Source organism: Mucilaginibacter sp. McL0603 (assembly GCF_049992945.1).
Classification (GTDB): Bacteria; Bacteroidota; Bacteroidia; order Sphingobacteriales; family Sphingobacteriaceae; genus Mucilaginibacter.
On record NZ_CP188251.1, the window covers coordinates 4,377,425 to 4,435,095 of the forward strand.

The window sequence follows — 57,671 nt, forward strand, 5'->3', positions numbered from 1 at the left end:
TTCAGCAACAAACTTGAACACACCAAACATATTGCCATGGTCAGTAATTGCCAATGCTTTCATCCCATCAGCGGCTGCTTTTTTATACAATTTGGATATATCAGCAGCACCGTCTAATAAGGAGAACTGGGTGTGAACGTGTAAGTGCGAAAAATCAGGCATAACTAATCTGTTTCAACTATTCCGGGTGAATACAAATCTATTAAAAAACAAGTTATCGCTGACAGTTGTTGAAAAACTATATCAATGTTATTAAATTGAGTAAATTGGATTTTCAACCCAAGCTCTTTGATACCATTGTAGTTATAAAGCAACCATTGAAAAACATTTACCGTTGAAAAGATTTGGCCGTATAGCCCTAAAAACCATCCTGTGGATCATTGGTAGTATCTTGTTTTTAGTACTGCTAATTTTTATTTTGATCCAGATCCCATCGGTACAAAATTTTGTCAAAAACAAAACGGTAACCTACTTACAAAATAAAATACATACCAAAGTTAAAATCGGCCATATCAGTTTGGGCTTACCAAAGCTGATCGTATTAGATAGCGTTTATTTTGAGGATCAGAAAAGGGACACATTGATAGCCGGTGATCAGCTAAAAGTTGATGTTAGTTTATTAAAGCTTCTTAGTAATAAATTGGAGGTGAACGAGATCAATCTGCAGGGCATTACCGCAAATGTGTACAGGGGAAAGGATAGCGTTTTTAATTTCGACTATATCATTAAAGCTTTTAATGGCGGACCAAAAAAACCTGAAACTCCACAAGACACCTCTTCTTCCATGAAAATATCGCTGGATAAGATCATTTTAGACAGGATAAATATCGGCTATAAAGACCTCACTACCGGTAATGATGTAAAATTCATATTAGGTCATTTTGATACCCGCATTACGGATTTTGATATGGATAAAATGAACTTTACCATTCCAAAAATCACTTTATCAGGTGTAGATGCCAGAATAATACAAACCCCGGCGGGTTCGTCAATTGCGCAGGCTGCAACGGTGGATACCGCTACCAAGCCCATGAACATGACTCTTAATTTGGGCACGATAGATATATCCAAAATTAAGGTCGATTATCGCAGTAACGAAATGGCTGCCAATGTAAGCCTTGGCAAATTTTTGGTCGAGATGAATAAGCTTGACCTCAAAAACCAGGTTGCGGATATTAATAGCATATCTCTTGATGATACAAGGGCCTCACTAACGTTTGCCAAACCACAAACGGTAAAAAAGGCTGTGGTAAAAACCATAAAGAAACTGGATACACTGGTAGCCAAGCCACAAAGCACTAAAGGATGGGCGGCAGTTTTAAGGAAGATAACTTTTAATAACGACAACATCCAGTTTGATAATAACGCACAAAAACCGATTATCAAAGGTTTGGACTATGCGCATATGAATATCCGGGATCTGAATGCTGATCTGGAGAATTTAGCATACAGCACCGATACCATATCAGGAAAGATCAGCAGTCTGACCTTTAATGAGAAAAGCGGATTGGAAATAAAAAAATTCCATACTTCTTTTTTTTATGGTCAGCATAAATCATACTTAAATAATTTATACCTGGAGACGCCTCAAACTGTTATTCAAAAACATTTAGAGGTGGGTTATCCTTCATTGGCCAATATCAGTAAGGACTTAGGGCAAATACGCATCAATGCCGATCTGAATGGCAGTCGCCTCGGATTAAAAGATGTGTTGCTGCTGATGCCCACCATGTCTACAATGGAACCATTTAAACATTCGCCCAATGCTGTATTTAAGATCAATGGTAAAGTTATCGGCAAAGTAAATGACCTGAATATCCCATCATTAGAGATTAGCGGACTAAACAATACGCATATTAAAGCTTCGGCCAAAATGAAAGGTCTGCCAAACGTTAATAAAGCTTATTTCGATTTAACTATTGCTGATTTCAATACCAGCCGTGCCGACCTAGGTAAAGTTGTTCCGGCAGGAATGATACCATCCAATGTCAGCATACCCGAAAAATTGAACCTGAAAGGTAATTTCAAAGGAAGCATGACCAACTTCAATACTAAAATGGCACTCAAATCGAGCCTGGGAAATGTTGACTTAACTGCGCAAATGAAAAACGGCAGCAGTAAACCAAATGCTACATATTCAGCCAATATCAACGTAAATGATCTGAATGTTGGCACCTTGACCAAGCAGCCGCAAACCGTGGGTAACATCACGCTATCGGCCAATATAAACGGTACCGGGACCGACCCTAAAAAAGCCAGTCTGCAATTTAGCGGAGATGTTGCAAGCGCCAATGTGAAAGGATACACCTATAAAAACCTAACATTAAAAGGCACAGCGGTTAATGGCAGTTATACCGCCATTGCCCGAATGAAAGACCCTAACATCAACTTCAGCCTTGATGCTAAAGCTAACATGAATAAGAAATACCCTTCGGTAAATGCCACATTGGTTATTGACAGCATCAACCTGCAACATCTAAACCTGGTTAAAGACTATACACGATTCCATGGCAAAATAGTGGCAAACGTGCCTACAGCTGATCCGAACTACCTTAATGCTGATATCCAGGCAACAGACCTTTTGCTCGTTACTAAAGACAAACGGGTTAAAATAGACACGGTAACTTTTGTTTCAACTGCTAATGCCGATAGCAGTAGTTTGCGACTGAAAACCCCCGCACTAAGTGCACACATGGTGGGTAAATATAGATTGACAGAAATTGCACCTGCTATGCAGGATGTCATCAATAAATATTTTAATACAAATGCTGCCAGCGATACAACTACTATTGCTCAAGTTAAGCCTAAATACTCCCCGCAACAGTTTTCATTTGATATCCACTTTGTAAAAACGCCTTTGGTTAGCCAATTGGTTCCTGATCTGAAACAGCTTGAACCTGTACTTATAACGGGGCATTTTGATAGCCAAACCGGTGAGTTTGTAGTTAACGGAGCCATACCAAAAGCAGTCTACGGCACAAATGATATCAGCAACATGAAGCTGGCTATTAATACCAATAATAATGCTTTAAATTATAGTCTGACAGCTGATCAGATTAAGACGTCCTCCTCTATCAACTTATTGTATACCAGCATTAGCGGTAAGGCACAAAACAATAAATTAAATATTAGCATACAGGTGCATGATGCTGACAAAAAAGAACGGTACCGCATCGCCGGCGTATTTAGTATTTTACAGAATGAATATCAGTTCAGCTTTCTGCAAAACGGCCTGATGCTTGACTATGCCACCTGGGCGGTAAATGCTGATAATGCCTTGCAGTTTGGCGGCAAAGGCTTATATGCAAAAAACTTTACCATCACCAATAATAACCAGGTGTTGAGCGTAAACAGCACTTCGCAGGAAATGAACTCCCCTATCAAGATTGAGTTTCATAATTTCCATATCGAAACATTTACACGTGCTGCCAAGCAGGATTCATTACAGGTTGGGGGCGTGATCAATGGTGATGCACAGATCAGTGATTTCCAAAAGTCACCACAATTTATTGCGGCTTTAAATATTAACGATTTCAGTTTCAGAGGTGATACTGTTGGCAATATAGCTGTCAATGTAAACAATCAAACTCAAAATGCATTTGCAGCTAATGTTGCTATAACAGGAAAAGGTAACCAGGTTAATCTTGACGGTATATATTATACAAGCCCGGAAAGCAAATTTGACCTCGATTTGAAAATAGTAAAGCTGAATATGAAGAGCATTGAGGGCTTTAGTTTTGGGAGTATTAAAGAGTCCAGGGGGGATATTAGCGGTGAATTAAAAATTGCTGGTACAACAACTGCACCATCCATAAGGGGCGATGTCAACTTTAATAAGGTAGGCTTCAATGTCTCTATGCTCAACTCTTATTTTACCATTCCGAGGGAAAGTATCACTTTTAATAATGATGGTATCCGCTTTAATGATTTCACATTGGTTGATTCGACAGGAAATAAGGCAGTAATATCCGGATCTATAGATACCAAGACCTATACAGATTTCGCTTTTGGGGTAGATATTAAAACGGACAATTTCAGGGTTATCAACTCAACCCAGGAAGATAACAAACTGTATTACGGAAAACTTTATCTCAACAGTAATATTAAGATACGCGGCGATATGAACACCCCGGTGGTTGATGCTAATATTACTGTTAATGATAAAACCAACCTCACCATTGTCTTGCCAACTAACGATCCAAGTGTTGAGGACCGAAAAGGCGTAGTTGAGTTTATTGATCCGAATGCACCTAAAACCGACTCCATTCTACTAGCAAAACAACTGGACTCACTTAAAAAAACAAGTCTTAGAGGCATGGATGTATCGGCTAATATTAAAGTAAACAAGAACGCCAGCTTTAACATTGTCATTGATCAAAACAATGGCGATGTGGTGCATATAAAAGGCGAGGCCCAGTTGAATGGCGGGATCGATCGCAGTGGGAAAACTAACCTGACAGGTACTTATACTATTGAACAAGGTTCTTATAATCTATCCTACGCTGCTGTCAACCGTAAATTTATCTTTAAAAAAGGCAGTACTCTAACCTGGACAGGTGACCCAACCAGTGCCAATATTAATTTTACAGCTATTTATGTAGCCAAAGTCCCTCCTATTGATTTGGTTAGCAATCAATTAGCCGGAACTGATAATCAAACTCAGTATAAGCAATTGCTGCCTTTCAATGTAGAATTGAATCTTAAAAATGAACTATTAAAACCGGACATAAGTTTCGACATTGTATTACCCGATAGTACCTACATGGTATCCTCAGAAGTAATTACCACCGTCAATTCAAGACTAAGTCAAATAAGGCAAGATCCCAACGAATTAAATAAGCAAGTACTTGGTGTATTGGTTTTGGGGCATTTTATAGGCGACAACCCTCTCCAGAGCCAGGGTGGAGGCACAACAGTTGAAGGCATGGTAAGAAATAGTGTAAGCAGTCTTTTAGCAGATCAGCTTAACCGTATGGCAGGTGACCTCATTGCTGGTGTCGATCTGAGTTTTGGCATAAGTTCAGGCGAAGATTATTCATCCGGTACAGCCCAGAATCGAACGGATCTAAGCGTCGGTTTGTCCAAACATTTCTTTAGTGACCGATTGACGGTGAGTGTGGGCAACGACTTTAATCTGGAAGGTAACCAACCCGGCGAAAAGGCCAACAATATAGCGGGAAATGTTTCGGCAAATTACAAACTAAGCAGGGATGGGCGCTATATGCTGCGTGTTTATAGTAAAGATGAATTTGTAGTGGTTGAGGGACAGATAGTTGAAACGGGAGTGGGCTTCTCATTAACCATTGACTATAATCGTTTTAAACAAATATTTGCCAAAACACCACCTGCCCAAAAAGCCGAAGAGAAAAAGTATAAGCAGCAACAAAAAGAACTAAAAAAAGAAAAGGAACAATCTAATTAGTGCTTACCATCATCCATGAACAAATATTTAAAATATCTACTTTTTCTTTCATTCGTATTGTTTAATGCTTGCAGTAATACCAAATACCTGCAGAAGGGGCAAAAATTATACACCGGTGGTGAAATAAAAATTGACGATAAAAATGAGGATATAGAAAAGAAGGATACTAAAGCTGTTAAGGATGAATTAGAAGATTTACTTAGACCTAAACCAAACTCGACCATACTTGGGATGCGTGTAAAACTTTATATTTATAATAAAACCAGGACTACAAAAAAGAAAGGTTTAAGGCATTACATAAATACAAGACTTGGTCAGCCACCTGTGTTGATCAGTGATGTTGATGTAAATAAGAACAGTGATATACTGCAAAACAGACTGCAGAACGAAAGTTATTTTCAGTCGCAAGTTGTTGGCGATACTTTAAGCGAAGGTAAAACTGCAAAAGCAATATATACTGTACAGCCAGGTCCAACGTACACTATTCGCAAAATAGTTTTCCCTAATGAAAAAGGCGATGTGGATACGGCTGTTGCCGGTACTGCCAAACAAACCCTATTCGTATCGGGTAATAATTATAACCTTGATGTAGTAAAAAATGAGCGGATAAGAATAGATGCCCGGTTAAAAGAAGAAGGCTTCTATTACTTCTCCCCGGATTACCTGATCATGAGGGTTGACAGTACTGTTGCCAATCACCAGGTGGATATTTATGTTAAAGTGAAGAATGAAACACCAGACAAGGCACGCCGGATCTATAGGATCAACAATATCTACTTATATCCGCATTATACTTTAAGGGACACTGCGCTTAAATTAGATTCTGCAGTTACCTATCGCTGGTACCATGTTATTGATACTAAAAAAACATATAGACCTTTCACTTTTAAAAATAGCGTATTACTACATCCGGGAGACATATATAATCGTTCTGACCATAATAAATCACTAAGCAGGTTTATAAACCTGGGGCCTTTTAAGTTTGTTAAAAATCGTTTTGAAGATGTTTCAACAGATTCGTCAAAGCTTGATATTTATTACTTTTTAACCCCCTATCCAAAAAAGTCGCTTCAATTTGAACTACTTGGCCGCACCACTACTGCAAATTATGTAGGTTCTCAGATCAGTCTAAGCTGGAAAAACAGGAACGCATTTAAAGGTGCAGAAGAATTTAAAGTAAAGTTATTTGCAAGTACGGATGTGCAATATTCCGGGCAGAATAGCGGATATAACGTTTACCAGTTTGGTATACAACCCACAATTACATGGCCAAGGTTCATTAGCCCTTTTAACTTTAATCCGGATAATGCATTTATTCCTCATACTGAATTAACTGCGGGCTACACTCTGGTCGATCGGGTCAATCTATATACGCTCAATTCATTTAATGCCTCTTTTGGTTATAATTGGAAACAAAATGCACATGTTACACATGATTTAAGTCTGTTGACCGTAACACTTACCAAGCCTGCTAATGTTACACAGGAATATTTAGACAGCATAGAACACACCCGTAATCCTACCCTAGCCCATGTAATTGACCAGCAGTTTACATTCGGGCCAGCTTACAGTTATACCTATACTAATACAAATGAAACCTTCAAAACAAATACAATTTATTATAGTGGCAGGGCCACACTATCAGGCAATCTTTATGGAATAATAACCGGTGCTGATACTTTAGCAGGAAAAGTGAGCACGCTATTCGGCCTGCCTTTCAATCAGTTTATAAAAATTGAAAACGAGTTTAGGTACTTTCATAAGACCGGACCGAATAGTACTATAGCCAGCAGGATTATTGTTGGTGTTGGCTTGCCTTATGGCAACTCTACTCAGTTGCCATATAGCCAACAATTTTCGATAGGCGGATCATATAGTTTGCGTGGTTTCAGGGCAAGGTCCGTAGGACCGGGAAGTTATATGCCCGGAACGGATATTACCAGTGCGAGTGGTTTTTTGCCAGACGAATCTGGTGACATAAAAATTGAGGCAAACGTAGAGTATCGACCAAAATTATTCAGTATTGTATATGGTGGCTTATTTGTAGATGCCGGCAATATTTGGAATTTGCATTCACATGAAGGATTGCCCGGAGGAGCCTTCGGCAAAAATTTCCTGAGTCAAATGGCAATGGATACAGGGTTCGGCCTACGATTTGATCTAACCCTTTTGGTATTCCGGGCTGATCTTGGCGTTCCAATTCGTCAGCCTTACGAAGGAGCGCCTTTAAAATTTGATTTCAATAACCGGGTATTTAACCTGGCTATCGGTTATCCATTCTGATCAATTAATGAATTACTGATTGATTGAATTGATTATTATTGCAAATGATAATAACTGTCCCACTCCAAATTATTGATCTTCATGGTGACGGCTTTCACCCATTGGTAAACATTACTATACACGGTAAACCTTTTACACTAGTGCTTGATACCGGCGCTTCGAAAACAGCCTTTGATCATGATATCTTTATTCAATCAGGTGATAACATAGCTATTACATCAAGCGATAGATTATCAACCGGATTGGGAACAAATAATATGACTTCATCAACAGCAATTATTGGCGGTATGTATATTGGCGATCTACAAATACCTGATTTTGAAGTAGCTGTACTTGATCTCTCAAGCATTAATATCGCTTATCGTCAATTAAATCAACCCGAAGTCTTAGGCGTTTTAGGCGGCGATATCCTGATGAAATATAAAGCGGTAATTGATTATGGAAAGAAATCGATCAAATTTCGAATATAATTAGAATGATCACGTTTTAAACAGAAAGGCCCCGCTCAATTAAGCAGGGCCTTTCTGTTTTATTTGAACTCTCAAAAGTGAAACTTATATATCGATTCTGGCATATTTTGCATTCTTTTCAATAAAGTCCCTGCGTGGTGCAACTTCATCACCCATCAGCATAGAGAAAGTATGATCACACTCCGCCGCGTTCTCAATACCAGCTTTACGTAGTGTACGTGTATCCGGGTTCATGGTTGTTTCCCATAACTGTTCGGCGTTCATTTCACCCAAACCTTTATAGCGCTGTACGTGTACGCTGTCTTCTTTACCACTACCTTTAAGGCGTTGTATGGCCGCATCACGTTGTACATCATTCCAGCAATACTCCATTTCCTTACCCTTTTTAACCTGGTATAATGGTGGAGTAGCAATGTATACATAACCAAATTCAACCAATTCCTTCATATAACGGAAGAAGAAAGTGAGGATCAACGTAGTAATGTGCGATCCGTCCACGTCAGCATCCGTCATGATCACTATTTTGTGATAACGCAATTTGGTAATATTTAATTCCTTATCATCCTCTGCAGTACCTATGCTTACCCCGAGTGCGGTAAACATATTCTTTATTTCCTCATTCTCATATATCTTATGCTCCATTGCTTTTTCAACATTAAGAATCTTACCCCTTAATGGCAAAATAGCCTGGTATTCGCGGTTACGACCCTGCTTGGCTGTACCACCCGCAGAGTCCCCTTCGACAAGGAATAATTCGCAAACTGATGGATCACTGTTGGCACAATCGGCCAATTTACCGGGAAGTCCTGATCCTCCCATTACGTTCTTTCGCTGAACCATCTCGCGGGCCTTACGTGCAGCAGCACGGGCTGTAGCCGCTATAATAACCTTATTAACGATCATTTTAGCCTCACGTGGGTTTTCTTCCAGGTAATTACCCAATATCTCACCTACTGCCATATCTACGGCACCCATTACCTCGTTATTACCTAATTTGGTTTTGGTTTGTCCTTCAAACTGTGGCTCGGCTACTTTAACAGAAATTACAGCAGTTAATCCCTCACGAAAGTCATCACCGGTTATCTCCACTTTCATGTTTTTAAGCAGGCCAGATTTATCAGCGTAAGCCTTCAAAGTACGGGTTAATCCCCTGCGGAAACCTGCAACGTGTGTACCACCTTCGATGGTATTAATGTTATTTACATACGAGTGTACGTTCTCTGTATAAGTATCATTGTACTGCAAGGCCAACTCGACAGGAATCCCCTGTTTATTACCATCTACATATATGGGTTCAGGTATAATAGATGTACGTGTGCCATCCAGGTATTTCACAAACTCCCGCAGCCCTCCTTCTGAATAGAAATCTTCTGTAACAAAGGTTCCGTCGTCATTTGGATAACGCTCATCAGATAGCGATAAACGTATACCCTTGTTCAGGTAAGCCAGTTCGCGCAAGCGGCCTGCCAGTGTATCATATTTATATTCTGTTGTTAATGTGAAAATTTCCGGATCAGGCTTGAAAATGATCGTGGTGCCTCTTTTCTGTGTATCACCTATGGTTTTTACATCAAATAGTGGTTTCCCTTTTTCGTATTCTTGTGTCCATACTTTATCTTCACGATAAACCAGGGCTGTTAAATGGGTTGATAGTGCGTTAACGCAACTTACACCCACGCCGTGCAAACCTCCCGATACTTTGTAAGTATCTTTATCGAACTTGCCGCCCGCGTGCAATACGGTCATTACAATTTCTAATGCCGAACGCTTTTCTTTTGTAGTAATGCCTGTAGGAATACCCCGGCCATTATCTTCAACTTTTATTCCGTTATCTTTTAAGATAGTTACTTTAATGTTATCGCAGTAACCGGCCAGCGCCTCATCTATGGAGTTATCAACTACTTCATATACTAAGTGGTGCAAGCCCTTGGCGCCAGTGTCGCCTATATACATCGAAGGGCGCTTACGCACCGCTTCCAAACCTTCTAAAACCTGTATATTATCTGCTGAATAATTGGATTTGTCTTTATTTTCTTCGCTCATATTTGTGTGAAACAATAACCTTCAAAAATACACAATTTCGGCCAGATATCGGGCATCTTTGTGGATAAAAAGATGTACTAATTGCCGATTTATTACTGTCCAAATATGCAAGTGTACAAATGAGGAACTTGAGACTGATTTACAAATAGTTTCCCACGCAAAACCAGTTTTTTTTTATGAGTCAAAATCAAAAAACAAAGACTTTTCTTACTCAAAATACACGTATCTGTATATCTCCATATTTACATATCTGAGAATTAGGATACTTCAACCGAAAGTTTATCTTTGTCAAAATTTTTTAACTTTAGAGAATGGAAATCAAGTCTTCTTTTTTAACAAAACTAACTTTAGGCTTAATGCTTGCCGGGAGTGTAGTTGCATGCAATCAAAACAAAACTGCTGGCACTTCAACCACTGCTGGTACTTCAACTGCGGCCACAGGCGGAATAGTATATATAAACCAGGATACCATATCGCTTAAATATGAGTATGCAAAAGATATGCGTAAGCGTTTGGATGATAAAGGAACTGCAGCAAAAAATGATATTGGTGCAAGACAGCAAGCGATTCAACGTGAGTATGCCGAATATCAAAAAGGAGCCAACACCATGAGTGCCGACCAACGCGCGTCAACTGAGCAACGCCTTCAACGCGAAGGACAGGAGTTTCAGCAATATCAGCAAAATGCCGGTGCTCAGTTTCAGAATGATCAGTCTGATGAAAGTAAGAAACTTTATGATAAAGTTTACGCCTTTACAAAACAATATGCAAAAGATAATGGCTATAAAATGGTATTAACTTTTCAATCCGGAAATGTAAATTTGCTTTATGCAGATCCGTCTATGGATGTAACTGCCGATTTCTTAAAGAAACTGAATGATGCTTATGCAAAAGATAAGAAGTAATTTTTCTTTTTAGCAGGCTAAAATATATGACCCTGGTTTTACAACCGGGGTTTTTAATTTGAATAAATATGGAAATGCAGGGTCATGAAAAATTCATGCGTATAGCTATCGAGCTATCCGAGCAGAATGTGAAAGAATCGGCAGGTGGACCATTTGGAGCAGTAATCGTTAAGGACGGCGTTATTGTGGCAAGCAGTGCGAATAAGGTAGTACAACAAAATGATCCGACTGCACATGCAGAAATATCAGCAATACGACTTGCGTGTCATCGATTAGGTACCCATAACCTGGAAGGATGTATAATTTATACAAGTTGCGAACCTTGCCCGATGTGCCTTGGTGCTATTTACTGGGCGCACATCGATACGATATATTATGGAAATACCAAAGCTGACGCTGCCAGCATTGGCTTTGATGATCATTTTATATATCTGGAATTAGAACGCCCTATGCACCAGCGCAAGTTGCAGATAATTCAATTATTGCGTGATGAGGCGCTGTCTGCTTTCAAGCTTTGGGGAAATTCAGAATCAAAAAAGAATTACTAAGTATTTAAAAAACAAAAAGGCACCTTGATATCAAGGTGCCTTTTTGTTTTTTTCAAATTGAGTTTACCTTGCAAAAACTTCTATCTCTTCTTCATCGCCGCTATAATCAAGATATTCAAATTGCGAGTTTTTGCTAATAAATTCAGGTACTATTTCTTTCATTTTATTAACCAGTACCTCATCATCCTGCTTATTGTTCAAAGCCAATAATTCTTCTATATCTGCGCTCACTGCTTCATAAACATAAGTTATCACCTGCGCAATTTTGATTTTAGGGTGATGTGTAGGCATAGTACGTTCGCCTTCATTCAGCAACTCCTCGTATAGTTTTTCACCTGGTCTTAATCCTGTATATATAATTTTGATATCTTTTTCTGGCTGCAATCCAGCTAGTTTGATCATTTTTAAAGCCAGATCTGTGATCTTTACAGGCTGCCCCATATCAAATATAAAAATTTCCCCTCCTGTACCCATTGTTCCGGCTTCAAGTACCAATTGCACAGCCTCAGGTATGGTCATAAAATAACGCGTTATTTCGGGATGCGTAACCGTTATCGGACCGCCCTTTTGTATCTGCGCTCTGAAACGTGGTATCACTGAACCATTAGAGCCTAAAACATTTCCAAATCTGGTGGTAATAAAGCGGGTTGGTGGTATACCAGGCCTATTATTCATCGGACTATTTTTAAGCGATTGAATATATATTTCGGCGATACGCTTTGTAGTTCCCATAATATTGGATGGATTTACTGCTTTGTCAGTAGATACCATTACAAATTTCCTGGTACCAAATATCACTGCCAGATCAGCAACGTGCTTAGTGCCCAATACATTAGCCAGTACTGCTTCTGAAGGATTTTCCTCCATCATTGGTACATGTTTATAGGCTGCCGCATGAAAGACAACTTCAGGACGAAAATCAGAAAATAACTTATGCATTCGCTGATAATTTCTGATATCGGCGATAAATATTTTGGTAGGAACTTCTGGGAATTTTTCCTCTACCTCCAGCTTCATTTCATGCAGTGGAGATTCTGCCTGGTCACACAAAATAACGATAGCCGGCCTATAGCCCAATACTTGTTGCACAATCTCGGACCCTATGGAGCCGGCCGCCCCGGTAACCAGAACCCGTTTACCTTGCAGATCTTCCGATATTTTGGTATTATCTATTTTTATAGGTTTGCGCTGTAATAAGTCTTCAATTTTAAGATCTTTTATCTGTTGCAGGTTAAGTTTGCCATATATCCACTGATCTGAGGGTGGTACAGTAAGCACTTGTATACCCAGTGACAGGCATTGTTCAAGAGCACATTTTTTAGCATGTTCATCAAGATGCTGATTCATGATGATAAGCTTATCTACATTATACTTCTCCTTTAGTTTGGCAAGCTTATCTATGTGATATACTCTTATCTGTTGAATTTCCTTGTCTATCTTTTTACTGCCATCATCAACAAAACCTACTACTGCAAAATTGGTATTAGCACTGGCCTCAAGCGCTTGTTTAACAAGCACTGCATTATTATCTGACCCATAAATTAACACTACGGTTTTTTTTGCTGTAGTATTATTGGTAAGGTAAAAGAATGCACTTTTAACCGTAGTACGTAACAAGATGAGCAAAGTACTTGATACTGAAAAATTTATCAGCAGCACTAAATTAATTGTAACAAGGTTAACATGTACTATATGTGCAACCCATACATTGATGACCAACAAATACAACAAGCTGGATAAAAAAGCAGAGCTAAAAATACGCAGAACATCACGTGTATTTGAATACCTGATAAGGCCGATATGTATACGCATGCCATACATCACCAAGGCAGCTATTACACCATACAAACCTGTAAAAATGAAAAAATATCCACGAAGGATATTAATAAATTCAAATCTCTCGACAATAAAATAAGAAGTTGAAAAAGACCAGCCTACAATAAAAAGATCAACAAGCATTATAAACCACCTTGGTACGACCCTGGTAAACAGTAAGTATTTTTTCATAAGCGCCTTGTAGATGATGTATATATAGACAGATAAATTTAAACAAAAAATAAATATAAATAGGCTGTTCGTTACTAAAAATCAATTTTAACAAAAATCTACCTGCTTTTCATGATGGCTATTCAACATTTTTGTTACAAAGCAATCTGACTTGTAAATAGAATCAGTTAACCTAACATTGATTTAATAACAATATTGATTGTTAAAGGTTTTAAATTTACTCATAAAACCGCCAAATATTAACAAGTTTTACTTAATAGTTATTTTTTTCATAAAAATAGATTTCAATAATATATAAATGATTAATAAAGGGAGCAATATTATGGTAAACAATCCAAAGGTCGCTTGTGAGGGGTATATAATAATAAAAGAAATAATTATTGCCTGTAATAATGCATAGCCAAGGGCAACTTTGAGATGAGAAAACTTTTGTTCATTAACCATTATTTGATATAAATGAAAACGATGAGCTTTAAACACATTTTGTTTGAGGGATATGCGATGTACTATGGTTGAAACCGAATCAGTTCCGTAAACAGCCAGGAAAAGTACATACGACCAATTGTCTGTAATTAGTACCAGTTTGATCAATAACATAACTATCCAGGACGCAATGGTCACACTTCCTACGTCTCCGGCAAAACACCTTGCCTTTTTGCGATAATTAAAAAACAGGAAAACACAACAGGCGAGCATAGGAAGCCAGATCATATCCTCATTAACGAAAGTTATTTGATATAGATTAACGTATTGTATACCACCAAGCACTACCAAACTATAAGCCCCGGTGATGCCATTAATGCCATCCATAAAGTTATAAGCATTAATAGTACCGATAACTATAAAGTATAAAATAAGCCATTCGTAAATAGGAAGTGAGAAGGCATTTATATAAATAAACAAAAGTGATACTGCCGCCAGATGTATTAATATTCTTATCCTGTTTGAGAGAGTGATCAGATCGTCTATAAAGCTGATGATTCCTATAACAAATAATCCTGTTATTGGCAACCAGTATTCATGGTGCATAATTACCGCTACTACGGCGGCAAAAAGGAAAACTACTCCACCTCCTCTGATTGTTCTTTCATTGTGCGAGCTGCGCTCATTCGGATGGTCAACAATGTTATAATGACTAGCGATACGAAAAAAGATCAGCATCGATATAAAAAATGCAACTAATACAATAGGGTATATTATCATATACTATAGGTTGTCAATCTGTTAATAGCCTGATTAAAACAGTGGCCAACAGAATCGTATAAGTGGTTTAGATATATAAACGTTTTTTTATGATTAAACTCAACTGGTTAAATTAGTAAACTTGTTATTTTTTCTATTAAAAGTGAAGAATAATTCCTCCTCAAATTAACGCGCATTTGCGATGACTACGATTTCTCCTGGTCATCAAAAAAATCATTTTTCATACCATCAATTTCTCTTCTGTCCCGCTTAGTTGGCCGCCCTGTTCCCCTATCTCTTTTTAATAATGGTGCCTGAAACATTGACTTATATCCATGAGTTTGTTCAATCGGGGTTTCATCAACATAAAAACCAATGACACTTTTTGCATCCATTCTGTTTTCCAAAAGTCCGGTTACCTTGATAACTTTTCGTTCTATCCCTTTAGATACCTGGTATAATTCACCAATTTTTACTTCGTGCGACGGTTTTATATTTTGTCCTTCAAGCTTCACCCTGCCTGCCTTACATGCTTCAGTTGCCAACGAACGTGTTTTGAATATTCTTATTGCCCAAAGGTATTTGTCTATTCTTAGTTTCTCTTTTTCAGGCATTACATTAATATCAATTATTGTACAACAATTATTATGGCAAAGTTATAAACTTTGTTAACTATTGGGATTACAAGCTGCTTTTACATTTTTTAATACTTTTAATCATACATTAATTATCAGTAAACAAATTCCCTTAAAATCCTTTAATTTGTCAAAAAGTTTAATTTACCGATGCAAAATCTAAAAAAACTAATCGAAGAGGTTTGGGAAAACAGAAATTTGTTAGAAAATCACGAATATACCGCCGCTATTGAAACTGTTATACATAGCCTTGACCAGGGCGAATTACGGGTAGCTGAGCCGATAGGCAATCGTTGGCATACACATGATTGGATAAAAAAGGCGGTAATTCTTTATTTTCCTATCAGAAAAATGGAAGAAATTAAAGCAGGGCCTTTTGTTTTTCATGACAAAATGAAACTTAAGACCGATTATAAAAAAACAGGTGTGCGTGTAGTGCCTCATGCCATTGCCCGTTATGGTGCATATCTGGCAAAAGGAGTTATCATGATGCCATCATATGTAAATATCGGTGCTTATGTAGACGAAGGTACTATGGTTGATACCTGGGCTACTGTGGGTTCATGTGCACAGATAGGTAAACATTGTCATCTAAGTGGCGGGGTGGGTATCGGTGGCGTTCTTGAACCCGTACAAGCTTCACCGGTTATTATTGAAGATAACTGTTTCTTAGGATCAAGGGCAATAGTGGTGGAAGGTGTTCATCTGGAGAGAGAAGTCGTATTAGGCGCTAACGTAGTTCTGACTGCATCTACCAAAATTATTGATGTGACTACTGAGGAACGCAGAGAATATAAAGGTTTTGTACCTGAACGCTCGGTAGTTATCCCTGGCTCATATGCTAAAAAATTCCCGGCGGGTGAGTTTCAAGTTCCATGCGCATTAATTATAGGAAAAAGAAAAGAGTCAACCGATAAAAAAACGTCACTCAATGATGCATTAAGAGAAAACAACGTTTCTGTTTAATTAGATATGAGACTCTGTATTTCTGGAAGAAATATTCAATCATTCTAAGATTATTCATCTCACATCTCATATCCTTCTATATGAATATTCTGATAAGACTGCCTAACTGGCTTGGCGATGTAGTGATGAGCACTGCATTTGTCAATGCAGTTCAGCAGCTTTACCCTGATGCACAGATCGACGTAATTATCAAAAAAGAGCTGAATGGTATAGCCAATCTGATATCTGGTCTGAATAAAATTCATTCATTTTCTAAACAAGAGTATAAAGGCTTAAACGGAGTTTATAAGTTCGGGAAAACACTTCGTATTGAAAATTATGACTTATTCTTTTGCTTGCCCGATTCGCTTTCGTCAGCAGTAATGGGTTGGGCGACCGGGGCTAAAAAGCGGATTGGTTTTGGCAAAGAAGGCCGGTTTTTCCTGCTGACGAATAGTTATAAAAAACCGGCAAACCTGCACCGAACTGATGAATATATCTCATTATTGGAACAATTTGCAGGTAGAAAGATCACTGAGAGATCGGTTAAACTTGATGCCAAAGAAATTGAACAGCAAGACAACCTGGTAGTAATTAACTTTAACTCAGAAGCGACCTCGAGAAGGATGCCTATCGATAAGGGAAAGCAGCTTATCGGCCTGCTTACAAACACATTTAAAACTGCTAAATTTATTGTGGTTGGTGCACCAAAAGAAAAAGAATATGTTGATGAATTGTTAAGTGATGCAAGAAATGATGAGCAAGTGAAAAATTATGCCGGAAAAACCAACCTCGAAGGCTTGTGTAATTTAATGGCTTCGGCAAAAGTGGTAATAACTACCGATTCTGGACCGGCGCACCTGGCTAATGCATTGGGTGCATCGACTATAGTATTATTTGGTGCGGGCAATGAGTTTAACACCGCCCCTTATAATAAACAAAAGCTGACTGTATTGCGTGCAGGCAAATTAGAATGCGAACCATGTGTAAGAAATACCTGCAAACTATATGGCATCCCGAAATGTATGCAGCTATTAGATGAGATGGAAATTGTTAACACATTGAGCTTATATTTAAATCATGCTTAGAGACGAAGTTGCTAAAGCTTTAAAAGTACTGCAAGAAGGAGGGATCATCCTCTACCCTACCGATACCATATGGGGTATAGGCTGTGATGCTACTAATACAGAAGCCATTAAAAAGATATACGCCCTTAAACAACGTGATGAGGCAAAAAGCATGATCATTTTATTGGATACTGAAAATAAACTGGAAAGCTATATACAAGAAGTCCCCTCTATTGCTTACGATCTGATCGAATATGCGGAGAACCCGCTCACATTAGTTATGCCCGGTGCTAAAAATATTTCACCCGCTTTGATCAGTGCTGATGGCAGTGTTGGCGTTAGGGTGGCAAAACATGAGTTTTGTCAGCAGGTGATACAACGGTTGCGCAAACCATTGGTTTCTACATCAGCTAATATAAGCGGAAAGCCATCGCCACAAAATTTCGGACAAATTGAACAGGAAATCATAGATGGCGTTGACTATGTAGTCGACCGGGAACAGCATGATATGCAACAGAAAAAACCGTCTACCATAATGAGACTCAATCCTGACGGCCGTTTTGAATTTATACGCCGTTAATTTTATTTATGATTTTAGACCCACTAATTACGACCTTTGCTATAGATTTTGAATTGCACCTTGCCGTAGCAATGCCTGATATCATATGAAACAATCCCTGCAACATCCACTCTTTACAGTATTAAGCACTATTGCCGCTGAGCAAAACGTGCATGCTTACGTAATTGGTGGTTTTGTACGTGACCTTTTATTAGATCGGCCATCAAAAGACATAGATATTGTAATCATTGGTAACGGAATCTCATTTGCTGAGAGTGTTGCAAAAAAGCTGAAAGTAAAACTTTCCGTTTTCAAAAATTTTGGCACAGCTATGCTAAAATATCAGGATGTGGAAGTAGAATTTGTAGGTGCCCGAAAAGAATCATATCGTGCAGACTCACGCAAACCTATTGTGGAGAATGGCACGCTTGAAGACGATCAGAAGCGCAGGGATTTCACTATAAATGCTTTAGCAATTGCGCTGCATCCCACTCAGTTTGGCGAGTTGCTTGATCCGTTTAATGGGGTTAATGACCTTAAACAAAAATTGATCAGAACACCGCTTGATCCGATTGAAACATTTTCTGATGATCCGCTGCGCATGCTGCGTGCTATTCGCTTTGCATCTCAATTGAATTTCACAATTGATCCAATTGCTATTGATGCTATAAAAGAGACTGTTGAACGCATTTGCATTATATCGCAGGAAAGGATCACGGAGGAATTAAATAAGATCATCCTTTCGCCAAAGCCATCCGTCGGTTTTATTTATTTATTTGATACTAGTTTGCTTCATAAAATATTTCCGTTAATGGCTAATTTATATGGGGTAGATTATATTGATGGTAAAGGGCATAAAGACAATTTTTACCATACCTTACAGGTATTAGATAATATTTCTACTACTACGGATGATCTGTGGCTACGCTGGGCCGCTATCCTGCATGATATTGCCAAACCTGCAACCAAACGCTTTGAGCCAGGGCATGGATGGACTTTTCACGGGCACGAAGACAAGGGCGCCCGTATGGTGCCTAAAATATTTGCAGAACTAAAATTACCACTAAATGATAAAATGAAGTTTGTACAAAAAATGGTACAGCTTCATTTACGGCCCATTGTTTTAGCACAAGATGTGGTAACTGATTCAGCAGTGCGCAGATTGCTATTTGAAGCCAATGATGACATTGAGGCACTTATGCTGTTGTGTAAAGCAGACATTACGACAAAAAATGAATATAAAGTAAAAAAATACAGGAAAAATTTTGAGCTTGTTCAACAAAAGTTAAAAGATGTTGAACAAAGAGATAATATACGCAACTGGCAGCCGCCCATAACGGGAATTGATATTATGCATATTTTCGGTATAAAAGAAGGGCGGGAAGTTGGAATTATTAAAAATCAGATACGCGAAGCCATCCTGGAGGGAGAAATTCCAAATTCGCGCGAGGCCGCGCTTGACTTTACCATACGCAAAGGCTCAGAAATTGGCTTAAAAGTTGTGGCAAACACATTTTAAATTAAAAAGCATTAATTTTGTAAATCACTACATATAAAAATGGCACTATACAGATTCAAGGTTACTTTTGAAGATTACGATGACGTAACACGAGAGATTGATGTTAAATCCAATCAAAGCTTCGAGGACCTTCATCGGGCAATACATCAGTCGACTGGTTACAATTCTGAATTTCCTTCATCCTTTTATATTAGTAATGACCAATGGATAAAAGGCGAGGAAATTACATATTTACCTAATCAGCGCAGAATTGATCGTGGAGTAGCATTGATGGATAAAGTAAAATTGAGCAATCGTATAGATGACCCGCACCAGAAATTTTATTATACCTTTAATTTCGACCGGCCTTTTGATTTTCATGTTGAATTATTAAAGATCATCCTGGATGAAACACCTGGTACCACCTACCCTGCTATCATTAAATCAGTAGGAGAAGCTCCAAAACAGTTTGGCAACGTATTTAATCCAACTGTACTTCCGCCTGCCAGTGAAGATTTTGATTTCCTGAACGAGATGGAGTTTACACCCGAAGAGGCCGAAGAAGGCTTTTCAGAGATATTGGATACTGAAGACGAAGTAGAGGTTGATGATGTTCATGAGGCACCAGAAGAGGAAGAAGATGAGTTCGGAAATGAGTTTTCGGATAACGAGGGCTTTGAGGATGAAGAGCATCCTCAGCATGGCGATGATTATTAATATCAGCTTATAGCTGATGGTTCATTATCTTAATTTTAATGATTCTTTGCCATGAGCCATCAGCAATCTCCTAAAAAAGAACTTATTGTTATTGCCGGACCTACTGCAGCAGGCAAAACCGCTGTAGCCATTAAGCTGGCACAACAGCTTAAAACCGAGATCATATCAGCAGATTCGCGTCAGTTTTACCGTGAAATGTCCATCGGCACAGCTAAACCAAGTGCTGAAGAATTATCACAGGCCAAACACCATTTTATTAATTCTCATTCTGTTACTGAAAATTTCAATGTTGGTGATTTTGAAAAGCAAGCGTTGCAGTTACTCGATAAGCTTTTTAAAACGCATGATAAAGTAATTATGGCAGGCGGTTCAGGATTGTTTATTCAAGCTGTAACACAAGGTTTTGACGAACTTCCTGTCGCCGATGCAAACATCAGGAGTAATCTTAACCAGGAGCTTGCAGAAAAAGGTATTGATTTTTTGCAGAATAGACTAAAAGACGCCGACCCTGTTTACTACCAGCAGGTAGATTTAAATAATCCACAGCGACTGATCAGGGCTTTGGAAGTATTTGAAACTACCGGCAAACCATTTTCATCCTACCGTAAAGCTACAATCAATAAAAGATATTTTGATTGTATAAAAATTGGATTGAATTTACCAAGAGACATCTTGTACCAACGTATCAATCAGCGTGTTGATGACATGATTGATCAGGGCCTTTTAGAAGAGGTCAGATCTCTTTTGCCATATCGCAACCTGAATGCATTAAATACTGTTGGTTACAGTGAATTATTCGATTACCTCGATGGGAAAATTGATTTAAATACTGCTGTCGAACTTATCAAACAAAATACCAGGCGATTTGCCAAACGCCAGCTTACCTGGTTCAGAAAAGATAAGGAAATCAAATGGTTTATGGCCGATGAGCCTGATTTGATTGACAATATCATTAAGGAACTATTTTATTGAAGCAGGTTTTTCAGATACATGCCATATCCGCTTTTGATATATTTATCTGCAAGCGCGCTTAATTGATCCTTATCAATAAACCCATGACGATAAGCTACTTCTTCAATGCAGCCTATTTTGGTATCCTGGCGTTTCTCTATCACCCTTACAAATTCTGTTGCATCGCTTAAGGAGTCAAATGTTCCTGTATCTAACCATGCTGTACCGCGGTCCATCACGCCTACGTGTAATCTTTTGCTTTCAAGATAAGCCCTGTTTACATCAGTGATTTCATATTCACCACGAACAGAGGGCGCTATATTTTTTGCAATTTGAACCACGTCGTTATCATAAAAATACAATCCGGGTACCGCGTATGACGATTTTGGTTTCAATGGTTTTTCTTCGATGGATAAAGCCCGGAGTTCGCTGTCAAATTCTACTACGCCATATCTTTCCGGGTCAGAAACTCTATAAGCAAATATAGCAGCGCCATCAACATCATTAAAGCCTTTTATCAATTCACCAAAACCGGTGCCATAAAAAATATTATCTCCCAGTATTAGTGCAACCTTATCATCACCTATAAACTTTTCACCTATTACAAAAGCCTGCGCCAATCCATTAGGAACGGCTTGTACCGCATATTCAAACTGACAACCTAATTCATGACCATCACCCAGCAACCTTTTAAAGCTTTCGCTGTCTTCGTGTGTAGTAATGATCAGTATCTCTTGTATATCGGCCATCATTAAAACCGATAACGGATAATAGATCATGGGTTTATCATAGATAGGCATAAGCTGTTTGCTTATCGCTTTTGTTATAGGGAAAAGTCGCGTACCCGAGCCGCCGGCTAAAATGATACCTTTCATTAGGATTTAAGTTTATTAATACAAGTGATCAAACTATCGCGCCAATATGGAATTTCGATATTAAAAGTCTGTTTTATTTTTGTTTTATCCATCACGGAATATGAAGGACGCACTGCACGCGAGGAATATTCAGACGTTCTGATAGGCAACACTTTTATTTTTGTTTCGGAAATATCAAAAATAGCTTTTGCAAAATCATACCATGATGCCACGCCTTCGTTACTATAATGGTAGGTGCCGTAAGCTTTACTATTAGCAGTTATGATATCTAAAACACACGCAGCCAGATCCATTGCATAAGTTGGCGTACCGGTTTGGTCAGCAATAACTTTCAATTCATCTTTTTCGGCACCCAATCTAAGCATCGTTTTAACAAAATTATTACCATACTCAGAGTATAGCCAGCTGGTGCGCAAAATAAAATATTTCTCCAATAGATTTGTCACTTCCAGTTCACCCTCTAACTTAGTTAAGCCATAAACATTTTCGGGCTCTGCAGGATCATTTTCCATCAAAGGAGTAGGTTTATCACCCTTAAACACAAAATCGGTTGAAGTATGAATAAGTACTGTGTTATATTCCAGGCATAATCTACTCAAATTCTCAGCCCCGGTTTTATTTATTTTTCTGGCGAGGTTTATGTCATCTTCAGCTTTATCAACAGCGGTATAAGCAGCACAATTAATACACCACGATGGTTTATAGCGTTCAAAGACTTTTCCTAAAGCAGCCATATCTAAAATATCCGCTTCATTTTCGGCAGGAAAATAAATTGCAGTTGTTCCATTTACCCCAGCGACACTTTTTAAACATTGACCCAATTGGCCCGAGGCCCCGAAAACAACAATATTGTTCATTTATCTATTTTAAAAGCCTAATTGGCCAATGTTATTAAAATAAGGTAACTCAACATCTTTGGCAGACACTACAAGCCGATCTTGAGGTAATGCCCAATCTATAGCCAAATCCAGATCGGCATAATGTATGCCCCCTTCTGCTGACTTATCATAGTAATTATCGCATTTATATTGAAATATAGCGTCCTCACTTAATACTACAAAACCATGAGCAAAGCCCCGTGGAACAAATAATTGCAGATTGTTGTTTTCAGAAAGTCGTATATCAAAATGCTTCCCGTAAGTTACTGAGTCTGATCTTAAATCAACCGCAACATCCAACACCTCGCCTTTTACAACCCTTACTAATTTAGCCTGGGCCGAGTCGCCCGTTTGAAAATGCAATCCACGGAGTACTCCTTTTGTTGAATATGATTGATTATCTTGAATGAATACGGTATCATATCCTGTTAAGTCACAAAATTTTTGTTGATTAAAACTCTCAAAAAAGTATCCGCGTTCATCGCCAAAAACTGCTGGTTTAATGATAACACAACCTTCAAGTGGTGTTGATTCAATTGTCATAAGTGATTTTTATCCTGTTATCGAATATCAGATTAGTTTTGGTTCGAAACCAATCTAGCCTGGTGAGATAAAAAATCCTGGTAGGCTAATTTGATTCCATCTTCCAGTTCAATGGTATGCTTCCAGCCTTTGCTATGTAATTTTGAAACATCCATCAGCTTGCGTGGGGTGCCGTCGGGCTTTGAAGTATCAAATTTGATCTCACCTCCATAACCGATAATATCTTTTATAAGTATAGCCAAATCTTTGATCGAGATGTCTTCGCCGGTGCCAATATTAACCAAACCCTCTTCGTCATAGTTCTGCATTAAATAATAACATGCTTCGGCAAGGTCATCAGCAAATAAAAACTCACGTTTGGGAGATCCTGTTCCCCAAATAGTAACATCGGATTTATTATCCACCTTAGCCTCATGGAAGCGACGAATCAATGCCGGTAAAACATGCGAGTTTTGCGGATGGTAATTGTCATTGTATCCATATAGATTGGTTGGCATTACCGAAATATAATTGCAGCCGTATTGTGCACGATATGCATCACACATTTTAATTCCTGCAATTTTGGCTATAGCGTAGGGTTCATTAGTGGACTCAAGCAACCCTGTAAGTAAATATTCTTCTTTTAATGGTTGTGGTGCCAGCTTTGGGTAAATGCAGCTTGAACCTAAAAACATCAGTTTTTTTACACTATTCAAATAAGATGAATGGATCACATTATTCTGTATTTGAAGATTTTCATATAAAAAATCGGCACGATAAGTATTATTGGCTATTATGCCTCCTACTTTTGCAGCTGCCAAAAATACATAATCGGGTTTTTCCTGTTCAAAAAACCGGGCAACATCATTCTGATTACGAAGATCAAGCTCTGAAGAAACGCGGGTAACTATGTTCGTAAAACCTTCCTTTTGCAGTTTTCTATGTATGGCCGAACCCACCATGCCCCGGTGCCCTGCTATATATATTTTTGCGTTTTTTTCCATAATAAGATTATCCGTGCTTTTCTATATAATTTTCCTGAATGCTTTATTTAAATATCACCATTTTTCCGAATGCAAAAATAGGCAAAAAAAGACATCAACCCATAACCCAAACTTGTGCTATATAATTAAAAGTCTTTTTAAATATCAAAGGTATTTATCAAATTGCAATCAAGATATTAGAAGCACTGTTGTGTTCGTGCCTCCAAATTGAAAGAATTTGAATGATAGGAAAAATGTCGAAGATGCGGCCTGAAATAAAATCAAGCTGTTTCTAGTATACTGCCTTCCATGGCATCTTTAAACTGGCGGCCTGGCTTCCCCAAATCTTTGTAAATGCTGGAAATTGTCCTGGCCCATTGATCCAAATCGAAGTTTTTTACAACATAGTCTTTCTGATCAGATACGATCTTTTCTTTCTGCGCCTCTGTTAACGCTATAAGAGATATCATAGCATCTTGCAGTTCAGCAATATTTTCTGACTGGAACTTATAAGTATGTGGAATACACAATGATTGGGGACCGGGGATATCGCTGGTAATAATTGGTCTTTCACAATATGCAGACTCAACCAATGCATTACAGAATCCCTCTTCCCTGCTTGCAGAAATAAAGTAATTGCTAAGTTGATAATAGGAAGCAATATCATCACGGGGGCTCAAAATTCTTAACCATTCGGGTAACTCCTGAAAGCGCTCCTTAATCTTTAATTCGATCGATTCCCTGTTAACAGATAAACTTAATAGTAAACAAACGTCATGTCCTTGTATTACCAGGTTATGCATAGCTTCTAATACAACATCCACACCTTTTCTAAGGTAGTCAAAGCCAAACATTAAAAATACAACAGTATTGGAACTGATTTTAAAATCTTTTCTGTTGAGAGTCTCAAATTTATCTAATCTTTTAAAATCGATCGCGTTGGTGGCAAAAGTGACATTTTCATTTTTAAGCTTAAAATTCTTCTGGAATTCAATTGCTACAGATTCACTACAACCAATATATAAATCTACATGATTTAATACTTTTCTTAGTCCTTCACTGATCGCCCCTCTTGGTTGATCATGATTTCTTAAATGTCTTATGATTAATAATTTATTACCATATATGCGTTTTACTATATTAAATAGGAAAAAATACCTTGCACCTGCAAAATGAGCATGAATATATTTTATATTATGCTTAACAAGGATGTTTTTTATAATAAAAATATCCTTAGAAAAATTACCGCTTAAAAAATAAATATTCCGACCTTCTTTAATAAGGTCTTGCACCCAATCAATATCTGAAGTATCAACATGAAATAAATAAACCATGTCGGTATCATCATTTTTAAGTGTTTGTTCTAACCTTAATAATGATTTAAAAAAACTGCCGCCGTAGGGGGATCGGAAACAAAGGAATTGAAGAACGTTCTTGGATGTATTCATCGTTAAATTTTTAGGTTAGATATATTTATCAGTATTTACATATTAGTATTTTACTTATATTGACAATTATTGCTCCAATTTCTTAATATTACCGAATTCCAAGCAATTTCACACATTATATACACTAAAAGCATCATATTGTTTAAGCAATAATGATTTTTTTAAAGAAATGGGGATTAAACGCCTCATGCCTGTCCCATGGTACCTCCAAAATTCATTGGGAATCCAGTTGGTTCCGCTTGTATCTTTATTCTCCCATTTACTGCTTCAAACTTCTCAATATTATCTTCAATAGCTGATAATAAACGCTTTGCGTGTTCCGGGGTTAAAATTATCCTTGACTTTACTTTTGCCTTCGGAACCCCGGGCATTACACGAATAAAGTCGAGTACAAACTCTGAATTAGAGTGTGTGATAATTGCCAGGTTTGAATAAACGCCTTCTGCAATTTCTTCAGAAAGCTCAATATTTAATTGATTTTCATTTTGTTCTTCCATAGTATAAAAATAGTAAAGCCTTCTTTCTTTACAGAAGGCTTTACAAAATTATCAAATAATTTTTTATGTCTTGAGCCCTCTTATTTTAAATTTGGGTCGTATCAGGGGCTTAGTTCTTTATTTTCATGCCTTGGCATAGCGCAATATGCATTTTAAATCAGTCAACTTCAACAATAGTCATTGCACCAGCCGGAAGCCTATTTATACTAAAATTCGTCCTGCCGCCACCGTTGTCCGTCGAGAGCTTGGTTTTATCTTTTTGCCCATGATAATTCTCTGATGGTGGAAATTCGGTCACTGATTTACTCCCAGGGACAGCGACCTTTAATCTGGAAATATCATTAGAAGATTTATTAATCAGCATCAAAAAATATCCGTTAGCCTGCTGATTTTTAAAAATCCCAACCAGGATGTTAGCATTACTTATGCCTACAACATATTCATTCCTTTTCGATAAAATATCTTTGTCAGGAATGTCTTCGTTCGTCGGACTTTTGGAAACATGATAGGTTCCTACACAGGCGTTTTTCATTATGATCGGTCCTGCTATGTTGGTTAGATAATAATTGATAGGCATTATCTGGTAATATTTAGCGGTTGGTTTTCCGGCTGGATCTATAATAGCATCGTAGTAATTTAGATTGTATTTTGCAGGCAAACTTTCATAGGTATAGTAAAGTGCGCCTTTTGCGCCATACGCTAAAGGACAAAAGGCCATAAACTTCAATTGATAATTATTAATATCCGGGAGAGATTTTTTTACCGTCGATTGAATATAATACCAAAAAGGTCGATTCCCCGCTTTTTCTTTAATAATGCCCAAATTATAAAAATAAGATGCCATTAAAGTAGGAGAAAGAAATGGATAGTAATCGTATGCTACGATTTGCAGTGTTGCATTAGGGTCTTTTTCATTTAAGTAGCTATCCAGGTATTCTTCGTAGGCGCTTCTGCTAGAAAATCCGTAGCTGGGTAAAAGGTAAGTATAGCCAGGTCTGTCGGAGTCGCCGTTATTATAAAATCCTGCCCATTTTCTTACCACTGACGACTTGGCAAGCGGAAATTCGCCACCGAAGCTATAGCCGCCAAGTGCTTCCCTTTTCGTGGCGTCAAGAGTTTTAAAATGCGCAAGGACCTTTTGGGCATCGTCGCCGGAAAATTTATCACTGGTAACTTGGAGCTTGCTATCAACTACCATAACATGCATATTATATTTACTGGCCAGACCCAGAGTCTTATCCATTAAACTAAAATCCTGCGCTCCATTATAAAATTGCGGACCGGACAAAAGATTAATATGCGCCGCTTTAGCCAGAGAAAACGAAATAGAATCTTTAGCGGGACTAATTTCACGATTTACGCCGAAAATTCTCGGATCAGCAAAGGATCCTATTACAAATTGTTTCTTGTACCATTGTGAGTAGCCGGTCTGGCAAAACAAAAGTAGTGCAAGGGGTAGGGGTAAAAATTTACTTTTCATGATAATTAATTGAACGTTCTTGTTATTACTAAATTATAAAATAAAAAATCAATTAACACAACAGGTGAATTTTGATTTTTGAAGAATTTTTTCGGTCACAAATCGTCTGTCCGCCTCCCATCGAAATACGATATAGTCTATACCGAACCAAAAATACGAATTTACCTACGTCAGATAATTTGATATTACAGATTGATCGGTCCTGGTTTAACTATTAAATTTACCTGACTTATTAAATAATTTACTTCTGGGCCCGAATTATATATTGGGGCTTAATAGCATACGATTTTTTTAGATTGGAATTAGCTGAATAAATATAATATGATCGATTTTAAGAATTATCAAAAGATCGTATAGTAATTGCTATCCCCTGTGCGGCCGTCAGAGGCAGCTCTTTTTTTATAGCCTGTTTAATTTTCTGATTGCTGACCTGATAATCCTCAGTAAGTTTACTTAATCGCTCCGTTGTCAAAGGGAGCTGCAGCCTATCACCTATCTTGGCTAAAAATGCAATAATCTTTGGATCTATTTTCCATTGCGGAGTTTTTATATTTAATGTGGATGAAATGATGCTGATAACCTGGTTGGTTGATAGTGTCGCGTCGTCAGCTACATTATAGACCCCCGATTCAATATCCTCTCTGGTGATTAGCTCTTTGATAACAAAGCACAAATTTTCCACGCTTAAAAAAGATCTTTTGTTATCAAATCCGGCAAGGGGGTATGGTATCCTCTTTCTTACGAATTTGAATAACAGGTTCAAATTACCCTTGTTTCCCCTGCCATGTATCATGCATGGGCGCAAGATAAAATAGGATTTTCCAGCTGGCAGTCTTTGCTTTTGAATATACTCTTCTGCAAGAAGTTTTGACTTTCCATAGGGCGTTTCCGGAACCGGATGATGCTTCTCTGTAAGAATCCCATCCGGGTGATCTGCGACGGCCTTTACAGAGCTTATAAAAATAAACTTTCGTGCACTCGAAAGCAGAAATGCATCATACAGCCTTTTCGTTAATTCGAAATTAACCTGATAATATTCGGCAGGGTCAGAGACATTTTTCAGATCATGTGCTTTTCCTGCCATATGAACGATTGAAGCCAACTCAACAAGTTCTATTGCGGAATCGGGCCTAAGGGCCTGACGGGGTATTTCCTCAATAACCATACAATTGTCTTTTGAAAGGTATGATTTTAAGTTTGTCCCTAGAAATCCAGATGCGCCTGTTATTCCAATGGTCATTTTTTTATTTGTAATAATGTCTTATCGTTAATTTCCTTTCGTTCTGAATCAAAAAACCACCCCCATTTATTGAAATAATAGACAGCTGATTTCAAATATATTTTAAACGTTTTCAAACTTAAAAAAGACTTTGGTTCATGATCATGATATACCTGAACTTCCGGGTAAAATACGGACCTAAAATTTGCTTTATTAATTCTTCTGCAAATATCTATATCTTCAGTATACATGAATATATGCTCATCAAAGCCTCCTACCGTCTCTAAAACATCGGTTCTGAATACCAAAAAGCACCCGGACAAAAAAGGAACATCCATGATTTTTTTGTATTCATATCCCCTCAATTCAAATCTATGCGACATTTTTTCTTTCAGCGCTTTAAATGGCAAAAATCGCCTGACGACAAAATCATATGGCGTAGGCAGGAGTTTAGCAAGATATTGATTGCTGCCATCCGGATACAATACCTTGGGCATGATTACTCCTATATCGTCATTACTTTCCAAATAATAAATCAAAGATTCAATTACCCCGTTATCAAAGTAAATATCCGGGTTTAAAACCAAATGAAATTTTGTAAGGTTGATTACTTTCTTAATGGCGTAGTTATGAGAAGATCCGAAACCTGGATTCGATGGGTGATGTGAGTATTCTATCCGGGGATCAATTCCAAATTTTTTTAGCTCATCCGTCGGAGAATTATCAACCAAGTATAACTTAACATTCAGGCTCGTGTTTAGAAAACTGTTTACCGCCTCAAATAATATTTTCTCGTCATTATTATAGAGAACTATTGCTCCGGTTATGTCGAACATCATATTATAAAATTTTCGTCTCTTCTGCAAAGGCTGTTATATCTCTTTGGCATTCCCGCTACATTTTTTTAAAGCTGATGAAGCCCACAATTCTACCTTTAAGTCCCAGCCACCGTTTATATGCAAGCATCCTGTTGAACACAATTATATACTTTACAATTTGCAAAATTTGAAATGCATTAGACATGCAAAAGGTATATAACATAATAAAACTGATATGTTTTCTGCAAATAGCTCCAAAGCCTTTTGCATAATAATATACCTTTTCGGTACTCATTATAGCTGGATTCAGTTCCGGGTGCCATATATCAACAGAGGGAGTGTAAAAACTTGTTAGCTTTCTTTCAAAAGTTTGCAACAAATAATCCAGTTCTTCACCTATCCCATAAGATGAGCCTACGCCAAAATTAATATCAAACATAATATTATTTCGCCTTATAAATGCTGTTACAGCCGAATAGGTATAATGAAAATTGAAAATATTGACCTCTTTATTCCTTTGAGGCCAATTGCGCATTATATTCTTCTGCGTCTTTCTGTCATATAAACGACCATAAAGGATATCAATTTGAGGATGATCATTTAAATAATTTAAGGCGTTGGCAATTGTATCGGGATAATACATACAATCATCGTCAGGAAAAGTAATAATTGGCGCTTTGGCAAGCTTTATTCCTTTGTTTTTTGCTTTTGCTATTCCTTTATCCGAGCTTTTATGGTGAATAATATTTAAGCTGCCGGAAAATGAAGTTACAATTGGGCTTAAATTAATTTTATCGTTTTGGTCAACAATTATTATCTCGAAATCATTTTTATCACAAGTTTGTTTTTCCAATGATGAAAGCAGTTCTTTTACTTCGTTATCCCTGCCGTAGGTTGGGATAATTAGGCTTATTAGTTTAGTCATTTATTTTAGTACTCAAACTTAATAATTGTTTAAAAAAATATATAGATCCGAATAAGATATAGCCCGAATCACTATTCGTTTTCATGCTTCAATTACTCGTAATGCACTCTTTCTGCTATTTTTTTTGACATATTCCTTTACAAAATTTGTGTACGATTTTGCAAATAAATATCCTAACAGTAATTGACCAGGCAACGAATACATTGCACCATAATGTATGGCGCCAAGGGCAAAAATAATCAACGGAATCAAATTAAACCGATTAGTTTTAACTACAAAAATTATTATGGTTGTAATAAAGCCAATTAAGCCAGTGCAATAAAACAGATTCTCCCATGCAAAATCGCTCCAAATAATTAAATCTTTAGGATCGTCAAATTTTTGGCCAATTAGCCAAAAGCTTACGTCGCTTTTAAAAGCAGTTAACGTATCGTCTATTTGCGCTGCCTTAAAATCAAATAAAAAACTCATGTATACATTTGAAATTTTGTCAAGACCACCCGCTGCCCCAATATCAACCACAAAAAGAAGAACATAAACGACTAACACAGCTGAAATTGAAATGATTGTCCGAAGTATATTTTTAAACGGATTAATTCGATAAATTAAATACAGCAGATACAAAATATATCCTACTCCGGAGCCCAAAATAACAACAGCAAAAGTTGCAATAGCCAGCAATTTTCGGGGAATTTTAAGCCCGCTTTTTTGTTTATATTCCTCTATACAAAAGAGCAATAGTACTAAAATAGTACTTGTGATGCTGGAATTGGTCCCGATACTGTATGGACGTTGATAAAATCCTAGAATTTGGGTCTTAAAGGCGTCTTCAACCATTTCATTTTTAGGATAATTTGGCAACAGGTTGGGCGGTAATATTGTATTAATTAAAAATGCTTCAATTATTACCACTACGCTGATCCAGAATAATAACTTTTCGAAATTCAATTTAAAACTGAGATTATTGAAGAATAAGTAAAAGATATAAAATCCGAAGTAGTATCTAAGTAAGGTAACTGCTGAGGCTAGTGATGATTGTTGACATTTTAGTATAAACCAAACTAATATAACAGACAGAATAACCGCATCAATGGCTTTAAACCTGAGATGTGCCAGATTTACAACTAAAAATAATAAAGCAATAATATAAGCAGGAATACTGGTACCACTGTACGGAAGAAAAAACATAGCATAGGTTACGCCTATGATTATTCTAGGTTGATAAAGCTGCTGACCACTTATAGTGCTGAATGATAACATTAACGTCAATATTTTTTTAACCGCATGGCTGTTTATTACACAAGAAATTGTTATTTAATCCAGCTGGATATGCAAGTTGCCTCTATAGGATGCATATAAAAAATTTGTAAATTGATTTTATTTTTATGGAAATACTTCCCTTTAGAAATGAACGCATTAAAAAAGGCAACGCTTTGCCGGTTTGGTTTCCCTGAGTGTACACATATGCTATCTGGTAATCTAATGCACCACTGGTTTTCCTTTTTTCATTAAATGTTTTCAATGTCTGCAAATACATCGCATACAAAGCTTTAAACCTTTGGATTTGTCTTTCGTCTTTAAATGTAATGTTATCATTACCGATAGCATAATATCCCAAAGTAACCGGTAAATACTTAGCTCTAACGCCTTTCATGGCGATTTTCATCCACAGATCAAAGTCTTCTAAACCGACTATCTCTTTATTTAAACTAAAGCCCCCCGCCTCGACAATTGCACTTTTGCGGACGCATGTCGAGGATGTTGGTATTGCATTGAGGTTAAACAATAAATCATGATATGCATTATTTTTAAGTTGCCGACTTTTTATCGCCTTGCCGGGTATCCCGTCTTTTACAATTGTTAAATCATGATAAATTAAGTCATAATTATCTAAATCAAGTTTTGATAAATACTCTAACCGGTTATTGGTATACCAGTCGTCCGAGTCTAAAAAACAAAGCCATTCTGTATTAGCGGCAGCGATACCCATGTTACGTGGTCTGGCAGGACCTCCCCAATTATCTGACCGGATATAGACGAGGTTTAATTTGTTTATATATCTGTCCACTATCTGACTGGTGTGATCAATAGATCCATCGTCACATACAATTACTTCAAAATCATTAAAACTCTGATCGGCCAGCGAATTTAGACACCGATCCAAGTCAGCAGCGCGGTTATAAGTAGGTATGATAATAGAAAATTTGTACGTTTTATTTGTTAATGACATTGCCGGACAAGCTTCTGAATTGATTTCGATTCAAGTGATCTTTGTTATTAAGCATAAAAAGAATAAATTATCATAATTGTATAGTTCAAACTCATGCTTATTTAACTTTAACAGAATGTTCATTTAAGTGTTTAAAGAACCCTGCCATCAAATAGTATAAATTAAATTTTTCAAAGCGAAAGGTCTTTCTCAGAAGTAAAGGAAAGCTTAGTATCCAGGGCAACTTATTCTCCAAAAAATACCAAAACCATACCGAGGCGGCGCCAATTTGCATTCTTCTCTTATTTTCACCAACCAAACGATATTTTCTTATATGTTCATAAAAGATTGAATAAACCTCTACCACTTGGGTTGCCAATTTTATTTTACTTCTTATAGTAGTGGAATGCTGCCTGAAGTTGTTTAATGGAACAGTGATATAATAAAAATCTGTGTTTTCTGACAACGTTAGCCAGAATGCCCAATCAGCCGCAACGAGGTATTGAGTTGAAAGTCCGCCATGCGAAACAAATAGTTCTTTTTTTATTATCGCTGCACTCAAGTTCGGTATAACACAAGCGAACGAAAGAAATTCCCGCATTTGATTACCTTGAATAATCGTATTATTAATACACCGTTCTCTAAAGCTTTTTTCACGTCCTACATAGTCGTCTGAATAAACATTGCCATTTTCGTCTACCATATTACTTTTAGAAAAGACAACACCTACAGTCGTATTGTTAAAAAATGCATTCATCAACATTTCTATCTGTTCGGGCACCGCAAAGTCGTCACATTGGGCAAACATTAGATAATCACCTTTGGCAAACCCCGCACCATAGTTGCTCGCTTTTACATAACTACCAGTGTTCTTATCCAAAAGATGCAACTGTATATTAGGAATATCTTTGTACGATAAGAGGATTTCCCTGCTTCCGTCTGTAGAGTTATCGTCTACTACAATGATTTCAATATTTTTATACGTTTGATCAACTAAACTATCCAAGGCCTGCTGTAAATATTCCCGATGATTATAACTTGTAAATACGACACTTACCAGGGGAAGATAAAGTTTATCTCTCATTTTAATAACCCTTTTTCTTCCAGCTCCGTCAATGATAGCTTATAATCTTCTACGCTGTCAGGAATATCTTTCTGCAATAAAACCCAATCCAAAAATTCGTAGAGGCCCTCTTTAAATGTCCATTTAGGCTTATAATCCAAGATTTTACTGACTAACGATAAATCAGCAAAATTATGACGTATATCGCCTTCACGAAATACCCCTGAGATGACTATTTCCGATTTACTTTTAAGATAGGTGACTATTTCATTAGCTACCTCCAAAACACTAATCCCTAGGCCGCTTCCTACGTTTAAGATATGCTGCCCAGAAATGTTTTGATCCAGGCATTTTACTGTAGCATTAACGACATCTTCTATATAAACAAAATCGCGACTTTCCAGGCCATCCTCAAAAACATTTATTTTTTCATTACGCAAGGCTAACCTTGAAAATATCGAAAGTATGCCAGTGTAAGGATTTTTTAAAGACTGGCCCGGGCCATATACGTTTTGATACCTTAATGCAAATCCATTAATATTTTTTAGCCTTGCCGCCAGGATGATCATTTGTTCCTGAACCTGCTTTGTTATACCATAAAAAGATGAAGGATGTATCTTTGAACTTTCATCGGTAGCTTTAACCGTCAAATCACTTTTGCCGCTTATGGGGCAAACGACTTCAAAGCTCTGTTTTACCGAATTATATGTACGGGCACCAGGGTAAACACTCCCATGAATTGAGGAGTGATATTTCCCCTCGCCATATATAGATCTGGAAGAGGCTACAATTATTGTACTGATATCGTGATCTTCATTGACTAAATAATCGCATAATATAGCTGTGGCTTGGATATTTACTTGCGTATATCTGGAAATGTCGTACATTGATTGACCTGTACCGGTTTCAGCGGCGTAATGAATTACCGCATTTTGTCCCTTTAACGCCCGGTAAAAAGTGTCTTTATCACTTACGTCTCCTATAATTAATTGCACCTTATCTTTCAAGGCGTCAATAATCTCCCTGTTTGTACCATGTATTTGGGGATTAAAGTTGTCAAGTATGGTAATATTATAACCATGTCCGATTAATTTCTTCGAAACATTAGTGCCAATAAATCCAGCGCCCCCCGTAATTAAAATATTTTTCATTGTTAATTATTCTATAGAAACCCATTTTTGGGTTTCAAAGTGATATGCCTTGATAATTTTGGCAGGGCTACCTACTGCAATGCAAAAATCAGGTATGTCCTTAGTTACTACCGAATTAGCTCCTATTACCGAATTTTTACCAACGCTTGCACCAATTACACAGACGTTTTCCCCTAGCCATGCACCTTGTTGTATTTTTACCGCTTTTTTAAAGCGCACTTTTTGATTCATTATGGGCTTATTGACATCCTCAAAAGCATGGACATTATCCGAAATATATACGTTGTTTGCAATCAGTACATTATCTTCAATAATGACTTCGCCTACCGCCACTATATGTGAAAAATCGCCAATTGCGCAATTTCTGCCGATATGTAATACCGGATTCACGTCCCCTATTTTTAAAGCAAATAGCCAACCGCATCTTTGAACCACTGCGCGGTCAGCAATACTTATATACTTTTTGCCATTTATCCTGACAGAAGGATAAATCACCGCTTTATAGGCCAGGTATTTAAACGATCTCGCGTTTAAAAAGTAAAAAAGTATAAATCTGATCCGGTTAAGATAGTTTGCCATTTACTAATTTTATAAAATCAGAGATATCATTAAAACTCTTGTAATTCTCTATTAACCATTCCTCATTTTTATCCCACCACTTGGAGTTCAAAATACAATCAATCTCAGAGCCGCTGAAACGGGTTTTTATTATCTTTGCGGGTACGCCACCCACAATAGTATATGGCGCAACATCCTTTGTAACAACAGCTCCCGCGGCTACAACGGCACCTGTGCCAATATTTACGCCATCTAAAACGATGGCATTTTCGCCAATCCATACATCGTGGCCGATAAGTGTTTGCTTTGCGGTAGTAAATTCGTCTTGATTACTATATTTTTTTAACAAAGGTGTATTTCTTAAATAAAATGCAGGATGTGTACTCGCGCCATCCAACTTGTGCATTCCGGGGCCTATGCTAACATTTGAAGCTACGGAACAGAACTTGCCGATTTTAGCATTATTAACCGTCGAACGTTTTTGAATATAGGTGTGTGACCCTATAGTTGAGTTAATAATTTGGGTATTCTGAAATAAAACATTATAGTCGCCAAGTTTGCTGTTTATTAGAACTGCCCCTTTATAAAATCTACAATTAGGGTACCGACTTTGATATTTTGCCAGTTGTATAACTCTGGAAAAGTAATACTTCAGGGACTCAAATAATATTGCAAATATCTTCAGCACGAACATCAATTTTTAATTATAATATGATAAAAAATCTTATACATCATCTATATACGGATTTTATTTAATTTATCAATTGCAGTATTTGTAACCAAAACATTAATTCGGATTTTATTTCCTACAGATAAAATGTTTTAAAGAACGCCCCTTACTGTTTACTACTGTTGCCAATTGAGTATTATGTACATCAACAAGCGTAAAACCGGCGTTCTCAATTGTCTTTTTCCAATACCATTCAGGATAGTCGACATCTCCCAAATACGGATCATAAAGAAATCCTCCGGCCGATATTTTTTTTACATGTTCTCTATAATTTTTGAAAAGACTTGAACAAAATATGCCTATAAATGCCCGAGATATACTGAATAAATATTTAAGGTGTGCAGCAGGTGTTTCATTTAATATCAATAAAAAACCATTTGGCTTTAAAACTCTTTTATATTCCTGCAAAACTCCCGAGATCCCCTCAGCATGGTGCAAAGCTGACGATATAACTATAGTATCTACACTATTTGACTCTAATAATACAGGGGAAAAAAATCCTTGCACGGACCGTATCTTTGAAATATCACCCCCCATCTGATCAACGACCACAGGTAAAAAAGTTTCAAGATAATTTATACTTGAATCAATCGCCATCAATTTACTTATTTTTTTATTAGCTGATAAATATCCGGTTAGCCAACCCCCTCCACATCCTATATCCAGAACGGTTGAATTTTCAAATAAATACTTATCCCAGTCTAATTGTTTAACTGCGTTCAAGTAATTACAATCCACAGTAAGACGTGTCAAATAGGTTCTAGGATTATCCATCCATTGTTTGGCATCAGGATAAAATTTAGTTAAACTGTTATCCCATTGCTCTACATTTGTAATTACCTGTTTGGGTAACCAATTATCAATCATATTTTTATTTTTTTAGAATTATTTAGCTCAATCATCGACTTCTTAATTTGAATTAACCAGATTTCTTATAAACTCAACATTTCTGCTTGTATTATTGCCATCCAAATATCCTATATATTTTTTCATAACATCTTTGGATTTAAATAATTCAAATTCGGGAGACTTTTCATAAAACAACTGAAATAAATGCATTAATTCAATTTCATTGGTTGCAGTCATTAGTTCACTTTTATTGTTAAAGGGCTCATGCATAAAATGGGTGTCCTTTTTATAGTATATTACCGGAATACCCAGACACGAGGCTTCGAAAATCGTTTGAGAAAAAAAACTGATATATAAATCTGCTTTTACGATAAGTTCAGAAAAATTTTGAGCCTGGGTAATCTCTACATTAAGGTCATTAAAATATTCGTTGATAAATGAGCTATAAAGATCAACGTAACCGTTACCCCTAACCTTTAAAATCACTTTCGAATTTTTTCCTGTCTTTGATAGTTTTTGCACATTATTTAATATGTCAAAAAGAAAATCAAATTCAAACGCTAAGTATGAATTTAAATCTATCGGGCTAAATCCCGCTGCCCCAATTATTAATACCGGGTCAACATAATTGATCTCTTTATTAACTAAATTGACATATTTGTCCATCCTTGCATCACCCAATGGAATTGCATAATCTGCACTATTAAAATAATTTGTTTTTATAGACTCGCTGTAGCAATTGACATAATCACTGTCTTTAGCATCGTTGAAAAATGAATTAATTAATATGCCATTTAGAATCATAAAAATTGGAATATTTTTTCTTTGGCAATAATCCATCATCAGCCTATTTTCTACCCATAAATTAGTAACCGGGATCATTAAGTCGATTTGGTATCTTTTAAAGAAGTCATTGATACTATCAGCAGCATCGATGGTTAATTTGAGCTTTTGTTCAAGTATTTTGTCTATTATTTCATACAAATATTCACTTAACGGATAATTGTCATAGTACCATTTAAAACACCTGGTTTTAATAAAATCCCGTCGCAGGGAATCAGCAATCTTAAAATTATCCTTTTTATGTTTATAATGAACCCTCCGTTCATTCCAAATATCTTTTAAACCAGAATAATTATTAAATACTAATTGTATGCCCTTAATAGTTTGCAATTGCTTCACTATTTGCATGGTAGGATGATATTTATGAATGTAAATATATTTCTTACCTCTGTTTAAAAATCGATCGGTTATTCTAAAAACAAGGTCAAAACAATTAGCAATACTATTTTTGAAAGTAAATGACCAGGTAGTCCTTTGAGTTTTTTCCGAAATCCATTTTAAAATAGGAAACAGATAAACAGAATCTTTTTTAACCCGAGTAGGACTGATTAATGAATAAGGTAACTCAAATTTGTCCAGGCAACTTATTATATGCGGCTCTTCAACAGAAACAAATAACTTTTCATAACTTATAAATTTTAAAGCAATGATATTAAAGAAAAAATGGCAAAAATAATCGACCTCATTAAGTATAAAGAGCAAATGGGAATCTCCTAAATTGAATCCCTTATAATTTAATAAATCTTTACCCTTTTCATCTTTAAACCAGTTATCCAAAAATTCATACATTTCAAAATTTAGACCTTCAAGCACTTCATTGCTTACAAGATGATCTAAAAATTCGACCTGGTAGCCGGCAATTTGCAACTCAGTTTTAAGGGCAAAATCCAAACACAAAACCAAGTCAGTATTTTTATTGCATTTAAAAATATCTTGTTGCCATAAATTTCTGTTCTCTACTATAAAAACGTTTGAAAATTTTTTGTTAACTAATTTATTATTATTTAAAGCAATCATTAATCTTTATTTAGTACTGTTTTCTAATAATTCAGCCTTGGATTCAAACAGAAAGGCATTTTAAATGAATTCAAGCTATCCCGTATACTATTAACTCTATTTTTAAAGGTAGCAAAAGTATAGAGTTAATCTTTTGTTGACTTAATGCTATTTATTTTTGAAGAAATTGGCGATATCAACAAATTAATGCTCTTTCTGAAAGTAATAGAAGAGAAATAGTAAATTATTAGCCCTCCACTTATTACTGCCCCATTGTAAACAAAATAAATAAATAGGTTGATTTTGCTCTTTTCCTCCGGTAAAACCCCTTTGGTTAAATATAACACTGCCACCAAAAAACATACCGGCAATAAAGCCGGCAATAAAATTTTCCATAGGAAAGACCAAAATTCTAAGTCCAATAATTTCACAATTATGACAACATATGTGCTTGCCACCACCAGGAAAGAAAAAAATTTAAAATCAGCTAATGATTGTAACCCGATAAATCGGAATGTAAAAAAGACCCCCATCCAATAAATAAATGGCAGCAAAGCGCTTATAAGATATAGGTTCTTCGCCTTTTCATACGCCATTACAAGAAGTCCGGAGGGTGATATAATAAAACTAAATAGATAACTGAGAACTAATACTTGTGCAATAGGGACTGACGCTGCATATGAAGCGCCCACCCAGGTTAAAATAAATGTTTTGATAGTTATAGAAATGGCTAGAACGGGGAGTACAGTTAATGGGAGTGCAACAATCAAGACGGTAATAAAGAATTTTTTTAACCCCTCGTAGTCCTTTAGTCCTACATAGTAATTGAATTTGGCGATAAATGGACTGAATATTATTCCAAAAACGGATCGAAAATATTCCATTAAGGTAAAACCCACTGCATAAATTGCAATGTATTGGGGACCCAATAATTTAGATATCACAAAAGGGTCTAACTCATAGTATATTATCCAGCTGATAGTTAAGAAAATTGAAACAAATGCTAAACTGCTGGTTCTTTTATATAACTCTTTGTTAAACCGTAAGGATTTTAGCAAAAGCCTGAGATCATAACCAAGTTTACTTTTAACAACCCAAAAACCAATACATACGGCTAGTAAGCTACATACCTGAGAAAATAAAAAATAATAAACTATTGGATAACCTCCATGTCCAAAAAGCATTATAGCAAATATAATTTTGATAGCGTTTGCACAAATTAATATTTTTTGAAAGACATAATCTTTTAATCTTACTGCAAATATAATTTGTAAGACCCTCTGAAACATAAACACAGGAGACGATACAGAAAGTATAATCAAAAGCCATTTAGCAATTTGAATTTGTTGGGTATTAATCAAATTCTTAATCAAAAGCTCAGGTTTAAAGGAAATCAAGAAAACACATATTGCATACAGGCAAACAAACGATAAAAAAATAAAACCAGTAAACCCAATAATTCTAATTTCTTGTTTTAAGTCCTTTTGCGCATAACATTCAGAAGCATATTTCATTCCGGCGCCTAAAAATCCAAAATCGCCATAAGTTAAAAATATGGCAGCCGCTGTAACTAAAGTATAAATGCCATATAAATTGGGATTAGACGCTAAATATGGAGTTACCACAAATATGGAAGCGAAATTGAATAAAATAGAAACGAACTGCCAAAAATATATCTTTATTATATTAATCATATTTGGTAAGTAATTGCTTTTAAAAAAGCAGTATCTTAAAATTTGTATAGTTAAATGATTTTGCCGGATTATCTACGGTATGCTTTGAAAGATAAAAATTCGCAAACACATTCCGTAGCCCTAATCAATTTTCAACAGCGGCACTGTGAATATTGAAATTGGCCTCAAAGAATACTTTTAATAAAAATTAACTTGACCAAAAATCGGATGATAAAAGTTATGATTTCCTAAATGCAAATGATAAATTTTTATATTTCTTAAGATGAAAACTTATTTTTTACTGATCATATGAGATCACTGAGTTTCGTCCTTAACAAAGCTTAATTGAAACCTTTCTCCTTTTTCCAAAGATCTTTTGATCTGTTTTCCTAAAATATCATTATAGTATTTGGGATGTAACCCGTAACCTGGTCTTATAGATTTTACATTCTCCTTTGTAATTCTTTCTCCTTCTTCCATATTTTCAACTACATATAAGGAACGACAAAATTCTCTCCCCTTTTTCTGCTTTTCGGTCAATGCGTAATCTACTTTACCAATTGCCTTTTCAGCATCTCTAATAGCCTTTACCATCTCTGTAAATTCAAGCTCATTCATTGAGAATGAAGCGTCCGGGCCGCCTATTGAACGGTCAAGTATAAAATGTTTTTCAATTATTTTAGCACCGAGAATCGTCGCTACAATAGGAGCTGTACTACCCATAGTGTGGTCTGAAAGACCTGTCACCACGTTAAATCGTTTGGCCATGTCTTTTATCATCAGCAGATTCGCCTCCTCTATCGGCGCTGGATAACTTGACGTACATTTTAATAAAGCAATATCATGATTGCCAATCCTATTACACGCATCAAGTGCCAACTCAATATCCTCAAGTTCGGCAATTCCCGTTGATATAATTACCGGTTTTCCTTTTGACGCTACATATTCTATAAGGGGAATATCCGTAATCTCAAAAGATGCTATTTTATAGGCGGGTGTATTTAATTCTTCTAACAAATCAACTGCTGAAAAATCGAATGGAGAAGAAAAACAAATCAAACCTTCAGCACTAGCGGTTTCAAACAGTTGTTTGTGCCACTCCCACGGAGTATATGCTTCCTGATATAATTCATAAAAATATTTATTATCCCAAATAGTCCCCTGTTTTAGTTTAAAATCATCTTTTTTTGAATCAATTGTTATTGTATCGGCTGTATATGTTTGCAATTTTATACAGTCAGCACCTGCGCGCTTTGCTGCTTTAATGGTTTCCAAAGCATTTTTTAAACTACCATTATGATTTGCTGATAATTCAGCAATAATAAGTACAGGACTTTTCTCACTAATGTTGTAATTGCCTATTTTCATTTCCTAATACTTTACCTTTTAAAAATAATTCTTTTTCATAATTTCTGATCTGCGTCAATTTAACTGCACCATTAGAAGTTTTGATCACAATAAACGGATTAACTTGAATTATTGAACCATTGGGAATATCATTATTATAACCTAATTCAGAGTATTCTAGTTTGTCAATAACAATTTTTTGCTTGTCAATGAACGTAAATGCTCCGGGATAGGGATAAGCTTGTGCTCTTACCCAATTCCTGATCCTTTCCTTCTGCCAATTCCAATCAATTTCTCCATCATCAGCTGTTCTTTTTCCAAAATAAGTTGCAAGTTGATCATTTTGTCTAATTCTGCAAACATTGTTATTTTCTATTAAAATTAGCACCTTGTTAATAATATATGAATAGCTATTCATATATTTTGACAAAATATCATTCCCTGTATCTTCATCTGAAATCTCAATCGTCTCTTGCAAAACCATATCGCCTGTATCACATCCAGTATCAATAAAATGAGCAGTAATGCCGCATTTCTTTTCATTATTAATTATCGCCCAAACGTGTGGCGTACGTCCTCTATATTTGGGCAATAAGCTGCCATGGAAATTTATTGGATAACGAAATAAATCAATAACATCCTTTTCCAATAAATAAAGATAATTAATCGAAAAAAGAATCTCATTTTCGAATTTACTTGCAAACTCATATAATCTTCCTTTTCTCGGATTGCCTGTAAACAGGGGAATGTGATTGTCGCGAGCAAACGTAATTATCGCATCAGATTTAGAATCAGTTGCAATAAAAGTAATGTGGTTTGTTTTATACAGGGTTTTTAAACTTTCAAATCCAAGATTGCCTGACATTAGTAAAGATAATTTCATTTTCCAAGTTCTATAAATTGCCTTAATAATCTTTCACCTGATCTGCCATCAATAAATTTATTTACAAAAGTACTTTTATCTTTAAATGATGCATCAATAGCTCGAATAAGGTCAGTATCGGAGAAATTTTCTGCACTTTGAAAAGCCTCTAACGCCCTATAGTTTTCGAAAATATTTTTTTGGTTTTCTACATACATACCCGAAACAACTTTGCATCCAATGGCTAATACTTCTTGTAAAATACCGCTGGCAGGTACAATAGCTAGTTGTGCTTCTTCAATTAAATTGGTCATTGTGTTAGAATCAATCGAATTGTATGAAAAAAATCGTTTATCATTACTAATTGACTGTTCCAGTTGGCTTAGATAATTGTATACCGCTCCAGTAACTATAATTATTTTCTTAAACCTAGCATCGTTCTTAAGTATATCAACAGTAGTTTGGGTAATATTTCTAACATCGGCGCCACCAAAGCATATAAAAGCAGTATTTATTGATTTATAAGTTATAGTTTCTTTTGCCTTTTTTAAAAAGGCAGGGCGCAGCAATACGTAATCCAGACCTAAAGCAAACTGTGTATCCACTTGAGCCATATAATCGGATGGGACAACATTCGGGGCATGATTGATAATTAAATCGGCAAAAAAGACTTTATCATGCAAATCATCAATACATACCAATTTACATCCCTTATTTTTAATATTTTTCTGGTAATTTGAATCAGCCCCATAGTGATCTAATACCACTATCACCTCATTGTTTACGAATAATAAAAATTCTTCTTCTTTATTGATAATAATTAAATTGAACTCAAGGCCCTTAATTTCCCTTTGACTACTTGAAGGGATCTCTATACAAACAAATGATATGTCAAAATCGCTCTTAAGCATCTGCGCCAAAGCAATGCAACGTACCAGATGACCCAGGCCTATTTTTGTACTGCCATCAACCCTGATTAATATTTTATTTTTTTTCAATTAATTCAGTCGTTTAAACCCGGAATGACAGATTGGCCCCTGTAATAAATCATTGATATTGTCGCTGCCGCGTTCACACTTCGAAATTGACTTGAAAACTTCGTCCAAAGCATTGAAATATAATTCAAATTCCTTATCAGTATGCTCCGTACACGCGTAAAAATTGGTACTCGCTAAAAACCCTTTTTTTAACATCTCCTGGGCGATCAATGTTTTATAAGCCAAGGCATTTTCGCTATCAAAGCTATACGTAATTAGGGCCGGTATTCCAGCCAATGAAATAGATAGATTGTGAGTATCGGCCAGTTCTTGCCATCCAGATTGCATTTTTTTCCCTATCGTGGTAATGGTTTCCCAACTTTTAACACGCTCCATTACTTTTAAAGTGGCCAATGCGGCTGTTGGCCCTATGCGTTCGGTCCAAAAAGTGCTGCTTATGAAGGTTGTCTGAGCGGCTTCCATTACTGATTTTTTCCCTACAACTGCGGTTAGTGCGTAACCATTGCCTATAGTTTTACCAAACATAGCCATATCCGGCTCAACTCCGTACTTTTTATAAATGCCACCAAAAGTCTCTCTAAAACCAGAAGTACATTCGTCAAAAATTAACACAATATTTTTATCAGTAGCCAAATCGCGAACTTTTTGCAAAAAGTTATCTTCTGGGCCAAAATTGCGCACTACTTCCATCTTAATAACGCCGATATCGTTATTCTCAACAATAGATAATAATTCTTCGTAATTATTATAATGAAAAGGGTAAACAGTATCTTTCAGGTTTTTAGGGACACCTTTAGGGTTCAAGCCCGGAAGCAAATGGCCTGAAAGATCATCGGTTCCATTATGATTTGCAGATAGATACCAGTCATGCCATCCATGGTAGCCGCATATAGCTACTTTATCTTTGCCCGAAGCTGCCCTTGCGATGCGGATAGCAATTGAGTTAGCCTCACCCCCGCTTCGTGCAAGTCTGACCATATCTGCCCAGGGATTAATTTCAACCAGCCTTTCTGCGAGGTAAACCTCTTCAGGACAGCTCAGAGTACTCATATTACCTTTTTTTACGGTTTCCATGACTGCAGCATCCACCTCATCATTCCCATAACCAAGTGTATTTGTACCTATACCCATGATACACATGTCTATTAATTCTCTACCGTCTAAATCCCATACCCTGCAACCCTTTGCTCTTGAGAAATAAGAAGGCCAAAAATCTGGTAAAAACATTTCAGGCCTTTTAGAAAGCAACATCGTTCCACCAGGAATTAGTTTCTTAGCTTTTTTATATAAATCTTGTCCTGTTCCCATATTTATTAGTCATTTTTCAAAGATTTCAAAAAACCTTCATTTCTAATTATATTCTTATTGATCGTATACAGTGTATTACTTATGATATGATTGGTATAAGTAATCCATGTTTCGTTAACCCCCAAATCATTTATAAGCCTTTTTATAAGTTCGAAGTCATCAGGCTCATCTATCGTCATCCTGATATCGGAGAAATTAGTCCAGCAAGGAAAATTAACTGCCGTAAAAAGTTTACCACCGTTAAAATTTGTGTTTTTTCGAATATAAGGTGTAACATGCTCCCTTTCTGATTTCAATTCCGCTTGTTGCCATGCTTTTTGTAATGCTGAAAATTTAAATACTTCAACATCCTGGCCATCCGGAAAGTGTTCAATTAATGTATTTGAACAATAATCCGCGTCATTAACTATTGCCAATGCAATAACCGCATCTACTATCAACGGGTCAATTAATGGGCAGTCAGAAGTTACCCTTACTACCCATTCAGGACGAATACTTTTTGCCGCCTGATAAAATCTATCCAATACATCGTCTATAGATCCCTTAAAGGCATTTACCCCCATGGATGAGCACATTTTGTAGATAATGTCATCAGCTTCGTCCACGGTTGTAGCTACAAGTATTTGCGATACATTTTTACATTTCTGTAACCGTTCAATGTGAATTTCAAGCACCGTCTTTCCTTCAATAACTTTGAGCACTTTATTTGGTAGCCGGGTACTTCCCGTTCTTGCCTGGGTGATTAATAAGGTCTTCATGTCCATAAGGAAGGATTTAAAAAGCTCACATTATGTGTCTTTATTTCGTCTATCTTGTTAATAGCTTCGTCACATAATTTATAATTTTGAGCGATTAAGTTATTTGTTAGCTGGTCAATCGAATCCACTCCAATTAATACGTTGTCGATATTATGTTGAGATAAACAATAGCTTAACGCCAATGTCCCAACTGATATTTTATACTCGCCGGCGATATCTCTTATCTGTTTTAATTGATCATATAAAGCCATCACTACTGGATTTTGATCAAAAATATCCTTAAAGAATAAACCTTGAAGAAATACAGAACGCGTATGTATAATTTTATTCAGTTCTTTTGCTTGCTCGATTAATTCTCCTCTGAAATTGCTATTGTCTAAAACGTTGAATGGCAGTTGAATCACATCAATTGATTCATCCCTGATAACTTTTTTGAATTCATCATTGTTGTATATCGAGACTCCCAGGTATTTTACTTTATTCTGCTGCTTTAGCTTCTTAATAATTGGTATGATAGCTTTATTTTTATCGTACCCCGCAAATGAATGAAACATCAAGGTGTGTAATCTATCTATATGCAATTCATCTAAATATTGTTGAAGTTTATCATCGATATTTTCGGGAATACTCTTTGTTGGCATTTTTGTAATTACACCAAAAATATTATCTGGATATGTTTGATGAAAATGGCCAATAATTTCATGTGCATTACCATAAACTTCGGCGGTATCCAGTAACCTTACACCAGCCTTATATGCAGCTCGTAAGATTTCATTAACTTTATCTTTAGAGGGCTTACCGTTCGGATTATTAATGCCATAGGGGACTCCGAATTGAACTGTCCCCAGTATTAATTTACTGATCTCCATAAACAAAATTTGAATTAAATAGCGCCATTCTCAACACATCATGATACTTGCCGTCATAGATAACATGCTTTTGATAAGTTCCTTCAATTTTAAATCCAAGTTTATCATATAATTTGACGGCTGCCGTATTTTCCTTTATAACTCCAAGCGTAATTTTTCTTAGTTTAAGTTCATCAAAACAATATTTTAATATTCTTGCCGATGCCTCTATGGCATACCCGTTTCCCCACTCTTCTTTTCGTCCCATCATAATGCTATACTCGGCGTTCCCATGTATTAAATTTATAGGGTCAATTTTGATATTCCCGATATGTTGCTCATTTGATTTTAAATGTATAGCCCAAAATAACTTATTGCTTTGTTCACATTCTTCCAGAAACAGCTTCAGCATTCCCAAAGAGTAATTTCCACGCGTTTCCATATACCTGTAGACATCTTTGTCATTTAACCAGTTAACGTACTGCTGGGATAAATGAGCTAATGAAACAGGCACAAAATAAAGGCGCTCAGACTCTATAACTGGAACTTTCATTGTTTTACGTAAAAATCATTTATACAATTGATAACAAAATTTTGTTCATCATCATTCAAGGTTGGGTATACAGGCAGACTAATACAATATTTATAATACTCCTCTGATCTTGGCCTATCGCCCTCCTGCCAGCCTAACTCCCGGTAATATGGCATCAAATGACAGGGGATATAGTGTATTTGGGCGAATATTTTATTTTCTCTCAAATAATTATATAGACCTAGTCTATTTTCAACCTCCAGTATATAAAGGTGGTATGCATGACCGGCGATGATCCCGGATTGCCTTTTTATAAAAGGGTTGTCCCGAAAAGCATTATAATAAATTTCAGCAATTTGCCTTCTTTTTTTTAAACCTTCATCCGCCCGTTTTAATTGGCTTATGCCTAAAGCAGCTTGAAAATCAGTCAGGCGATAGTTATAACCCAAAAATTGCATCTCCATATACCAAAGAGGGTAGCTACGTTCACCACCAGCAAACTCAATGCTATTGCTGTAGGAATCTTCCGATTTAATAATACCATGTGTACGTAACTGTAAAAGTTTTTCATACAATCTCTCATCATTAGTAGTGACCATACCACCTTCGCCACAGGCTATATGTTTTACTGGATGAAAAGAAAAAATTGAAAGGTCAGCAAATTTGCCATTCCCGCAAAATTGTTTTTGAGCCTTGCTATCGAGAAAATATCCCCCTGGCGCATGGCAAGCATCTTCAATGATCCATAGCCCATATTGATTTGCAAGGGCTCTATACGCTTCCAAATCTATCGCCCGGCCAGCAAAGTCCACCGGAATTATACCCTTATAAGTTCCTTTTGGCGCTGCTTTCAACAGGGCTTCGACAGCATCTATATCCAATAAATAGGTTTCCGGGTCGATATCTGCAAAAACCACCTCTCCGCCGCAATACCTAACACAATTTGCTGATGCAACAAAAGTTATTGGCGTTGTAATAACTTTGTCGCCCTTTTTAACATCAAGTGACAAAGTACATAAATGAAGCGCTGCTGTTCCATTTGCTACGGCAACTGCATACTTAACACCTAAATAACGCGCAAATGCCTGTTCAAACTCTGCTATCTTAGGCCCTTGTGTTAAATAGTCAGATTTCAAAGTTTCTATAACAGCTTTGATGTCTTCTTCTGTGATATTTTGACGACCATAAGGAATAACGTCATTTTCCATTAGTTTTCAAAAGTTGAGTCAACGTGTTCTCTAATTAATTTTTTCAAGGTATCAATCGTTTCCCATTCTGTATTTTCGCCTGAGTTATAAGCAAATCCCCGAGGTACTAACTTAGCATTAAATTTGTGCTTAAATTCTTCAATATTCCATTTATGCGTTGCCGGTAAAATAGTATAATACTTACCCAGATCATAAGTGTAAAATGAATCTGATGGCGTGATCATTTCTTCATGAACTTTTTCCCCTGGCCTAATTCCGACTACTACCTGCTCACAATTTGGCCCAATGGCAGACGCTACATCAGTAATTTTGTATGAAGGAATTTTAGGGACAAAGATTTCTCCGCCCCAGGCATTATCCAATGCATGCAAAACCATGTCGACACCGCCGTCTAACGAGATGTTAAAGCGCGTCATATTCGGATCGGTGATCGGTAGCTTTCCTTCGCCTCTCTTCTTAAGAAAAAAGGGAATTACTGAACCATTTGATCCCATGACATTTCCATACCTAACTACCGAAAATATAATAGGGTTATCCCCTTTAATATTGTTTGCTGCGATGAAAAGTTTGTCGGACGTTAATTTAGTGGCGCCATATAAATTAATTGGTGCGCATGCTTTATCCGTTGATAAAGCAACCACCTTCTGCACATTGGTTTCCAGGCATGCATTAATGACGTTTTGCGCGCCAATCACGTTCGTTTTAATACATTCATCTGGATTATACTCGGCGATGGGAACGTGTTTCATTGCGGCTGCATGTATTATATAATCAACGCCCCTAAATGCTCTGATCAATCTTTCTTTGTCTCTCACATCGCCAATAAAAAAACGTAGTTGAGGATATTCATTTACTGGATATTCCTGAGCCATCTGATATTGCTTTTGTTCATCTCTGGAAAAAATAATCAGCCTTCTAAGATCGGGACATTCCGCTAAGATTCTTTTTGTAAGGGCCTTCCCTAGGGATCCGGTTCCGCCGGTTATTAATATACTTTTATTAGTAATATCTATCATTGCATTGTTCTCTCTAATATCTGGAAGTATTTTTATTAAAAGATTGTTTTCCGCGGGTCATTCGATGCCAGCATCCCAATCTGGTATTGTCAGTAAACGCCTTATTTTCTCTTAATCATCGGGTGACATAATTTTATTCAAAACTCTGCGAGCCGTGAGCACGATGACGGTCAAAAACATAGCTATAAATCCTCCAAATACAATACCTTTTAACTTGCCCACTTTTACTTTTTCTAATGGCAAAATCGGGGTATCAATTACCTGTATTAACGGAGTCTCTTTTCTTAAGGAAACTTTTGAAAGTTCTAAATTCTTAACCAACTCAGTTAAAATCGCTGTATTAGCTTCAACGTCAATCTGACGCTTTTGAGAATTAACCCTTAATATCTGTAATGCAGGATTTATATTCGGATTTGCATCAGACGAAGATGCTACACCATGAATAGCCGAGTTTAACTCACTGCGAACCGAATCCGTTTGGTGCTGAAGTACATTAACATTTTGGGCTGATCTTTTAATCTTTGTCGCTATATAAAAATCAGACACAGTTTTTGCAAGTACTTCCGTAAAGTATTTAGAAAATAATTCGTTTTTAGAACTTACATCAATAGCGATTATGCTTAGTTTCTTATCCGCTTTTTCAACCTTTAGATTCTGTTTTAATATAGCACTATAGAAACTACCCAAAACGCTATCCTGACTTAAGGTAAATTTAGAGCGATCAACGTTTGGTAAATATTTGACATCTTTTAAAGGTGCATTCGTCCAATCGTCTCGTAAATGGTTAAAATCGATATACAATTCGGCGAGAGTTTGTGTTTTTCCATTAATACTTACAGGAGTCAATAGGGTATTTTCAATCATCGAGCGTGATTTTAACAGCTCCAAAAGATTATCGCCATTAAAAGCTCCACCACCGTTGTTTCCGCCCAAATCAAGCCCGAATTGACTGGCTAAGCCAGCAGCAGCTCCTAGTCCCCTGGATGTGGTATTATCATCCTGCAAAGCAAAAGTCAAATTAGCGTTATATATCGTTTTCTTTCTATAAGAATAACCTAGCCCTAAAATTCCCCCCACCAAACAGGCAATTAAAATGATCTTCCATTTTGACCGCAAATACTTCCTCCATTCACTAATTTTAAGAATAACTTCCCTTAGTGATATTTCGTCCGTGGCAGTACCTTTTTCGTTATTGATCTGGGTCATTAATAGCGTATTTTGATTTTAACCCTTATTTGTTTAAACTTAATATACCTAATATAATTGCTCCTAATGATGCAAGAGCTGTTGTAAACCCTAAAATTTCCTGGGTGGTATTTCCCTTGGACTCCGGTTTCTGTGGTACGTAAATTTCACTCCCCGGCTTTACCTTAGGACGGCTGTTAAAAAAAAGCAGTACTTTTTTTGACCCTTGCACCGTTCCGTTTGGATAAACTATATAGGCACCTCGTTTTAAGGCATTTGGCGAAAAGCCACCTGCATTTAAAATATATCCTTTAAAGCTTTTCCCTTGGCTATATACGATTGCACTTGGGTATAGCACTTCGCCGTTTACCCTTACCGTTTGTAGTAGCCTTGGCACCCTTAGTACATCTGCATCGTCTAAAATGAGGTCTTCCTTGGTTCCTGGATTTTGTAATATCTTTCGCAAGTCTATACCAATATAATTATTGCGGGGTTTAAAAATGCTATCCTTTTTTGATGCACCATTATTACCAGATGCATTACTTGCTGCTCCATTTGATGAAGACACATTATAATCATTCTGTAGTCTCTGAAAATTCGCCATTCGTTCCTGATTTATTTCAGATGTATCTATCTTCGTTTTGTCAATACCAAGTACAGCAGCATTATCTCTTTTTAAACTACTTCCGTCTACATCAGCAGATTTAGTCAATCCTCCGGCTCTCTTGATGATATCAGATATTCTTTCATTTTTGTTTTGAATTGTATAATATCCAGGATATAATACTTCTCCTTCAATCTTTACTACTTTTTGAACTTCATATCCCGGCAAACTATATACCGATACGATATCATAAGGCGTAAGTGAAAAATTCGCATCAATTGTCTTTAAGCCATTATCCACGTTCACGCTAAATACTTGGGCAACCTTACTATTTAATACTGTTGGATCGCTGTCGAAGACCCTTCGTGACACTTCAATTCGCTTACCGCTTGCACCTTCTTTTAAACCACCGGCTTTAATAATGAGATCAGTAACTTTCATACTGTCAGCAAAAGAATAATCCCCGGGATTTCTTACCTCTCCTTTTATAGTTACGTTGAACTTATTGCGTAAATCAAATATAGAAGCGATGGTTACGCTATCTTCTCTTTGTAATAAGATATCTGAGGAAGGCTTGCTCATCACATCCAGAAGGTTAAAGGATAGCTGCTGCGGTGTATTGTCAGGGTTAAGCCTGGTTATGCTTCCGTGCCCTGTAAATGCATCTTCTTTTACTCCTCCTGCATTTTTGATCAATTGCGAAAGCGTCATCCCTTTTTTTAGCTCAAATTTACCCGGCCGAAAAACAGCACCTTCAATTTGCACGCGATTTTCGTATCTGTCAATTATTTTATCTATTGTAAATTTATCTCCACGCACCGGAATATAACTGCCATAATTTTTTTCAAGTACATCTGTAATTTTTCGTTGCTGATCATTCACCTGGTCAACCTTAATGCGTGTAGTATAAGCTTCATCAGTAAATCCGCCACTAAAGTCCAGCACATTCTGCAACGTTTCACCTTGTAAAACTTCAAATAAGGCGGGAATCTTTACTTCACCTTTCAGCTGTACCCGTACCTTATACGATGGAACCCGAATCACATCCTGATCCTGTAAAGAGATATTGTCTTTTTGGCTCCCCTTAACCAGGAAATCATACAGATCGACATGACGGATCACTTTATTGTCTCTGATCACCTCAATTTGCCTGAATGAGCCCACGTCGTTAGGGCCACCAGCTGCATATAAAGCATTAAACACCGATGATAGTGATGGCAAGGTGTATGTTCCAGGCTTCATTACCTGGCCCTGCAAAACCACATTAATGCTACGGATATTCCCTAAACTCACTTTTACATTAGTTCCTTTGCCAATAGCATAATTACTAGCTGCCAGTCTACTTTTTATAATTGCTGCCACCTCTGTCATAGTTTTACCGGCTACATTCAATACCCCTACTCCCGGAATATTGATATTACCCTCAGGCGAAACATCCAGGCTCCAGTCGGCTACTGAATTTCCATAAACATTAATGTTAATCTGATCATCAGGGCCAACGATGTAATTTACAGGAGTCGCTAGTTTCAAATTGGGCTGAAAGGTATTCCTATTGCTGTTTCTGAACAAATCGGCACCAAATATTTGGGGTTTTAACTGTTCAAAAAAATCATATGGATTTGCCTGTTTTAATATGTTGGTGGTGTCTGGTGTATAGTTTAATTTGCGTGATGATTGACGACTTGTATCTGAGCCGCCCATGGCATTGTTAGTTCCACCACTTTTCTTACGCAAATCAGCAACTCTCGATTGCAACTTTTGTATTTGTGAGTCAGGCAGACCTCTACTTTGAGCAAGTTGTATAATTTGCGAATCGCTTAGCCCCATTGCCTGGGCCTTTTGCATTAATTGCATAATTTGTCCATCGGAAAGATCATCTACATTGATGCCTGACAAATTTTGCGGAATAGATTGAGAAAATGCCGGGCTGTACGCCAGAACACATAAAAAAATCGCAATTACAGATAAGTGGAGTCTAAATTTATTCATTAAGTTTATTCTAATCGTGGTCAAGGAAACCACATTATACTTTGTTATCTTGTGACAAAATTCGGTGCAAATTAAGTAAATAAAAACACTTTAATAGCCTATAACAGGACTTTAAAACATCAAAAAGTAATTATTGTTTTATTGATAATCGCTAAAATATGCTAAAGGCGGGCATCAATTAAGCTACGATCAAGAACAGATTTGGTATCATAAATAACTGCAGTGCTACCTTTTCTAATCTTTTCAAAATTTAATTCCAGAAACTCTTTGTGGCTGACAGCTAGTATAATTGCATCGTACTGACAATCAATAACTTGTTTAAGCAGCGTTATATTATATTTCTCCTCCACTTCACTATGATTAGCATGCGGGTCATACACATCTACATCAAGCCCGAATTGTTTTAATTCTGAATAAATATCGATCACCCTGGAGTTTCGTATATCAGGGCAATTTTCCTTAAATGTAACACCAAGTATTAGCGCTTTAGCCCCTTGAATTTTATGACCTTTATGGATCATAAGTTTTATAACTTTATTGGCGACAAACATCCCCATATTATCATTTACCCTACGCCCTGAAAGTATTACTTGGGGATGATAACCTACAGATTCTGCTTTATGAGCTAAATAGTAAGGGTCAACACCTATACAATGTCCGCCAACCAATCCTGGTTTAAATTTTAAAAAATTCCATTTCGTGGCCGCCGCATCTATTACTTCAGTCGTATCAATACCAATACGATCAAAAATTAATGCAAGCTCATTTACGAACGAGATATTCAGGTCCCTTTGCGCATTTTCTATAGATTTTGACGCTTCAGCAACCTTAATGCCCGATGCTTTATGGGTACCGGCAGTAATTATAGTTGCGTACAATTGATCAATAATTTCGGCCGTTTCGGGAGTTGATCCTGAAGTGACCTTTTTAATCTTTGTTAAAGTGTTAACCTTATCCCCTGGGTTTATGCGTTCGGGTGAGTATCCGCAGTAGAAATCCTGATTGTATTTTAAACCCGAGAATTTCTCTAAAACAGGAACACATTCTTCCTCTGTGCAGCCTGGGTATACGGTTGATTCATAGATTACAATGTCTCTTTTTTTCAGAACCCCAGCTATCATTTCAGAAGCTTTTAGTAATTGCGAAAGATCAGGAGCCTTAAACTGATTTATTGGTGTAGGAACTGTAATAATATAAACATTGCTTGTTTTGATGTCTGCAATATCTGATGAAAATATTAATCCGTGATTGTACTTTTTAAAAGATATTAATACATCTTTTAAGGCAGTTAAGTCAGCTTCATTTGTCTGATCAACGCCATCAGATAACTCCTTAATGCGGTTTTGGTCAATTTCGAATCCTATAACTTTATATTTTTTCGCAAATTCTATCGCTAAAGGAAGTCCGACATATCCTAACCCGACAATTGTAAGTTGATGTGTTTTCAAGGTAAGTAACTTTAATATAAAGTCCTGATAGGCCTATAGTTATAATTAATTGACAACCGGCTTAAAGTATCAAATGTGTTAAAAACTGAATTTATTTCAAAATAAGGGTGCTGTTAAAATAGTAAAGCCTTCCATTTTCACAGAAGGCTTTACAAACTTATTAAAAAGAATTCACTTACGCTTCAACTTCTTCGGTTTTTGAAGCCATCAGGCGATCAAATTCCTCTTGCGAACCTACGCGGATGTTCTCGTATACACGCAAACCTGTTCCTGAAGGGATAAGGTGACCTACGATCACGTTTTCCTTCAAGCCAAGCATGTTGTCTTTCTTACCCGCTATAGCTGCTTCATTCAGTACTTTTGTAGTTTCCTGGAATGATGCGGCAGAGATAAATGATTTGGTACCCAATGATGCCCTGGTAATACCTTGCAGCACTGGACTTGAAGTTGCAGGTATAGCATCTCTTACTTCCGCCAGTTTCAAGTCCTTACGTTTCAAGATAGAATTTTCATCTCTGAGTCTTCTTACTGAAACGATCTGACCTGCTTTAAGTGTATTTGAATCACCAGGCTCAACAACAACCTTCTTATCATATATATCGTCATTTTCCATCATGAAGTCCCATCCGTCAACAGCTTCTTTTTCAAGGAAACGGGTGTCGCCGGCATCTTCAATCTGTACTTTCTGCATCATCTGGTGCACGATCACTTCAAAATGCTTGTCGTTGATCTTCACACCCTGCAAACGGTAAACTTCTTGTATGCCATTTACCAGGTATTCCTGTACTGCAGCCGGACCTTTGATAGCCAAAATGTCAGCAGGCGAAATTGAACCGTCAGACAATGGCATACCAGCCTTCACAAAGTCATTATCCTGTACCAGGATGTGTTTAGACAATGGAACAAGGTATTTTTTGATCTGCCCATCTTTTGATTCGATAGTGATCTCGCGATTACCACGTTTAACACCACCTAAGGTTACAACACCATCGATCTCGGTTACTACAGCCGGGTTAGATGGGTTACGTGCTTCGAACAATTCAGTTACACGTGGCAGACCACCGGTGATATCGCGTGTTTTGCCGGTTGAACGTGGAATCTTGGCAATAACCTGTCCGGTTTGTACCTTCTCTGCTTCATCAACTGCAATGTGTGCTCCTACCGGGATGTTATATCCTTTTATCAGATTACCTTTTGAATCGGTGATATGGATAGAAGGGTTCTTTGTTTTATCACGGGTATCAATAATTACCTTTTCGCGGTGACCTGTTTGTTCGTCTGATTCTTCACGGAAAGTTATACCTTCCAATACTGCATCAAACTGAACAACACCGGCAAATTCAGATATAATTACCGCGTTATATGGATCCCATGAACAGATACGGTCGCCTTTGGTGATCTTGCTGCCATCTTTTACATACAGGTATGAGCCGTATGGAATATTATTGGTCATGATTACTTTATTGCTACCTTGCTCAACAATACGGAACTCACCTGAACGGCCTAATACTACTTCAACTTTACCTTCTTCAGTTTCAAATGGAACCGTACGAACGTTTTCAAATTCAATAATACCTTCAAAACGAGCGTTAATCTGTGACTCAGCAGCAATGTTTGATGCGGTACCACCCACGTGGAATGTACGCAACGTTAACTGTGTACCCGGCTCACCAATGGATTGTGCAGCAATTACACCAACAGCCTCGCCCATTTGCACGCGTTTACCGCTTGCAAGGTTACGGCCATAGCACAATGCACATACACCACGTTTGCTTTCGCAAGTTAATACTGAACGTATCTCAATACCTTCAAGTGGTGAATTTTCTATCTTCTTGGCAACTTCTTCCTCTATATCCTGGCCTGCTGAAACCAATAGCTCACCTGTGATAGGATCATGTACTTCATGTAATGAGGTACGACCCAATATACGGTCATATAAAGGTTCAACAATGTCTTCGTTATCTTTCAATGCGGTGGTGAAAATACCTCTAAGCGTTCCGCAATCCACTTCACCTACGATCATATCCTGTGCCACGTCATGTAAACGACGGGTCAGGTAACCAGCATCAGCAGTTTTCAAAGCGGTATCGGCCAAACCTTTACGGGCACCGTGAGTTGAAATAAAGTATTCCAATACTGACAAACCTTCTTTAAAGTTCGAAAGGATAGGGTTCTCAATAATTTCACCACCTGAACCTGATTTTTGCGGTTTCGCCATCAGACCACGCATACCTGCAAGCTGACGAATCTGCTCTTTAGAACCACGTGCACCAGAATCAAGCATCATGTATACTGAGTTGAAGCCCTGGTTATCTGTTGACAATATCTCCATTACGTTTGCTGTCAAACGGTTGTTGATACGTGTCCAGATGTCAATGATCTGGTTATAACGCTCGTTATTGGTAATGAAACCCATGTTATAGTTACCCATAACTTCTTCAACTTGTTTAGAAGCCTGAGCAATCAAAGTAACTTTTTCAGCAGGGATATTAATATCCTTCAGGTTAAATGATAACCCACCCTGGAATGCCATCTGGAAACCTAATTCCTTAATATCATCCAGGAACTGAGCGGCGCGCGCCATACCAGTTACCTTTACTACATCACCAATAATATCAC

48 protein-coding genes (2 of these 48 running past the window's edge) are annotated in these 57,671 nt (G+C 37.0%); 11 read left to right on the forward strand and 37 right to left on the reverse strand.

What is annotated here, in order from left to right; genetic code table 11:
* Positions 1 to 162, reverse strand: partial view of a DNA polymerase III subunit alpha gene (gene dnaE / locus ACPPVU_RS20020; RefSeq protein ID WP_426668480.1) — the start only. Its footprint begins 3,423 nt before the window's first position; only the first 162 of its 3,585 coding nucleotides appear in the window; the start codon lies at positions 160 to 162; its stop codon lies off the left edge, out of view.
* A 172-nt stretch (positions 163 to 334) separates the two neighbouring features.
* Between dnaE and ACPPVU_RS20025 the strand changes: the two genes are divergently transcribed.
* The 3 genes from ACPPVU_RS20025 to ACPPVU_RS20035 are packed head-to-tail and all read left to right on the forward strand — an operon-like array spanning position 335 to position 8,175.
* A complete protein-coding gene (locus ACPPVU_RS20025) occupies positions 335 to 5,422 on the forward strand; it encodes a translocation/assembly module TamB domain-containing protein (RefSeq protein ID WP_426668482.1) in 5,088 nt (1,695 codons plus the stop codon).
* A gap of 15 nt (positions 5,423 to 5,437) precedes the next feature.
* Positions 5,438 to 7,705: a BamA/TamA family outer membrane protein gene (locus ACPPVU_RS20030; protein ID WP_426668483.1), complete on the forward strand. Its 2,268-nt coding sequence runs from the start codon at positions 5,438 to 5,440 to the stop codon at positions 7,703 to 7,705.
* Between the two features lie 44 nt (positions 7,706 to 7,749).
* Positions 7,750 to 8,175, forward strand: coding sequence for a retropepsin-like aspartic protease (locus ACPPVU_RS20035; RefSeq protein ID WP_426668484.1), 426 nt, complete (start codon positions 7,750 to 7,752; stop codon positions 8,173 to 8,175).
* Between the two features lie 84 nt (positions 8,176 to 8,259).
* On the opposite strand, the gene gyrB is transcribed toward ACPPVU_RS20035, so the two are convergent.
* Positions 8,260 to 10,218, reverse strand: a complete 1,959-nt coding sequence (gene gyrB / locus ACPPVU_RS20040; protein WP_426668485.1) for a DNA topoisomerase (ATP-hydrolyzing) subunit B — start codon at positions 10,216 to 10,218, stop codon at positions 8,260 to 8,262.
* A 311-nt stretch (positions 10,219 to 10,529) separates the two neighbouring features.
* Here gyrB and ACPPVU_RS20045 point away from each other — a divergent pair, with 311 nt between their 5' ends.
* Positions 10,530 to 11,123, forward strand: coding sequence for an OmpH family outer membrane protein (locus tag ACPPVU_RS20045; RefSeq protein WP_426668486.1), 594 nt, complete (start codon positions 10,530 to 10,532; stop codon positions 11,121 to 11,123).
* A gap of 68 nt (positions 11,124 to 11,191) precedes the next feature.
* A complete protein-coding gene (locus ACPPVU_RS20050) occupies positions 11,192 to 11,671 on the forward strand; it encodes a nucleoside deaminase (RefSeq protein ID WP_426668487.1) in 480 nt (159 codons plus the stop codon).
* Between the two features lie 63 nt (positions 11,672 to 11,734).
* On the opposite strand, the gene ACPPVU_RS20055 is transcribed toward ACPPVU_RS20050, so the two are convergent.
* From ACPPVU_RS20055 to ACPPVU_RS20065, 3 genes are all read right to left on the reverse strand, one after another.
* Positions 11,735 to 13,678, reverse strand: coding sequence for a polysaccharide biosynthesis protein (locus tag ACPPVU_RS20055; RefSeq protein ID WP_426668489.1), 1,944 nt, complete (start codon positions 13,676 to 13,678; stop codon positions 11,735 to 11,737).
* Positions 13,679 to 13,927: 249 nt separating this feature from the next.
* Positions 13,928 to 14,881: an MraY family glycosyltransferase gene (locus ACPPVU_RS20060; protein ID WP_426668491.1), complete on the reverse strand. Its 954-nt coding sequence runs from the start codon at positions 14,879 to 14,881 to the stop codon at positions 13,928 to 13,930.
* A 185-nt stretch (positions 14,882 to 15,066) separates the two neighbouring features.
* Positions 15,067 to 15,474 carry an RNA-binding S4 domain-containing protein gene (locus tag ACPPVU_RS20065; RefSeq protein ID WP_426668493.1) on the reverse strand — a complete coding sequence of 136 codons (408 nt, stop codon included), beginning with the start codon at positions 15,472 to 15,474 and terminating at the stop codon, positions 15,067 to 15,069.
* Positions 15,475 to 15,645: 171 nt separating this feature from the next.
* On the opposite strand from ACPPVU_RS20065, the gene ACPPVU_RS20070 reads away from it, so the two are divergent.
* The 6 genes from ACPPVU_RS20070 (at position 15,646) to miaA (ending at position 21,253) form a co-directional block, all read left to right on the forward strand.
* Entirely contained in the window at positions 15,646 to 16,461 is an 816-nt protein-coding gene (locus ACPPVU_RS20070) for a 2,3,4,5-tetrahydropyridine-2,6-dicarboxylate N-succinyltransferase (protein ID WP_426668494.1), read from the forward strand.
* An 80-nt stretch (positions 16,462 to 16,541) separates the two neighbouring features.
* Positions 16,542 to 17,528 (forward strand): glycosyltransferase family 9 protein, encoded by a 987-nt coding sequence (locus tag ACPPVU_RS20075; RefSeq protein ID WP_426668496.1) that lies wholly within the window; start codon positions 16,542 to 16,544, stop codon positions 17,526 to 17,528.
* On the forward strand, positions 17,521 to 18,087 hold the full coding sequence (locus tag ACPPVU_RS20080; RefSeq protein ID WP_426668498.1) for an L-threonylcarbamoyladenylate synthase: 567 nt from the start codon (positions 17,521 to 17,523) through the stop codon (positions 18,085 to 18,087). Before ACPPVU_RS20075 ends, ACPPVU_RS20080 begins: the two co-directional genes overlap by 8 nt.
* Before the next feature lie 85 nt (positions 18,088 to 18,172).
* Positions 18,173 to 19,585, forward strand: a complete 1,413-nt coding sequence (locus ACPPVU_RS20085; protein ID WP_426668500.1) for a CCA tRNA nucleotidyltransferase — start codon at positions 18,173 to 18,175, stop codon at positions 19,583 to 19,585.
* Positions 19,586 to 19,624: 39 nt separating this feature from the next.
* Positions 19,625 to 20,281: an IS1096 element passenger TnpR family protein gene (locus ACPPVU_RS20090; protein WP_426668502.1), complete on the forward strand. Its 657-nt coding sequence runs from the start codon at positions 19,625 to 19,627 to the stop codon at positions 20,279 to 20,281.
* Positions 20,282 to 20,332: 51 nt separating this feature from the next.
* The gene (gene miaA / locus ACPPVU_RS20095) at positions 20,333 to 21,253 is read left to right on the forward strand and encodes a tRNA (adenosine(37)-N6)-dimethylallyltransferase MiaA (protein ID WP_426668504.1); all 921 of its coding nucleotides are present in this window, start codon (positions 20,333 to 20,335) and stop codon (positions 21,251 to 21,253) included.
* On the opposite strand, the gene rfbA is transcribed toward miaA, so the two are convergent.
* The 32 genes from rfbA to rpoC all read right to left on the reverse strand — a co-directional run.
* Positions 21,247 to 22,107, reverse strand: coding sequence for a glucose-1-phosphate thymidylyltransferase RfbA (rfbA, locus tag ACPPVU_RS20100; protein WP_426668505.1), 861 nt, complete (start codon positions 22,105 to 22,107; stop codon positions 21,247 to 21,249). The two genes, miaA and rfbA, sit on opposite strands and share 7 nt — an antisense overlap.
* Complete coding sequence (rfbD, locus tag ACPPVU_RS20105; protein WP_426668507.1) at positions 22,107 to 22,964, reverse strand: dTDP-4-dehydrorhamnose reductase; 858 nt, start codon at positions 22,962 to 22,964, stop codon at positions 22,107 to 22,109. Before rfbD ends, rfbA begins: the two co-directional genes overlap by 1 nt.
* 9 nt (positions 22,965 to 22,973) lie before the next feature.
* Positions 22,974 to 23,528 (reverse strand): dTDP-4-dehydrorhamnose 3,5-epimerase, encoded by a 555-nt coding sequence (rfbC, locus tag ACPPVU_RS20110; RefSeq protein ID WP_426668509.1) that lies wholly within the window; start codon positions 23,526 to 23,528, stop codon positions 22,974 to 22,976.
* A gap of 32 nt (positions 23,529 to 23,560) precedes the next feature.
* Complete coding sequence (gene fcl, locus ACPPVU_RS20115; RefSeq protein ID WP_426668511.1) at positions 23,561 to 24,511, reverse strand: GDP-L-fucose synthase; 951 nt, start codon at positions 24,509 to 24,511, stop codon at positions 23,561 to 23,563.
* Positions 24,512 to 24,771: 260 nt separating this feature from the next.
* The gene (locus ACPPVU_RS20120) at positions 24,772 to 25,938 is read right to left on the reverse strand and encodes a glycosyltransferase family 4 protein (protein WP_426668512.1); all 1,167 of its coding nucleotides are present in this window, start codon (positions 25,936 to 25,938) and stop codon (positions 24,772 to 24,774) included.
* A gap of 185 nt (positions 25,939 to 26,123) precedes the next feature.
* On the reverse strand, positions 26,124 to 26,435 hold the full coding sequence (locus ACPPVU_RS20125) for a DUF3467 domain-containing protein (RefSeq protein WP_426668513.1): 312 nt from the start codon (positions 26,433 to 26,435) through the stop codon (positions 26,124 to 26,126).
* A 157-nt stretch (positions 26,436 to 26,592) separates the two neighbouring features.
* Positions 26,593 to 27,915: a hypothetical protein gene (locus ACPPVU_RS20130; RefSeq protein WP_426668514.1), complete on the reverse strand. Its 1,323-nt coding sequence runs from the start codon at positions 27,913 to 27,915 to the stop codon at positions 26,593 to 26,595.
* A gap of 331 nt (positions 27,916 to 28,246) precedes the next feature.
* Entirely contained in the window at positions 28,247 to 29,155 is a 909-nt protein-coding gene (locus tag ACPPVU_RS20135) for an NAD-dependent epimerase/dehydratase family protein (protein WP_426668515.1), read from the reverse strand.
* On the reverse strand, positions 29,152 to 29,973 hold the full coding sequence (locus ACPPVU_RS20140) for a glycosyltransferase (RefSeq protein WP_426668516.1): 822 nt from the start codon (positions 29,971 to 29,973) through the stop codon (positions 29,152 to 29,154). Before ACPPVU_RS20140 ends, ACPPVU_RS20135 begins: the two co-directional genes overlap by 4 nt.
* A gap of 55 nt (positions 29,974 to 30,028) precedes the next feature.
* Positions 30,029 to 30,877, reverse strand: a complete 849-nt coding sequence (locus ACPPVU_RS20145; RefSeq protein WP_426668518.1) for a glycosyltransferase family A protein — start codon at positions 30,875 to 30,877, stop codon at positions 30,029 to 30,031.
* Positions 30,878 to 30,958: 81 nt separating this feature from the next.
* Positions 30,959 to 32,137, reverse strand: coding sequence for a hypothetical protein (locus tag ACPPVU_RS20150; RefSeq protein ID WP_426668519.1), 1,179 nt, complete (start codon positions 32,135 to 32,137; stop codon positions 30,959 to 30,961).
* A gap of 82 nt (positions 32,138 to 32,219) precedes the next feature.
* Positions 32,220 to 33,107, reverse strand: coding sequence for a glycosyltransferase family 2 protein (locus ACPPVU_RS20155; RefSeq protein WP_426668521.1), 888 nt, complete (start codon positions 33,105 to 33,107; stop codon positions 32,220 to 32,222).
* A gap of 97 nt (positions 33,108 to 33,204) precedes the next feature.
* Positions 33,205 to 34,170 (reverse strand): glycosyltransferase, encoded by a 966-nt coding sequence (locus tag ACPPVU_RS20160; protein WP_426668523.1) that lies wholly within the window; start codon positions 34,168 to 34,170, stop codon positions 33,205 to 33,207.
* Positions 34,167 to 35,300: an NAD-dependent epimerase/dehydratase family protein gene (locus ACPPVU_RS20165; RefSeq protein WP_426668524.1), complete on the reverse strand. Its 1,134-nt coding sequence runs from the start codon at positions 35,298 to 35,300 to the stop codon at positions 34,167 to 34,169. Before ACPPVU_RS20165 ends, ACPPVU_RS20160 begins: the two co-directional genes overlap by 4 nt.
* A gap of 6 nt (positions 35,301 to 35,306) precedes the next feature.
* Entirely contained in the window at positions 35,307 to 35,879 is a 573-nt protein-coding gene (locus tag ACPPVU_RS20170) for an acyltransferase (RefSeq protein WP_426668525.1), read from the reverse strand.
* A complete protein-coding gene (locus ACPPVU_RS20175) occupies positions 35,863 to 36,264 on the reverse strand; it encodes a DapH/DapD/GlmU-related protein (RefSeq protein WP_426668526.1) in 402 nt (133 codons plus the stop codon). The genes ACPPVU_RS20170 and ACPPVU_RS20175 overlap by 17 nt, the downstream gene beginning before the upstream one ends.
* A 393-nt stretch (positions 36,265 to 36,657) precedes the next feature.
* Positions 36,658 to 37,455 carry a class I SAM-dependent methyltransferase gene (locus tag ACPPVU_RS20180; protein ID WP_426668527.1) on the reverse strand — a complete coding sequence of 266 codons (798 nt, stop codon included), beginning with the start codon at positions 37,453 to 37,455 and terminating at the stop codon, positions 36,658 to 36,660.
* 42 nt (positions 37,456 to 37,497) lie between these two features.
* A complete protein-coding gene (locus ACPPVU_RS20185; protein WP_426668529.1) occupies positions 37,498 to 39,297 on the reverse strand; it encodes a hypothetical protein in 1,800 nt (599 codons plus the stop codon).
* Between the two features lie 125 nt (positions 39,298 to 39,422).
* Entirely contained in the window at positions 39,423 to 40,970 is a 1,548-nt protein-coding gene (locus ACPPVU_RS20190) for a hypothetical protein (protein ID WP_426668530.1), read from the reverse strand.
* Between the two features lie 294 nt (positions 40,971 to 41,264).
* On the reverse strand, positions 41,265 to 42,317 hold the full coding sequence (gene pseI / locus ACPPVU_RS20195; RefSeq protein ID WP_426668531.1) for a pseudaminic acid synthase: 1,053 nt from the start codon (positions 42,315 to 42,317) through the stop codon (positions 41,265 to 41,267).
* A complete protein-coding gene (locus ACPPVU_RS20200) occupies positions 42,292 to 43,179 on the reverse strand; it encodes a methionyl-tRNA formyltransferase (RefSeq protein ID WP_426668533.1) in 888 nt (295 codons plus the stop codon). The genes pseI and ACPPVU_RS20200 overlap by 26 nt, the downstream gene beginning before the upstream one ends.
* A complete protein-coding gene (pseG, locus tag ACPPVU_RS20205) occupies positions 43,176 to 44,156 on the reverse strand; it encodes a UDP-2,4-diacetamido-2,4,6-trideoxy-beta-L-altropyranose hydrolase (RefSeq protein WP_426668535.1) in 981 nt (326 codons plus the stop codon). Before pseG ends, ACPPVU_RS20200 begins: the two co-directional genes overlap by 4 nt.
* Positions 44,157 to 45,464, reverse strand: a complete 1,308-nt coding sequence (locus ACPPVU_RS20210; RefSeq protein ID WP_426668536.1) for an aminotransferase class III-fold pyridoxal phosphate-dependent enzyme — start codon at positions 45,462 to 45,464, stop codon at positions 44,157 to 44,159.
* A gap of 5 nt (positions 45,465 to 45,469) precedes the next feature.
* Entirely contained in the window at positions 45,470 to 46,222 is a 753-nt protein-coding gene (locus ACPPVU_RS20215) for a cytidylyltransferase domain-containing protein (RefSeq protein WP_426668537.1), read from the reverse strand.
* On the reverse strand, positions 46,219 to 47,091 hold the full coding sequence (locus ACPPVU_RS20220; protein WP_426668539.1) for an aldo/keto reductase: 873 nt from the start codon (positions 47,089 to 47,091) through the stop codon (positions 46,219 to 46,221). Before ACPPVU_RS20220 ends, ACPPVU_RS20215 begins: the two co-directional genes overlap by 4 nt.
* Positions 47,078 to 47,623: a GNAT family N-acetyltransferase gene (locus ACPPVU_RS20225; RefSeq protein WP_426668540.1), complete on the reverse strand. Its 546-nt coding sequence runs from the start codon at positions 47,621 to 47,623 to the stop codon at positions 47,078 to 47,080. The genes ACPPVU_RS20220 and ACPPVU_RS20225 overlap by 14 nt, the downstream gene beginning before the upstream one ends.
* Positions 47,620 to 48,810, reverse strand: a complete 1,191-nt coding sequence (gene pseC, locus ACPPVU_RS20230) for a UDP-4-amino-4,6-dideoxy-N-acetyl-beta-L-altrosamine transaminase (protein ID WP_426668541.1) — start codon at positions 48,808 to 48,810, stop codon at positions 47,620 to 47,622. Before pseC ends, ACPPVU_RS20225 begins: the two co-directional genes overlap by 4 nt.
* Positions 48,810 to 49,826: a UDP-N-acetylglucosamine 4,6-dehydratase (inverting) gene (pseB, locus tag ACPPVU_RS20235; RefSeq protein WP_426668543.1), complete on the reverse strand. Its 1,017-nt coding sequence runs from the start codon at positions 49,824 to 49,826 to the stop codon at positions 48,810 to 48,812. The genes pseC and pseB overlap by 1 nt, the downstream gene beginning before the upstream one ends.
* A 111-nt stretch (positions 49,827 to 49,937) precedes the next feature.
* Positions 49,938 to 51,032, reverse strand: coding sequence for a lipopolysaccharide biosynthesis protein (locus ACPPVU_RS20240; RefSeq protein ID WP_426668545.1), 1,095 nt, complete (start codon positions 51,030 to 51,032; stop codon positions 49,938 to 49,940).
* 25 nt (positions 51,033 to 51,057) lie between these two features.
* Positions 51,058 to 53,604, reverse strand: coding sequence for an SLBB domain-containing protein (locus tag ACPPVU_RS20245; RefSeq protein WP_426668546.1), 2,547 nt, complete (start codon positions 53,602 to 53,604; stop codon positions 51,058 to 51,060).
* A 161-nt stretch (positions 53,605 to 53,765) separates the two neighbouring features.
* Positions 53,766 to 55,052: a nucleotide sugar dehydrogenase gene (locus tag ACPPVU_RS20250; RefSeq protein ID WP_426668548.1), complete on the reverse strand. Its 1,287-nt coding sequence runs from the start codon at positions 55,050 to 55,052 to the stop codon at positions 53,766 to 53,768.
* Positions 55,053 to 55,227: 175 nt separating this feature from the next.
* Positions 55,228 to 57,671: the 3' portion of a DNA-directed RNA polymerase subunit beta' gene (gene rpoC, locus ACPPVU_RS20255; protein ID WP_426668549.1), read on the reverse strand. The gene runs 1,843 nt beyond the window's last position; 2,444 of the gene's 4,287 nt are visible here — the last part of the coding sequence; its start codon lies off the right edge, out of view — the gene reads right to left on this strand; it ends in the stop codon at positions 55,228 to 55,230.

Bases quoted from the DNA above. Each gene is read 5' to 3' on its own strand.
- ACPPVU_RS20150 (WP_426668519.1), bottom strand. From the start codon at position 32,137: ATGTTATCATTCAGCACTATAAGTGGTCAGCAGCTTTATCAACCTAGA.
- ACPPVU_RS20135 (WP_426668515.1), bottom strand. From the start codon at position 29,155: ATGACCATTGGAATAACAGGCGCATCTGGATTTCTAGGGACAAACTTA.
- ACPPVU_RS20225 (WP_426668540.1), bottom strand. From the start codon at position 47,623: ATGAAAGTTCCAGTTATAGAGTCTGAGCGCCTTTATTTTGTGCCTGTT.
- ACPPVU_RS20130 (WP_426668514.1), bottom strand. From the start codon at position 27,915: ATGAAAAGTAAATTTTTACCCCTACCCCTTGCACTACTTTTGTTTTGC.
- ACPPVU_RS20175 (WP_426668526.1), bottom strand. From the start codon at position 36,264: ATGCACAAGTTGGATGGCGCGAGTACACATCCTGCATTTTATTTAAGA.
- rfbC (WP_426668509.1), bottom strand. From the start codon at position 23,528: ATGACAATTGAATCAACACCACTTGAAGGTTGTGTTATCATTAAACCA.
- ACPPVU_RS20145 (WP_426668518.1), bottom strand. From the start codon at position 30,877: ATGACTAAACTAATAAGCCTAATTATCCCAACCTACGGCAGGGATAAC.
- ACPPVU_RS20160 (WP_426668523.1), bottom strand. From the start codon at position 34,170: ATGAGAGATAAACTTTATCTTCCCCTGGTAAGTGTCGTATTTACAAGT.
- ACPPVU_RS20050 (WP_426668487.1), top strand. From the start codon at position 11,192: ATGGAAATGCAGGGTCATGAAAAATTCATGCGTATAGCTATCGAGCTA.
- gyrB (WP_426668485.1), bottom strand. From the start codon at position 10,218: ATGAGCGAAGAAAATAAAGACAAATCCAATTATTCAGCAGATAATATA.
- ACPPVU_RS20155 (WP_426668521.1), bottom strand. From the start codon at position 33,107: ATGTCATTAACAAATAAAACGTACAAATTTTCTATTATCATACCTACT.
- ACPPVU_RS20190 (WP_426668530.1), bottom strand. From the start codon at position 40,970: ATGATTAATATAATAAAGATATATTTTTGGCAGTTCGTTTCTATTTTA.
- ACPPVU_RS20080 (WP_426668498.1), top strand. From the start codon at position 17,521: ATGCTTAGAGACGAAGTTGCTAAAGCTTTAAAAGTACTGCAAGAAGGA.
- ACPPVU_RS20090 (WP_426668502.1), top strand. From the start codon at position 19,625: ATGGCACTATACAGATTCAAGGTTACTTTTGAAGATTACGATGACGTA.
- ACPPVU_RS20245 (WP_426668546.1), bottom strand. From the start codon at position 53,604: ATGAATAAATTTAGACTCCACTTATCTGTAATTGCGATTTTTTTATGT.
- ACPPVU_RS20120 (WP_426668512.1), bottom strand. From the start codon at position 25,938: ATGAATACATCCAAGAACGTTCTTCAATTCCTTTGTTTCCGATCCCCC.
- ACPPVU_RS20070 (WP_426668494.1), top strand. From the start codon at position 15,646: ATGCAAAATCTAAAAAAACTAATCGAAGAGGTTTGGGAAAACAGAAAT.
- ACPPVU_RS20220 (WP_426668539.1), bottom strand. From the start codon at position 47,091: ATGGAGATCAGTAAATTAATACTGGGGACAGTTCAATTCGGAGTCCCC.
- ACPPVU_RS20085 (WP_426668500.1), top strand. From the start codon at position 18,173: ATGAAACAATCCCTGCAACATCCACTCTTTACAGTATTAAGCACTATT.
- ACPPVU_RS20055 (WP_426668489.1), bottom strand. From the start codon at position 13,678: ATGAAAAAATACTTACTGTTTACCAGGGTCGTACCAAGGTGGTTTATA.
- pseI (WP_426668531.1), bottom strand. From the start codon at position 42,317: ATGAAAATAGGCAATTACAACATTAGTGAGAAAAGTCCTGTACTTATT.
- miaA (WP_426668504.1), top strand. From the start codon at position 20,333: ATGAGCCATCAGCAATCTCCTAAAAAAGAACTTATTGTTATTGCCGGA.
- ACPPVU_RS20075 (WP_426668496.1), top strand. From the start codon at position 16,542: ATGAATATTCTGATAAGACTGCCTAACTGGCTTGGCGATGTAGTGATG.
- ACPPVU_RS20140 (WP_426668516.1), bottom strand. From the start codon at position 29,973: ATGATGTTCGACATAACCGGAGCAATAGTTCTCTATAATAATGACGAG.
- ACPPVU_RS20065 (WP_426668493.1), bottom strand. From the start codon at position 15,474: ATGCCTGAAAAAGAGAAACTAAGAATAGACAAATACCTTTGGGCAATA.
- ACPPVU_RS20240 (WP_426668545.1), bottom strand. From the start codon at position 51,032: ATGACCCAGATCAATAACGAAAAAGGTACTGCCACGGACGAAATATCA.
- ACPPVU_RS20035 (WP_426668484.1), top strand. From the start codon at position 7,750: ATGATAATAACTGTCCCACTCCAAATTATTGATCTTCATGGTGACGGC.
- ACPPVU_RS20125 (WP_426668513.1), bottom strand. From the start codon at position 26,435: ATGGAAGAACAAAATGAAAATCAATTAAATATTGAGCTTTCTGAAGAA.
- ACPPVU_RS20170 (WP_426668525.1), bottom strand. From the start codon at position 35,879: ATGGCAAACTATCTTAACCGGATCAGATTTATACTTTTTTACTTTTTA.
- ACPPVU_RS20060 (WP_426668491.1), bottom strand. From the start codon at position 14,881: ATGATAATATACCCTATTGTATTAGTTGCATTTTTTATATCGATGCTG.
- ACPPVU_RS20200 (WP_426668533.1), bottom strand. From the start codon at position 43,179: ATGAAATTATCTTTACTAATGTCAGGCAATCTTGGATTTGAAAGTTTA.
- ACPPVU_RS20165 (WP_426668524.1), bottom strand. From the start codon at position 35,300: ATGAAAAATATTTTAATTACGGGGGGCGCTGGATTTATTGGCACTAAT.
- pseB (WP_426668543.1), bottom strand. From the start codon at position 49,826: ATGATAGATATTACTAATAAAAGTATATTAATAACCGGCGGAACCGGA.
- ACPPVU_RS20045 (WP_426668486.1), top strand. From the start codon at position 10,530: ATGGAAATCAAGTCTTCTTTTTTAACAAAACTAACTTTAGGCTTAATG.
- fcl (WP_426668511.1), bottom strand. From the start codon at position 24,511: ATGGAAAAAAACGCAAAAATATATATAGCAGGGCACCGGGGCATGGTG.
- ACPPVU_RS20210 (WP_426668536.1), bottom strand. From the start codon at position 45,464: ATGGGAACAGGACAAGATTTATATAAAAAAGCTAAGAAACTAATTCCT.
- ACPPVU_RS20030 (WP_426668483.1), top strand. From the start codon at position 5,438: ATGAACAAATATTTAAAATATCTACTTTTTCTTTCATTCGTATTGTTT.
- ACPPVU_RS20185 (WP_426668529.1), bottom strand. From the start codon at position 39,297: ATGATTGCTTTAAATAATAATAAATTAGTTAACAAAAAATTTTCAAAC.
- pseC (WP_426668541.1), bottom strand. From the start codon at position 48,810: ATGGAAAATGACGTTATTCCTTATGGTCGTCAAAATATCACAGAAGAA.
- ACPPVU_RS20180 (WP_426668527.1), bottom strand. From the start codon at position 37,455: ATGATTGATAATTGGTTACCCAAACAGGTAATTACAAATGTAGAGCAA.
- rfbD (WP_426668507.1), bottom strand. From the start codon at position 22,964: ATGAACAATATTGTTGTTTTCGGGGCCTCGGGCCAATTGGGTCAATGT.
- rfbA (WP_426668505.1), bottom strand. From the start codon at position 22,107: ATGAAAGGTATCATTTTAGCCGGCGGCTCGGGTACGCGACTTTTCCCT.
- ACPPVU_RS20215 (WP_426668537.1), bottom strand. From the start codon at position 46,222: ATGAAGACCTTATTAATCACCCAGGCAAGAACGGGAAGTACCCGGCTA.